The organism is Hymenobacter lapidarius, from assembly GCF_001816145.1.
GTDB lineage: Bacteria > Bacteroidota > Bacteroidia > Cytophagales > Hymenobacteraceae > Hymenobacter > Hymenobacter lapidarius.
In genome coordinates this window covers 1-56355 of sequence record NZ_MDZB01000096.1, presented here as the reverse complement: position 1 = coordinate 56355, position 56355 = coordinate 1, and the positions used below count along the sequence as shown (strand labels likewise).

Annotated in this window: 54 protein-coding genes, 1 pseudogene and 1 riboswitch (1 of these 56 only partly in view); of the genes and pseudogenes, 15 read left to right on the top strand and 40 right to left on the bottom strand. The window is 60.6% G+C overall.

What is annotated here, in order from left to right; translation table 11 throughout:
* Positions 1–553, top strand: the final stretch of a protein-coding gene (locus BEN47_RS07975; protein WP_070727003.1) for a hypothetical protein. 1004 nt of this gene lie to the left of the window's left edge; only the last 553 of its 1557 coding nucleotides appear in the window; the start codon falls outside the window, past its left edge; the stop codon is at positions 551–553.
* Between the two features lie 196 nt (positions 554–749).
* Here BEN47_RS07975 and BEN47_RS07970 read toward each other — a convergent pair whose 3' ends face one another.
* Positions 750–1094 carry a hypothetical protein gene (locus tag BEN47_RS07970; RefSeq protein WP_070727001.1) on the bottom strand — a complete coding sequence of 115 codons (345 nt, stop codon included), beginning with the start codon at positions 1092–1094 and terminating at the stop codon, positions 750–752.
* A gap of 167 nt (positions 1095–1261) precedes the next feature.
* Between BEN47_RS07970 and BEN47_RS07965 the strand changes: the two genes are divergently transcribed.
* The 3 genes from BEN47_RS07965 to BEN47_RS07955 all read left to right on the top strand — a co-directional run bounded on the left by BEN47_RS07965 (position 1262) and on the right by BEN47_RS07955 (position 3936).
* Positions 1262–1663 carry a hypothetical protein gene (locus tag BEN47_RS07965; protein ID WP_070726999.1) on the top strand — a complete coding sequence of 134 codons (402 nt, stop codon included), beginning with the start codon at positions 1262–1264 and terminating at the stop codon, positions 1661–1663.
* A 119-nt stretch (positions 1664–1782) separates the two neighbouring features.
* Complete coding sequence (locus BEN47_RS07960) at positions 1783–2799, top strand: hypothetical protein (RefSeq protein ID WP_070726997.1); 1017 nt, start codon at positions 1783–1785, stop codon at positions 2797–2799.
* A 129-nt stretch (positions 2800–2928) separates the two neighbouring features.
* Positions 2929–3936 (top strand): DUF3089 domain-containing protein, encoded by a 1008-nt coding sequence (locus BEN47_RS07955; RefSeq protein WP_158010914.1) that lies wholly within the window; start codon positions 2929–2931, stop codon positions 3934–3936.
* Here the strand turns inward: BEN47_RS07955 and BEN47_RS20895 are convergent.
* The 11 genes from BEN47_RS20895 to recA all read right to left on the bottom strand — a co-directional run bounded on the left by BEN47_RS20895 (position 3922) and on the right by recA (position 13628).
* Positions 3922–4266: a hypothetical protein gene (locus BEN47_RS20895; protein WP_125921575.1), complete on the bottom strand. Its 345-nt coding sequence runs from the start codon at positions 4264–4266 to the stop codon at positions 3922–3924. The genes BEN47_RS07955 and BEN47_RS20895 overlap by 15 nt on opposite strands.
* Before the next feature lie 18 nt (positions 4267–4284).
* Complete coding sequence (gene tsf, locus BEN47_RS07950) at positions 4285–5121, bottom strand: translation elongation factor Ts (protein ID WP_070726994.1); 837 nt, start codon at positions 5119–5121, stop codon at positions 4285–4287.
* Between the two features lie 165 nt (positions 5122–5286).
* Positions 5287–6054, bottom strand: coding sequence for a 30S ribosomal protein S2 (gene rpsB, locus BEN47_RS07945; protein ID WP_035563786.1), 768 nt, complete (start codon positions 6052–6054; stop codon positions 5287–5289).
* An 18-nt stretch (positions 6055–6072) separates the two neighbouring features.
* Positions 6073–6459 carry a 30S ribosomal protein S9 gene (gene rpsI / locus BEN47_RS07940; protein WP_035563789.1) on the bottom strand — a complete coding sequence of 129 codons (387 nt, stop codon included), beginning with the start codon at positions 6457–6459 and terminating at the stop codon, positions 6073–6075.
* Positions 6460–6558: 99 nt separating this feature from the next.
* Positions 6559–7011, bottom strand: a complete 453-nt coding sequence (gene rplM / locus BEN47_RS07935) for a 50S ribosomal protein L13 (protein ID WP_070726992.1) — start codon at positions 7009–7011, stop codon at positions 6559–6561.
* Positions 7012–7158: 147 nt separating this feature from the next.
* Positions 7159–8604, bottom strand: a complete 1446-nt coding sequence (locus BEN47_RS07930) for a hypothetical protein (protein WP_125921574.1) — start codon at positions 8602–8604, stop codon at positions 7159–7161.
* Positions 8605–8774: 170 nt separating this feature from the next.
* Entirely contained in the window at positions 8775–9488 is a 714-nt protein-coding gene (locus BEN47_RS07925; protein ID WP_070726988.1) for an RluA family pseudouridine synthase, read from the bottom strand.
* A gap of 106 nt (positions 9489–9594) precedes the next feature.
* Positions 9595–10647, bottom strand: coding sequence for a sensor histidine kinase (locus BEN47_RS07920; protein ID WP_070726985.1), 1053 nt, complete (start codon positions 10645–10647; stop codon positions 9595–9597).
* A gap of 139 nt (positions 10648–10786) precedes the next feature.
* A complete protein-coding gene (locus BEN47_RS07915; protein ID WP_193427135.1) occupies positions 10787–11482 on the bottom strand; it encodes a response regulator transcription factor in 696 nt (231 codons plus the stop codon).
* Between the two features lie 98 nt (positions 11483–11580).
* Complete coding sequence (locus tag BEN47_RS07910; RefSeq protein WP_239691538.1) at positions 11581–12372, bottom strand: DUF3108 domain-containing protein; 792 nt, start codon at positions 12370–12372, stop codon at positions 11581–11583.
* A gap of 224 nt (positions 12373–12596) precedes the next feature.
* Positions 12597–13628 carry a recombinase RecA gene (recA, locus tag BEN47_RS07905; protein WP_239691540.1) on the bottom strand — a complete coding sequence of 344 codons (1032 nt, stop codon included), beginning with the start codon at positions 13626–13628 and terminating at the stop codon, positions 12597–12599.
* Positions 13629–13906: 278 nt separating this feature from the next.
* On the opposite strand from recA, the gene BEN47_RS07900 reads away from it, so the two are divergent.
* Positions 13907–15112, top strand: a complete 1206-nt coding sequence (locus tag BEN47_RS07900; RefSeq protein ID WP_125921573.1) for a lipid A deacylase — start codon at positions 13907–13909, stop codon at positions 15110–15112.
* Positions 15113–15145: 33 nt separating this feature from the next.
* Here BEN47_RS07900 and BEN47_RS07895 read toward each other — a convergent pair whose 3' ends face one another.
* The 10 genes from BEN47_RS07895 to BEN47_RS23020 all read right to left on the bottom strand — a co-directional run bounded on the left by BEN47_RS07895 (position 15146) and on the right by BEN47_RS23020 (position 27269).
* Complete coding sequence (locus tag BEN47_RS07895; RefSeq protein ID WP_070726975.1) at positions 15146–15712, bottom strand: GNAT family N-acetyltransferase; 567 nt, start codon at positions 15710–15712, stop codon at positions 15146–15148.
* A gap of 160 nt (positions 15713–15872) precedes the next feature.
* Positions 15873–16298, bottom strand: coding sequence for a hypothetical protein (locus BEN47_RS07890; protein WP_070726974.1), 426 nt, complete (start codon positions 16296–16298; stop codon positions 15873–15875).
* A 135-nt stretch (positions 16299–16433) separates the two neighbouring features.
* On the bottom strand, positions 16434–17390 hold the full coding sequence (locus tag BEN47_RS07885) for an AAA family ATPase (protein WP_070726972.1): 957 nt from the start codon (positions 17388–17390) through the stop codon (positions 16434–16436).
* Between the two features lie 100 nt (positions 17391–17490).
* Complete coding sequence (locus tag BEN47_RS07880; RefSeq protein ID WP_239691537.1) at positions 17491–18870, bottom strand: peptidylprolyl isomerase; 1380 nt, start codon at positions 18868–18870, stop codon at positions 17491–17493.
* A gap of 238 nt (positions 18871–19108) precedes the next feature.
* Positions 19109–21487, bottom strand: a complete 2379-nt coding sequence (locus tag BEN47_RS07875) for a peptidylprolyl isomerase (protein ID WP_070726968.1) — start codon at positions 21485–21487, stop codon at positions 19109–19111.
* A 257-nt stretch (positions 21488–21744) separates the two neighbouring features.
* The gene (locus BEN47_RS07870; RefSeq protein WP_070726965.1) at positions 21745–22158 is read right to left on the bottom strand and encodes an ATP-binding protein; all 414 of its coding nucleotides are present in this window, start codon (positions 22156–22158) and stop codon (positions 21745–21747) included.
* Between the two features lie 103 nt (positions 22159–22261).
* Positions 22262–22591, bottom strand: a complete 330-nt coding sequence (locus BEN47_RS07865) for an STAS domain-containing protein (RefSeq protein ID WP_083322244.1) — start codon at positions 22589–22591, stop codon at positions 22262–22264.
* Positions 22592–22612: 21 nt separating this feature from the next.
* Positions 22613–24082 (bottom strand): PP2C family protein-serine/threonine phosphatase, encoded by a 1470-nt coding sequence (locus tag BEN47_RS07860; RefSeq protein WP_125921572.1) that lies wholly within the window; start codon positions 24080–24082, stop codon positions 22613–22615.
* Positions 24083–24291: 209 nt separating this feature from the next.
* A complete protein-coding gene (gene guaB, locus BEN47_RS07855; protein ID WP_070726959.1) occupies positions 24292–25770 on the bottom strand; it encodes an IMP dehydrogenase in 1479 nt (492 codons plus the stop codon).
* Complete coding sequence (locus BEN47_RS23020) at positions 25728–27269, bottom strand: alpha/beta hydrolase-fold protein (RefSeq protein ID WP_158010912.1); 1542 nt, start codon at positions 27267–27269, stop codon at positions 25728–25730. The genes guaB and BEN47_RS23020 overlap by 43 nt, the downstream gene beginning before the upstream one ends.
* 143 nt (positions 27270–27412) lie before the next feature.
* Here BEN47_RS23020 and BEN47_RS07845 point away from each other — a divergent pair, with 143 nt between their 5' ends.
* Both BEN47_RS07845 and BEN47_RS07840 read left to right on the top strand, forming a co-directional pair.
* Positions 27413–28264 carry an oxidoreductase gene (locus BEN47_RS07845; RefSeq protein WP_070726954.1) on the top strand — a complete coding sequence of 284 codons (852 nt, stop codon included), beginning with the start codon at positions 27413–27415 and terminating at the stop codon, positions 28262–28264.
* A gap of 92 nt (positions 28265–28356) precedes the next feature.
* The gene (locus BEN47_RS07840) at positions 28357–29196 is read left to right on the top strand and encodes an FRG domain-containing protein (RefSeq protein WP_070726952.1); all 840 of its coding nucleotides are present in this window, start codon (positions 28357–28359) and stop codon (positions 29194–29196) included.
* A 66-nt stretch (positions 29197–29262) separates the two neighbouring features.
* Here the strand turns inward: BEN47_RS07840 and BEN47_RS20235 are convergent, their stop codons facing one another.
* The 4 genes from BEN47_RS20235 to BEN47_RS07825 all read right to left on the bottom strand — a co-directional run bounded on the left by BEN47_RS20235 (position 29263) and on the right by BEN47_RS07825 (position 33201).
* Entirely contained in the window at positions 29263–30843 is a 1581-nt protein-coding gene (locus tag BEN47_RS20235) for an ATP-dependent helicase C-terminal domain-containing protein (protein WP_239691536.1), read from the bottom strand.
* Positions 30729–31988 carry a DEAD/DEAH box helicase gene (locus tag BEN47_RS20230; RefSeq protein ID WP_125921569.1) on the bottom strand — a complete coding sequence of 420 codons (1260 nt, stop codon included), beginning with the start codon at positions 31986–31988 and terminating at the stop codon, positions 30729–30731. Before BEN47_RS20230 ends, BEN47_RS20235 begins: the two co-directional genes overlap by 115 nt.
* Positions 31989–31997: 9 nt before the next feature.
* Positions 31998–32786 (bottom strand): YqjF family protein, encoded by a 789-nt coding sequence (locus BEN47_RS07830; RefSeq protein ID WP_083322242.1) that lies wholly within the window; start codon positions 32784–32786, stop codon positions 31998–32000.
* 82 nt (positions 32787–32868) lie between these two features.
* Positions 32869–33201: a rhodanese-like domain-containing protein gene (locus BEN47_RS07825; RefSeq protein ID WP_070726950.1), complete on the bottom strand. Its 333-nt coding sequence runs from the start codon at positions 33199–33201 to the stop codon at positions 32869–32871.
* Between the two features lie 87 nt (positions 33202–33288).
* Between BEN47_RS07825 and pnuC the strand changes: the two genes are divergently transcribed.
* Together pnuC and BEN47_RS20225 are read left to right on the top strand one after the other, a co-directional pair.
* Entirely contained in the window at positions 33289–33915 is a 627-nt protein-coding gene (pnuC, locus tag BEN47_RS07820) for a nicotinamide riboside transporter PnuC (RefSeq protein ID WP_158010910.1), read from the top strand.
* 163 nt (positions 33916–34078) lie between these two features.
* The gene (locus BEN47_RS20225; RefSeq protein WP_083322240.1) at positions 34079–35524 is read left to right on the top strand and encodes an aldose epimerase family protein; all 1446 of its coding nucleotides are present in this window, start codon (positions 34079–34081) and stop codon (positions 35522–35524) included.
* Between the two features lie 17 nt (positions 35525–35541).
* Here the strand turns inward: BEN47_RS20225 and BEN47_RS07810 are convergent, their stop codons facing one another.
* The 3 genes from BEN47_RS07810 to BEN47_RS07800 form a co-directional block, all read right to left on the bottom strand.
* Entirely contained in the window at positions 35542–36570 is a 1029-nt protein-coding gene (locus BEN47_RS07810; RefSeq protein ID WP_070726948.1) for a Brp/Blh family beta-carotene 15,15'-dioxygenase, read from the bottom strand.
* A 173-nt stretch (positions 36571–36743) separates the two neighbouring features.
* Positions 36744–37517, bottom strand: coding sequence for a bacteriorhodopsin (locus BEN47_RS07805; RefSeq protein ID WP_070726946.1), 774 nt, complete (start codon positions 37515–37517; stop codon positions 36744–36746).
* A 382-nt stretch (positions 37518–37899) separates the two neighbouring features.
* Complete coding sequence (locus BEN47_RS07800) at positions 37900–38127, bottom strand: hypothetical protein (protein WP_070726944.1); 228 nt, start codon at positions 38125–38127, stop codon at positions 37900–37902.
* Between the two features lie 162 nt (positions 38128–38289).
* Positions 38290–38395, top strand: a riboswitch (TPP riboswitch).
* Positions 38396–38456: 61 nt separating this feature from the next.
* Between BEN47_RS07800 and BEN47_RS07795 the strand changes: the two genes are divergently transcribed.
* Positions 38457–40940: a TonB-dependent receptor gene (locus BEN47_RS07795; RefSeq protein ID WP_070726942.1), complete on the top strand. Its 2484-nt coding sequence runs from the start codon at positions 38457–38459 to the stop codon at positions 40938–40940.
* 169 nt (positions 40941–41109) lie between these two features.
* On the opposite strand, the gene BEN47_RS07790 is transcribed toward BEN47_RS07795, so the two are convergent.
* Complete coding sequence (locus BEN47_RS07790) at positions 41110–42849, bottom strand: APC family permease (protein ID WP_070726940.1); 1740 nt, start codon at positions 42847–42849, stop codon at positions 41110–41112.
* Between the two features lie 200 nt (positions 42850–43049).
* On the opposite strand from BEN47_RS07790, the gene BEN47_RS07785 reads away from it, so the two are divergent.
* Complete coding sequence (locus tag BEN47_RS07785) at positions 43050–44285, top strand: acyl-CoA dehydrogenase family protein (RefSeq protein WP_070726938.1); 1236 nt, start codon at positions 43050–43052, stop codon at positions 44283–44285.
* A gap of 71 nt (positions 44286–44356) precedes the next feature.
* Here BEN47_RS07785 and BEN47_RS07780 read toward each other — a convergent pair whose 3' ends face one another.
* The gene (locus BEN47_RS07780; protein ID WP_070726936.1) at positions 44357–46069 is read right to left on the bottom strand and encodes an FG-GAP-like repeat-containing protein; all 1713 of its coding nucleotides are present in this window, start codon (positions 46067–46069) and stop codon (positions 44357–44359) included.
* A 405-nt stretch (positions 46070–46474) separates the two neighbouring features.
* Here BEN47_RS07780 and BEN47_RS07775 point away from each other — a divergent pair, with 405 nt between their 5' ends.
* The 4 genes and pseudogenes from BEN47_RS07775 (at position 46475) to queG (ending at position 50346) form a co-directional block, all read left to right on the top strand.
* A complete protein-coding gene (locus BEN47_RS07775; RefSeq protein WP_070726934.1) occupies positions 46475–47626 on the top strand; it encodes an acyltransferase family protein in 1152 nt (383 codons plus the stop codon).
* A gap of 9 nt (positions 47627–47635) precedes the next feature.
* Positions 47636–47983 carry an HIRAN domain-containing protein gene (locus tag BEN47_RS07770; protein WP_070726931.1) on the top strand — a complete coding sequence of 116 codons (348 nt, stop codon included), beginning with the start codon at positions 47636–47638 and terminating at the stop codon, positions 47981–47983.
* A gap of 213 nt (positions 47984–48196) precedes the next feature.
* Positions 48197–49248: pseudogene (ruvB, locus tag BEN47_RS07765) on the top strand (Holliday junction branch migration DNA helicase RuvB).
* 162 nt (positions 49249–49410) lie between these two features.
* On the top strand, positions 49411–50346 hold the full coding sequence (queG, locus tag BEN47_RS07760; protein ID WP_070726929.1) for a tRNA epoxyqueuosine(34) reductase QueG: 936 nt from the start codon (positions 49411–49413) through the stop codon (positions 50344–50346).
* 53 nt (positions 50347–50399) lie between these two features.
* Here queG and BEN47_RS07755 read toward each other — a convergent pair whose 3' ends face one another.
* The 9 genes from BEN47_RS07755 to BEN47_RS07725 form a co-directional block, all read right to left on the bottom strand.
* Positions 50400–50615, bottom strand: a complete 216-nt coding sequence (locus BEN47_RS07755; protein ID WP_070726927.1) for a hypothetical protein — start codon at positions 50613–50615, stop codon at positions 50400–50402.
* Positions 50616–50828: 213 nt separating this feature from the next.
* Entirely contained in the window at positions 50829–51380 is a 552-nt protein-coding gene (locus BEN47_RS07750; protein ID WP_239691539.1) for a ferritin-like domain-containing protein, read from the bottom strand.
* Complete coding sequence (locus BEN47_RS22020) at positions 51281–51718, bottom strand: hypothetical protein (protein WP_239691535.1); 438 nt, start codon at positions 51716–51718, stop codon at positions 51281–51283. Before BEN47_RS22020 ends, BEN47_RS07750 begins: the two co-directional genes overlap by 100 nt.
* A gap of 25 nt (positions 51719–51743) precedes the next feature.
* On the bottom strand, positions 51744–52010 hold the full coding sequence (locus BEN47_RS22455) for a ferritin-like domain-containing protein (protein ID WP_262490387.1): 267 nt from the start codon (positions 52008–52010) through the stop codon (positions 51744–51746).
* Positions 51977–52471, bottom strand: coding sequence for a ferritin-like domain-containing protein (locus tag BEN47_RS07745; protein WP_083322237.1), 495 nt, complete (start codon positions 52469–52471; stop codon positions 51977–51979). The genes BEN47_RS22455 and BEN47_RS07745 overlap by 34 nt, the downstream gene beginning before the upstream one ends.
* Before the next feature lie 159 nt (positions 52472–52630).
* Positions 52631–53584 (bottom strand): ferritin-like domain-containing protein, encoded by a 954-nt coding sequence (locus BEN47_RS07740; protein ID WP_070726923.1) that lies wholly within the window; start codon positions 53582–53584, stop codon positions 52631–52633.
* A gap of 49 nt (positions 53585–53633) precedes the next feature.
* Positions 53634–54374, bottom strand: coding sequence for a ferritin-like domain-containing protein (locus BEN47_RS07735; protein WP_070726920.1), 741 nt, complete (start codon positions 54372–54374; stop codon positions 53634–53636).
* Between the two features lie 204 nt (positions 54375–54578).
* Positions 54579–55415: a ferritin-like domain-containing protein gene (locus BEN47_RS07730; protein ID WP_070726918.1), complete on the bottom strand. Its 837-nt coding sequence runs from the start codon at positions 55413–55415 to the stop codon at positions 54579–54581.
* A gap of 34 nt (positions 55416–55449) precedes the next feature.
* Positions 55450–56211 carry a ferritin-like domain-containing protein gene (locus tag BEN47_RS07725; RefSeq protein WP_083322236.1) on the bottom strand — a complete coding sequence of 254 codons (762 nt, stop codon included), beginning with the start codon at positions 56209–56211 and terminating at the stop codon, positions 55450–55452.
* Between the last annotated feature and the right edge of the window lie 144 nt (positions 56212–56355).

Genomic DNA, 56355 nt, shown 5'->3' with positions numbered 1-56355 from the left:
GGAGCAGGAGCTGAAAGCCGCTGCGGCCATGCCCATATTGGAGGAGCTCACTGGTCGGCTGCAGCTGGTGTTTCACTACTTCGCCGAAGGCAATTTCAGCAAAGCCAACCACACTCTGCTGCGCCTCGGCCGCACCGACCACTGGCTGGAAGAACACCTCGGCCTGGAATGGCTGCTGAAAAAAAACATGGGCGAAATGCTCATTCAGTTCGAAATGGGCCACCACGACCTGGCCCTGGCGCGGCTCAAGGCCATCGAGCGCAGCCTGCTGGAACGTTTCCCCACCGACGGCCCGCCCGCCAACCTGGCCGAAGCCGTCCAACGCGGCGGCCCCTACCACTTCGTGCTGAGCTATCTGGCGTTGGTCCGTGACATCTTCACCGACCCCGCCAGTGCGCTCCACCCGGCCTTTGGCGCCCGCGTGGAGGAACTTCCGGCCTTCCTGCCTTCGGAGCGCGAAGACCTGCAGGCCATGAGCTTCTACTCGTGGCTACGGGCGCGTATGCTCGGCCAGCCCTACTACGAGGTGCTGCTGGACGTGGCGCAGCTCTAGCGCCTGTCATGCTGACGAAGGAGGCATCTTATCTTGGTAGAACCAGTCGCTCACCGATGATAAGACGCTTCGCAATTGGATGCCAGATGAGCATGACGGCCTTTTAGCTACAGTTACTCCTGCCTGAGAACTGACAACAAGCAATTGACAACAAATTACTGTTGAACTAAACCTACTGCCAAGGCGTCAGCGGGCGCTACTTGCGGTTGGCCTCTTTCACGTTCTCTTTGGTTTGGGAGGCCGAGCGTTCAATGGCATCGCCCATGGCTTCGGTTTTGGCCTCCAGCTTGTTGCCGGCGGCTTCCAGCTTCTCGCCAGCGGCTTTCATTTTCGCTTCCAGCTTGTTGCCCGCGGCCTCCAGCTTGGCCTCGGCTTTTTCGCCGGCCGAGTCCATTTTGGTTGCGGCCCGGTCCAGGGCGGCTTCGGTGCGGTCACCGGCCGCATCGGCGGTGGCTTCGGTGTTGCGCTGTTCGGTTTCGGTGCAGGCGCTGGCACTCAGGGATACGGCGATAGCCAACAGGGCTTTCAGGGAGGTTTTCATGGGTGGTGCTGAATACAATGGAATGATAATCTTAATAGAATCAGCCGGCGAAAGGTAACCCGGTTTACCCGCCGTCCGCCGCCGGGGCCAGTTCCGAAGGGAGCACGCTAACTTTTTAGTCTCGGCGCTAGTATATCCCTTACATTTCTTTCCTACTCCGCATTCCTATGGATTCCCTCGCCTCCACCCCGCAAACGCCCGCCACTCCCGAGGTGCCCATTACCGTGACCGACCAGCAGAACTCGGCTCTGCTCGACGACACCCTCACGTTCCTGTCGGCCAGCACGCCCACCAATTCCGGGCCTCAGGGGCGCGTCGAGATTGAGCGATGGGAGGCCGTGCTGGCTTCGACCGACCGCGCCGGGCTGGCCAAAATCAAGCAAGGCCTCCAGCAGCTCAACCAGTTGCTGGCCGACCCCAAAAGCCCGGCCCACGACATTGCCGAAGTGCTGGCTACCCTCGGCGCCGAAACCGCCAAAGTAGCCGAAGAAGCCAACGGCGACTACAGCGCCCCGCTCACCAACCTGAGCAAGCTGCTCATCAAAGCAGGCTCGTCGCTCTCGCGCTAGCGCCCGTTCGGCCCAGTCCCCGTTTGTAGCGCGAACTTTGCGGTTCGGGCCGCCGCGGCTGTCGGAGTAGTCCGATGGCTATTCGGCCGCCTGAGCCCCAACGTTCGCGCTACTTTTTTATGCCCCAGCTTTCTCCCACCCACCTGCTGCCCTACGACCCCTTCGACGGCATGCAGTTTGGCCCCAGTACCTGCTTTCTCAGCGGCCAGTCCGTTGGCCCCAAGGAAACAATTCCCGTTTTTGCCGAGTGGCTGCAAGCCCGCTACGGCATTTCTGAGCGGCCCATGCAGCTCCTGGACCAGCGCACGGTGCTGCTCCGCGAGCTGCAATTGCCAGCCAGTCCCGCGGCCCGTCAGCGCGTAGCAGAGCTGGAGAGCCGGGTAGAAGCCGCCTCGCGCGAGGGCGCCGAAGCCCTGCGGGCGCTCGGCGACGACACCCTGTTTCTGTGGATGGGCAAGATGTTCTACGGCGTCTTCATCACGGAGCTGCTCAACGAGTTTGAGCCCCTTATAAAGCCCAAGTACCCTTTGGCCGAAAACGCGGCTTTGGTACGCCGGTTTCAGGCGTTTTTTCAGTTGCTGCAGGGTCTGCGCGTGCCTACCGAGTACGCGGATTTTGTGCCCGGCTCAGTGTTCGTGCTCGAAGCCGACCCGGCTGAAGACGTCACGCCGTTTGAGTACGACGACGACCTGAACACGCTTGTATTTAGTATTAAGCTCGATAAAACCGTGCTGGTGGCCTGCCTGGTTGATATTGGCCTGATTGGCCAAGCCATGAGCAAAGTTTATGCAGACGCCCAGCGCCCCCTGCACCCCGTGCAGATTGCCGAATTCAAGGCGCGCGTGTACTATGCCGCCCACCTGCTACACGTGGTGCCCGATATTTACCCGCGCACGCCCCGCCCCGGCGATACCACGCTGGTGTTCGACGCCCTGATTGACGACGTGACCGGAGCCATTTTCAACCCTTGGGAAAACTCCGCTTACACCCAGGCCTTGGCCGAAATGTGGCAGCGCTGGAACATCACCCTGGCCGATGTGGTCCAAAAACCCGCCGAACCCCTAAGCCTGCTCTACAACCCCGACGGCACCCCCCGCGAGCTGAAGCACTGGCCATCGGTCAGTGGTGAAGTATAATTGCCGCCAACTCAATACATGAGAAATTTCCTTGAAAATCATCAGACTTCCCATCTCCGCGCGAAAGGGGCCACGCCCGGCAGGGGCCCGGCAGGGGTGAGGTTAATTGTTTGGGCCGCGCTGGCAGCATTGCTGCCACTCACTAGCTGCCTCAACCTGCTCAAGCCGCCGCACGATTTCGCCCACTACCGCCCCGCCCCGGCCCCCGACTACGCCGACGGCCGCAACTGGGCCGCTCTGCCCACCCGCCAGGATTCCTCCCACGCCGTACCCGCGCAAACCACCCTCCGCGACCAGCAGGCTACGGCCGAGGCCGATGTATTTTTCGTTCACCCCACCACCTTTTTCTGGCGCTCGTCCTGGAACGCCGACGTGGGCAACTGCCGCCTCAACCGCTTTACCGACCGCAGCACCATTCGCAAGCAGGCCAGCGTGTTCAATGCCGCCGCGCGCATTTACGCGCCGCGCTACCGGCAGGCCACGCTTTATTCCTTCTTCGACTCTACCGCCGAGGGCAACAGCCGTCGGGCGCTGAACCTCGCGTATACCGATGTGCGTCAGGCCTTTCAGTATTATCTCACGCACCACAACCAGGGCCGCCCCATCATCATTGCCGGCCACAGCCAAGGCACCGACCACGCCACGCGCCTCCTGCACGAGTTTTTTGATAACGACCCCAAGCTGCGCCGTCGGCTCGTGGCCGCCTACCTCATCGGTTTCAAAGTGCGGCCCCGCGAGTACAAGACCATTATGCCCTGTCGGGATTCGCTCGAAACCGGCTGCTTCGTGGCGTACAATTCCGTGACAACCGGCAACGAATTCCCGCCCTTCAGCCGCGTCGCCGTCACCAACCCCCTCACCTGGACGCAGGACACGCTCCGGGCGCCCGCCAGCCTTAACCGCGGCGGCGTCAGCCAGCGCTTCAAGCGCATCGACCCGCAGGTGACTGATGCCAAAATCCACGACGGCCTGCTCTGGATTACGCCGCCCAAGCCCGGCGGCTACCCGCGCTTCCTGCTCCCCGGCGAGTTCATCCTGCGCCATTCCTTTCACATCGTCGACTACGGCCTCTTCTACCTGAACCTGCGCGAGAACGCCCAGGCGCGGGTGCGGGCCTGGCAGTTAAGAAGCAAGTAGGTCGCGCTCAAATTGAACGCGCAAGTGCGTGATTTGAGTGTCAGGGTTGTTTTTGTTGAATACATTAATTGAATCCCAGAAGTGCGCTTCTTGGAATTCAACAAAATCATTAACTGAGGCCAGTGCTAGATTATGCAACTGGTAAGCAATTGGTCCAGCAAATTTGCCAATAACAATAGCTCGCTTATCATCTGTTAAAGGAGTGGGGATGGTGCGAATATTTAGAAGGAAATTGTATAAAATTCCTCGATAAGCTGCTTTGCGTAATCCATCCATATCGCAATTTAAATAAAAAAAGCCCCGCTGGCACAATGCCAGCGGGGCTTTCAATTTAGCTAAAAGCCGCAATTAAGCGCCGATAGCCACCCGCTTAAAGTCCGAAACCGTCATGCCTTTCGACTTGCTGTCGAGCAGCTGGGCGATGGTCATCGAGTTGTCTTTCACGAATTCCTGGTTCAGCAGGGTGTTGTCCTTGTAGAACTTGTTGAGCTTGCCCTGGGCAATTTTCTCCAGCATCGCCTCGGGCTTGCCTTCGGCGCGCGCCTGCTCCTTGCCCACTTCGATTTCACGCTCAGCAATGGAAGCGTCCACCCCTTCCTTATCAACGGCAATGGGCTTCATGGCCACAATTTGCATGGCTACGTCGCGGCCCACGGCAGCAGCGTCAGCGTCGCCCACGTTCTTCAGGCCCACGAGTACCGCCTTTTTGTTGTCGGAGTGGATGTAGGAAGCCACTTTCTCAGCGGTCAGCGTGGCGTAAATTACCTCCAGCTTCTCACCGATTTTGCCCATCAGGTCGGTCACGTGCTCCTGAATGCTGGTGCCGTCCGAAGCCGTAGCAGCCAGGATGTCCTCTTTCGTGCCGGCGTCAATACGCACGGCCGTGTCCAGGATTTGCTGGGCCAACTCGCGGAAGTTGGCCACTTTGGCTACCGATTCGGTTTCGCAGGCCAGGGCTACCAATTTGCCTTTGGTACCGTCTTCGCTCACGCTCACCAGCACGAGGCCTTCCGAGGTTTCGTTTTCGGCGCGCTTGTCCGCGATTTTCTGGCCGTGCTTGCGCAGGATGTCGCGGGCGGCTTCGAAGTCGCCATCGGCTTCCACCAGGGCTTTTTTGCAATCCATCATGCCGGCACCGGTCATGGTGCGGAGCTTATTTACGTCTGCGGCGGTAATAGCGGCCATTAGATGTTGGGTTTAAAAGGTTTAAATGTAGGAACGCGCCTTGGCGCGTTCAATCGTTAGGGTTCAAAAGCAGGGAAACACCCTTAGAAAAAGAGGGAACCCTGCGCCGAACGCGCCAAGACACGTTCCTACAAGGTTCCCTCTTTTCAAAGAGCTAAGAAGGGACTATTCTTCGTCAGCAGCCGTTTTTTCAGCAATAGCAGCCTCGTCGGCTTCCTTGCGGTCGGCGTCTTCTTTGTCAACTTTGCGCTCCGACAGACCGTCTTCGATGGCCTTACCGATTACGCTCACGATGAGCTGAATGGACTTCGAGGCGTCGTCGTTGGCAGGAATCGGGAATTGTACCAATTCGGGGTTCGAGTTCGTGTCGCAGATAGCAAACACCGGGATACCCAATTTGTGGGCTTCTTTCACGGCGATGTGCTCGCGCTTCACGTCGATAACGAACAACGCAGCCGGCAGGCGGCCAAGGTCGGCGATACCGCCGAGTACCCGGTCCAGCTTGGCGCGCTCACGCGTCATCATCAGCTTCTCCCGCTTGGCGAGCGCGGCGTAGGCCGTGTTCTCTTTCACCATCTTGTCGATGGTGGACATCTTCTTCAGGCTCTTGCGAACCGTGGCGAAGTTGGTGAGCATGCCACCCAACCACCGGTCGGTAACGAAAGGCATCTTCAAGCGTTCGGCTTCGGTGGTTACGATTTCCTGGGCCTGCTTTTTGGTGGCTACGAACATGATTTTGCGGCCGCTCTTCGCGATGTTGCGAATAGCAGTGGCAGCGTAATCCAACGAAACCAGCGTCTTGTTGAGGTCAATGATGTGGATGCCGTTCTTCTCCATGAAGATGTACGGCGCCATTTTGGGGTCCCACTTGCGGGTGAGGTGACCAAAGTGGGCACCTGCGTCGAGCAGGTCCTTATAAGTCGTCTGAGCCATGATAGTATCCTCCTGGTTTTAGCGTTTCGAGAACTGGAACGAGCGACGAGCCTTGCGCTTGCCGAATTTCTTGCGTTCCACCATGCGCGGGTCGCGGGTGAGGAAGCCTTCCTTCTTCAAAGCAGGACGGGTTTCTTCGTTGTCGCTTACGAGCGCCTTGGTGATTGCCAGGCGGATAGCCTCGGCCTGGGCCGAAATGCCGCCGCCTTTCACGTTCACCTTGATGTCGTACTGGCCGACTTGCTCAAGAATTGCCAGGGGCTGGTTGACCACGTTCTCCAGCAACTCGTTGCTGAAATACGCCTTCATGTCCCGGTCATTGATAGTGATATTCCCTTGCCCGGCCTGCATGTAAATGCGGGCCACCGAGGTTTTTCTTCTACCAGAGGTGTTGGTAATTGCCATTAGTGGAAAAATTTGTGAATTGTAGCACATGCTTTAGCTTGTGCCGGATTAGAAACGTAAATTCCTGTATGCACAAGCTAAAGCATGTGCTACAAGTTCTTACAGGTTTTTTAGTTCAATAGCAACGGGCTGCTGCGCCTCGTGCGGGTGCTCCATGCCAGCGTACACGTACAGGTTGCGGTACTGAGCCGAACCCAACTTGTTGCCCTGCAGCATGCCTTTCACGGCGTGCTCAATTACGCGACGCGAGTCGCGGTCCATCTGCTCGCGTACGGTGCGACGCTTCTGGCCGCCGGGGTAGCCCGAGTGGGTGATGTAGACCTTTTCGGTCATTTTTTTGCCCGTTACGCGCAGGTTGTCGGCGTTGAGCACGATGACGTTGTCACCGCAGTCCGAGTTGGGCGTAAACGAAGGCTTGTGCTTGCCACGCAGAATGTTGGCAATCTGCGAGCAAACGCGGCCCAGCGGGGCTACGCTGGCGTCTACGATAACCCAGCTCTTCTGGGCGTTGGCCTTATTGACGTGGGTCGTCTTGAAGCTCAGGTGGTCCATGAGTCGAAAAAAAGGTATGCTAAACTATTGAATAAGAGTTCGAAGCCCTTACGGCTTCGGGAAAAACGGACACAAAGGTACTGATTTATGGGGAAATAGACAAGTGGCCGCGAGTAGTTTTTGTCTGAACGTGAAGCAAAAAGATGTTTAGAACGGGCGTTGGTATAATTCGAGCAGGCCAGAAGCTGAGCGAAAACGAAGCACATAACCAAAATGGTTGATGTAGTTGGCAATCTGACGGGCGTTGGTAGTGCTAGCTGCAGGAGCTGCCTGTCGGCCCCAAAGCAAGAGGTAGGTGGGCGCGTGGTGGGGTTGATAGAGAAATGGCGCTAGGCGCGCCGGCAGCTGCTCAGCCTCAAGTAGCGGAGCACAGCCAGGCCGCCACGTGAGCGGGAAATACTCGGTGTTGGCTTCGTAGTTGTCGTAGTTAAATACATCTTTTTCAATACACAGGTAGCTTGCGGCGTGCGAGAAAATACTAATGTAGGTTTTTACGTCTTGGCCATTGGGCATGCGGGTTACCTGAGCGTAGGTAAGGGGCAGCAAGGTGGTGCCAGGCGTCAGATAAGGAGACACAGAGCGATATTCAGCCAGTCCGTTTTGCAAGGAGGCAAACTTCTGAAAGCGAAATCCCAGAAATATAATGGCTATAATAGTACCGGCACCGAGCAGAAATAGCCGTAGCCGCGGCATCCAAGGCAAGGCACCTAGAGCGACCAGTATAGTCAGGTAGCTCAGCAGGCCCCAACGCGGCCGGATGATGCTGCCACCAGAAATGGCATCGGGCAGAATAATGTAGGCCAGCAGCAGGAGCAGCGTGCCCGTGGCCCACGGCAACACGGCCTTAAGCTGTACCTGCCGCCGTAGCAACTGCCAGCTTGCACCTGCCAATGCCAAAAGAATAAGGCCAGCTACGAGCCACCGGTAAGTGCCCTCGGCTGAGCCGAAGTAGGCAAGGGGTTCCAGATGCAGCCAGTCCGCAAAGTTTTCACCGTAATGCTGCGCTGGGGCACTAGTAGCCGTGCCTTTCTGCCAGAAATACCACCCCAGCAGTGGCAAGGTGGGCAAGTAAGCCAGCAACAACCAGCCGGTTCTGCGCAGAAATGCAGCAAATCCCGCTTTGGTGGGGCTTTGAAAAATTGCTAGCAAGCCCAGCAATAAGCCAGAAACTAAATAAGTGAGTGGGTTGGCTGCGTATAGTAGTATAATCAGCCCAGCCAATCCCCAAATGCCGCTGTTTTTGCCGTTGCAGGTCCAGCGCTGCCAGTAGCCCAGCACTAGCAATAGCAAGACCAAGCTCAAGCAAAAGTTGTAGAACCCCCATACAAATAGTGCGCTATAGATTAGGGGAAACCCAAGCACAGCTAGCCAATCGGTCCCTGGTCTGCCTGCGCGTAAGAGATAGCGCAGGGCGAGCGGAAACCCTACGACGTAGAGGGTAAGAATAACTTTCTCAGCTAGCCAGGGCGGGAATATGGTGAGCAGCCCAACCAGCAGTATATGGCTTAGATAGTTGGGCTCCGGATTGATATTAAGCACCAATAGTTGGTGCCACCTGCTACCGGGGTCCAACCACAGGGTTTTGAGCAGCATCGCATTGTATAGGTGTGCGGGTCCATCGGCGGTTAGAAAATAGTGGCTTGCCCAGATTGGCCCCAAGTGCAGCAATAGCAGCAGCCAAAAGGCCGCCTCTTCCCAAAAGCGAGTTAAGCGAAAGAGATGCTTTGGGGAAGCTAGCAACTGAAGCAGTGGCATAGATGTCCCTATCGGTTTTGTCGCAGGGCATCGACCAGTACCCGGAAGTCTTTGGGGTAGGGCGCTTCTACGCTGATTTCCTCTCCCTGCAACCCGGTGAACTGCAGCCGCATGGCGTGCAGGGCAAAGCGCTTGATGAACGGCTGCTCCTCTTCGCCGGCTTTCATGTTGAATTTCTTCTTCAGCGAAGACAGGAAAAAGTCCTCTCCGCCATATAACGTGTCGCCCACGATGGGGGCCTGCAGGTACATCAGGTGCAGGCGAATCTGGTGCATGCGGCCCGTGATGGGCTCGCAGAGAATGAGCGAGTGCCGGGTGAAGTTTTCGAGGGTGGTGAAGTGCGTTTCGGCCGCCTTGCCTTTGTAGGCCAGGCGGGCTTTGCCGCGAGTGGTGTTTTCGATGCTGCGGTCCACCACCTGTTTGTCGAAGTGCGGGGTGCCCCACGCCACGGCGTGGTACTGCTTCTTCACCTCGCGGTTCTCAAACTGCATGGCGAGGTGGCGGTAGGCTTCAGGCGTTTTGGCGAAGGCCAGGGCGCCGCTGGTTTCGCGGTCGAGGCGGTGAGCAGCCTGAATATCGTCGTAGTGCTGGCGGGCCAGGCGCAGCATGTTGGGCGCGCCGCCCACCCGCTCGTCGAGCGTGGCCAGAAACGGGGGCTTGTTCACAACGAGGTAGTCGTCGTTCTCGAAAATAACGAGGTCGGAAAAATTGGGGAGCTTCATACGGAAGCCCAAAGGTACGGCGACGTGAAACGACTGCCCCTGATTTCCAGTCGGGAATGGTGAATGGTGGGCGCAAGGCCCCGCCGAGCGGCAGCGGCTACCCGGCCTACTTCGCCTTGGGCTTGCTGAGCTTGAACTCCAGGGTGGTGCCTTCGCCCACGGTGCTCTTGACCCGAATGCTGGATTTGTGCGCCTCCACGATGTGCTTGCTGATGGCCAGGCCCAGGCCCGAACCGCCCGAGTCGCGGGAGCGGCTTTTATCAATGCGGTAGAACCGCTCAAAAATCCGGCCCTGGTGCTCGGGCGCGATGCCGGCCCCGTCGTCGCGCACGGCAATGCGCACGGCACGGCTGCCTTCCACCAACGCCACCACTACACGGCCTTGCTCCCGGCCGTACTTGATAGCGTTATCAACCAAGTTCACCAGTACCTGACGAATGCGGTTGCGGTCGGCCACCACCAGCAAGCTGGTACCTGCCAGGCTGGGCGGAAATAGCTCAAGCACGGTGCCCCGCTGGGCCGCCTGCTGCTCCAGAAGCTCAAAGATTTCGAGCACCAGCACCACCAAATCGAAGCGCTGGCGGCGCATGCGGACCACGCCTTTCTCCAGCTGGGCAATGGTGACCAGGTCCTGCACCAAGGCGTCGAGCGTGTCGAGGCTGGCGGCGGCTTTGCCCAGAAATTTGCGGCGGGTAGCCGGGTCGATGCCGCCCTCCTCGTCGTCCAAAATGGTGTGCACAAAGCCCTGGGCGGCGAAAAGCGGCGTCTTCAGTTCGTGCGATACATCGGCCAGGAACTCGCGGCGTAACGCCTGGAGGCGCACCAGCTCGTCGATTTCCTGCTGGCGGCGCTCGGCCATGAGCAGAATCTCGTCGCGCACCCGCTTCACCGGCTCGGGTCGAAACAGGAATTTGCTGCTGAGCCGCTTGAACTCCTTGCGCTTGATGTGTTCTAGGCCGGCGTAGATACCGTTTATTTCCCTAAAAATCAGGGCCTCAAACGACAGGTACACCAACAGAAAGCAGGCCGCCACCGTGACACCCGCCGCCAAGAAAGCCTCGCGAAAGGGCAAGCCGGGGCCGATGTGCGCGTAAGCGGTGAGCACGCCCGCCACCAACAGCGCAATGAGCACGGCAATGGTGCGAGAGGAGAGATTCATTGATGCGGCGAGTAGTTAGTAAGGAAAGAACGTCATGCAGAGCGCAGCGAAGCATCTTGCGTGCAATAGTAAATGATTACCAGTTGCGGGCAAGATGCTTCGCTGCGCTCTGCATGACGTTCCTCTTGGTTGGTGGGTATCAGTCCGCGTTGAACTTGTAGCCCACGCCCTTGATGGTCTGGATGTGGTGGTCGCCCACTTTCTCGCGCACTTTGCGCACGTGCACGTCCACGGTGCGGGCCAGCACAAACACGTCGTTGCCCCAGATGTTCTGGAGCAGCTCGTCGCGGTTGAACACCTTGTGGGGCGAGGCTGCAAGGAAGGCCAATAGCTCAAATTCCTTCTTGGGCAAGGTGATTTTTTTGCCGTCCTGGTACACGGCAAAGCCGGTGCGGTCAATGCGCAGGCCGTTGATGTCGATGGCGTCCACGGCGGCGTGGGGGTCTTGGTCGCGGCGCTTCACGGCCGCCAGACGGCCCAGCAAAGCCCGCGGCTTGATGGGCTTGGCAATGAAGTCGTCGGCCCCGGCCTCAAAGGCTGCTACTTCCGAAAATTCTTCGGCACGGGCCGTGAGAAACAAGATGTACGTGTCCTTGAACTTGGGCTGCTCGCGCAGGCGGCGGCAGGCGGCGATGCCGTCGAGGTTGGGCATCATCACGTCGAGCAAGATGATGTCGGGGTTAAACTCGGCGGCTACGTCCAGGGCCTTGCGGCCGTCGCTGGCCGAGGCGGTCTGGTAGCCTTCTTTCTTCAGGTTAAACTCCAGCAGCTCCACGATGTCCGGGTCGTCGTCGACCACAAGAATCTTGTACACGGGCGATTGGGGAGCAGTCACGGCGGAGGGGCTTAAGTGAAGCGAAGGATTTCCGCTGCAAAAGTACCGCTTTGCCCGACGGGCCCATGTTACGATTGTGTGACCACGGTCCGCCCGGGCTAATTTGCCCTGCTCACTATGTTCAGCCGCGACTTCAGGCCCTGGTATTTCACCATGTCCACCTTCACCGTGCCCACAAACATCTCGGCCTGGAACAGCACCGGAATCTTGTTGCGGTCGTCGGAGAGGTACACCGAAATGGCGTTTTCGCCCCGGAACAGCTTGTTGCTTGGCATCTTAGGCACCAGCTTGAAGGCCCGCACATCGCCGGCCTTGGTTTCCACAATTTCCCGGCCCTTGTAGGTTACTTCCAGCATAAAGTTGTCGCCGTCGAGGTAGCCCGGTACTTTGATGACCTCGCCCACCCGCATGCGGTCGAAGTTGAAGGTGCGCAGGTAATAGAACCCACTCACCAGCTCCAGGGTGTTGTTGGCAATCTTCACGGTTTTGCGCCGGGGTTTGTCTTTGCTGTTGTCCTGCACATCGGCCACGTCGTTGATGTGGTCGTAGTTCACGGTTTCTCGCTTGCGGTAATTTTTCTCGGCAATGTCCCGATGGGAGCGCAGGGGCAGGATGCTGGTCGTGTCGATGTAGGCCCGCCACTGGTCGCGGATGCGCAGGAAAAAGTCGAACGAGCCGGTGGTGCGCCCGCTCACGGTGGCCTTGTAGCAGGGCCGGTCGTTTACACGCTCCAGGCTGCCGGCGGTTTCCACGGTGGCCTCGCCACCGTTGATGAGCCCGTAGTGAACGGTGTACTGAATGACTTCGCCGCGCCCAAAGCTGGACTGCGGAATGCTCCGCACGGGGTCGCCGGAGCCGATGGCGCGCTGGGTGGCAGCGGACAACAACACGACAAAAGGAGCAAACAAAAGCCAGCGGCGATTCATAACCAGTAATAAATGACAAGCTAACGCGACGCTAGACAAACAGAGTGCCAGCGTCGGCTTTGGTAAAGATACAGACGCAAAAAAGCCCGCTGCGGATTGCGGCGGGCTTATCTTTGAAAAGTTAAGAGTTATAAGTTGAGAGTGAAAAAAAATGGCTTTCACTCTCAACTTATAACTCTTAACTGAAATTACAGCGTGTCTTCGCCGTCTTCCACGATGGTCAGGTCCACGGGAATTACGTCCACGTCGCCCTTGGCCATGTCGCGGATTTTCTTCTCGATTTCGGCCGCCAGCTCGGGGTTGTCGAGCAGCAGCGTCTTCACGGCTTCGCGGCCCTGGCCGATTTTGGTTTCGCCGTAGTTGAACCACGAGCCCGACTTGCCGATGATGCCCATGTCGACGCCCAGGTCGACAATCTCACCGACTTTGGAAATGCCCTGGCCGTAGATGATGTCAAACTCGACCACTTTGAAAGGAGGCGCCACTTTGTTTTTCACCACCTTCACCTTGGTACGGTTGCCGGTCACATTGTCCTTATCTTCCTTGATTTGGCCGATACGACGGATGTCGAGGCGCACCGAAGCGTAGAATTTCAGGGCGTTACCACCGGTGGTAGTTTCGGGCGAGCCGAACATCACGCCGATTTTCTCCCGGAGCTGGTTGATGAACACGCAGCAGCAGCCCGTTTTGTTGATGGTGCCGGTGAGCTTGCGCAGGGCCTGGCTCATGAGGCGGGCGTGCAGGCCCACTTTCGAGTCGCCCATGTCACCTTCCAGTTCGCCTTTGGGAACCAGCGCCGCCACGGAGTCGATGACGATGATGTCAATCGCACCCGAGGAAATCAGCTGGTCGGCGATTTCGAGAGCTTGCTCGCCGTTGTCGGGCTGGGCGATGAGCAGGTTGGTGGTGTCGATGCCGAGCTTCTCGGCGTAGGATTTGTCGAAGGCGTGCTCGGCGTCGATGAACGCGGCCATGCCGCCTTTCTTCTGCGCTTCGGCAATCATGTGCATGGTCAGGGTGGTCTTGCCCGACGATTCCGGGCCGTAGATTTCCACCACGCGGCCACGGGGCACCCCGCCAATGCCCAGGGCAATGTCGAGCGAGAGCGAACCAGTGCTGATGCTCGGAATGTCGCCAACTTTGTTGTCGCTGAGCTTCATCACGGTGCCTTTACCATAGGCCTTGTCCAGCTTGTCCAGCGTGAGCTGCAGGGCCTTCATTTTTTCGGCGGCGGTGTTGACTTCAGCCTTTTCGACTCTTTCGGCTTTTGGGGCCGCTTTAGTAGCTAGTGCCATGGGGGGTAATTATGAAAAAGGGATTAGGTTTGGTAAAGTTAAGGGTTTTGGGCCAGCACAATCAGATAAATCTATTCTTGGATTAAGACGCTGAATAGCCTCTCTTGAGACGGCTTTTTCTAACACAGTGCCCGGCGGTTTCGTGCCGTTGAATGCGGAAATATATGAGGAATTATCTAAGAATTTTAGTTGCCCTTGTGGCTGTGCTAATTACAGTAGGAGAAGCACGGGCCCAGGTGGATAATCGGGCGTTTACGAGCCCCACGCCGGGGCGCCCGACACCCCGCACCGCATCAGATTACCCGTTGATTGAAGAAGGAGCAATTGACTCGACGGCAACCACTATTCGGGCCGAAGAACCGGCGAAAGCGGGTGATGTGCGCGTCTCGCTCCATGCCTTTGTGTTCTTCAAAGACAACGAGTACTTCAACAAGATTATCGAAGGCTACACGCTCTACGGCACGCAACTGAACCCGCAGCTCGTTTATTATCCAACCAAAGACCTGCGCCTGGAAGGTGGCGTGTTTCTGTGGAAAGATTTCGGCAACCCGGTCCTGCAGCAGGTACGGCCCACGTTCCGGGCCACCTGGACCAGGGGCAAGCAGCAGATAATTCTGGGCAACATCCGGCCGCATCTGCACCATAACTACATTGAGCCGATGTTCAATTTTGAGCGGGTGATGCTAAACCCGCTGGAGGAGGGCATTCAGGTGCGCTACAACGGCACCCGGCTGTTTGTGGACCAGTGGGTGGACTGGCAGCGCCAGCAGTACCGCTACAGCAACTACCAGGAAGAGGTGGCGGGCGGCGTGAGCAGCAGCTACCGCATCAGCCCCGACGGTAGCCCGTGGCACGTAGCAGTGCCGTTTCAGTTCACGGCCACCCACCGCGGCGGGCAGATTGATACCCTGGACCGGCCCCTGCGCACGTCGTTCAACGAAGCCTTTGGGCTGGAGGCACGGCGCCGGCTGAACGGTAAGGACGTACGGGCCATGCGCTTCAACGGCTACGTGCTGGGTTTTCAGAACTACTCTTTCACCACCGGTCAATTTCCGTTTAAGTACGGCCGGGCGCTGTACCTCAACGCCACCGTCGAAAGCCGCTTTGCCGACGTGATGGTGAGCTACTGGCAGGGCTCACGCTATATCGCGCCCCTCGGCGGCGATTTCTTCCAAAGTGCCTCGCGCACGGTGTCGAACCCGGATTTTCTGGACCGCAACCGCCAGCTGGTGATGGTGCGTCTGATGCGTGACATCCGCATATCCGACGCTGCCTCGCTCACGGCGCGGGTAGAACCCGTGTTCGACCTGAACGCCCGCATACTGGACTACTCCCTGGCGATGTACCTGAATTTCCGGCAGGAGTGGCTGCTGGGCAACATCGGCAAGCGGGTACGAGTGGGCCAGTAGGCGCGGGAACTGTTGGCTACGTGGGAGGCAATGCTACAAGCCCGGCGCTTCGTGCTCGGCGCGCGTGAGTACGAAGCGCCGGATGTTTGCCACACTGTCGGCGTTGCGAAACCAGATGCTCCGCTTCGGCGGCGCTTCGGACTGGAAGCCGGCCGAGCGGGCCACGGCCTGGCCCCGCTCGTTGTCGGTGTAGCAGCGAATGAGCAGGCGCTGGCTGCCCACGGCCCCAAACCCAAACCCCACCACGGCGGCCAGGGCCTCTCGGGCAAAGCCCTGGCCTTCGGCCGCGGCCGCCAGGTAGTACCCAATCTCGGCCTGCCCCTTGGTCTGGGGCATCAGGCAGATATCGCCGAGATAGGTGGCGGAAAGGCGGTGCCATATGCCAAAAACGTAGAAGCGGCCCGATTGCCAGTCGTCGGTAAACGCCTGCAGGGCGTGGGTGGCATCACGCAAGGCGCTCACGGCCAGCAGCCGGTCGGGAAAGGAGGTACGGAACCGCGCCCGGTCGCCGTCAATCAACTCAAAAAACGCGGGCGCGTCAGCCAGCTCGTACGGGCGCAGGCACAGGCGGGACGTGAGCAGTGGAGTACGCGGCAGCATGGGGCAGGCAAATGAACAAAAACCGGGTGCGGAGCTTACAGGGCAAGCGGCAATGCTAGCAAAACAGGGACTTGTTTGCACTGGCAAAGATGCTGTGAACAGAAAGGCCGCTTCTGTTGGACAGAGCGGCCTTGCGAAACACTGAAATGCCGAAAGTAGGCTATTTGTTAACGCCTTCGTACTGGCTGGGGCTGCCCAGCGCCTGCTGGGTACGCATGACGTTGACCTGTCGGGCGGCTTCGTTGAAAAACTCCAGCCGACGGATGAGCATTTCTTTCACCAGCACGCGGCCTTCAGGCGTGCGCATGGTGCCGCGCTTGTCGGCCAACACCCGCTCCAGGGCCGCCAAGGTCTGGCCCTCGTGCTGCATAAACTGCTGCTGGAACTCGGCCAGGCGCGCCACCCCGGTGGTGGTGAGCACGAAGTTCTGGCCGGCGCCCTGGTTCAGCACCTCACACAGCACGTAGGTTTCGATGGGCAAGCTGGTTTCGAGCGACGTGGTGCGAAGCTCCAGGCCGGCGGCGAGGGCGTCGAGGATGATGCGCACGTTGCGCTCAAATTGCTGGTAGTAGGCCTGGGATTCCATTTTTAATCGGGGCAATGAGGCTACAAAGAACGTCATGCTGAGCTTGCGAAGCATCTTTACTGCGCTAGTAATTTGATTTAGTACGGCGGTAGAGATGCTTCGGCAAGCTCAGCATGACGTTCTATTAACTCGTTTTTACAATAACTCTTTCACAATCTGTTCCACCCCAATGCCTTCAGCCTCGGCCTTGAAGTTGCGCACCAGGCGGTGGCGCAGAATGGGTACGGCTACGGCGCGCACGTCTTCAATGTCGGGCGAGTACTTGCCATTGAGCAGGGCGTTGCACTTGGCGCCCACAATGAGGTGCTGCGAGGCGCGCGGGCCGGCGCCCCACTCCAGCAGCTGGGTGGCGCGGGGGGCGGCGCGCTCGGTGCCGGGGCGGGTTTTGTGCACCAGGCTCACGGCGTATTCCACCACGTTGTCGGCCACGGGCACGCGGCGCACCAGTTCCTGAAATGCCTGAATGTCGGCGGCATGCAGCACCTTGTTCACGGTCTGCTTGCGGTCGGAGGTGGTGTTTTTCACAATGGCCAGCTCCTCGGCGTAGCTGGGGTAGCCCAGCTCAATGTTGAACATGAACCGGTCGAGTTGCGCTTCGGGCAGGGGGTAGGTACCTTCCTGCTCGATGGGGTTTTGGGTGGCCAGCACGAAGAAGGGCCGCGCCAGCGCGTAGCGCTGCCCGGCCACCGTCACAGCGTATTCCTGCATGCTTTCCAGCAGCGCGGCCTGGGTTTTAGGAGGCGTGCGGTTGATTTCGTCCGCCAGAATAATGTTAGCGAAAACGGGCCCTTTCACGAAGTGAAAATCCCGCTGCTGGTTCATGGTTTCCGAACCCACGATGTCGGAAGGCATCAAATCGGGGGTGAACTGGATGCGGTTGAACGACAAATCCAGGGAATCGGCGATGGTCTGAATCAGCAGGGTTTTGGCCAGGCCCGGCACGCCTACGAGCAGGCTGTGGCCCTGCGAAAACACAGCGGTGAGCACTAGCCGCACCACTTCGTCTTGCCCCACGATGACCTTGCCAATTTCCTGACGCAGCTTCTGGAAGGACGCGGCCAGGGCGTCGGCGGCTTCTTTGTCGTTCATCATGCTCAGTTGGTTCTCAGTTGTTGGTTGTCAGTTATTGGCACATTCAACTCGAAGTTCAGCCGTGAGCACGTCCCGACAACCAACAACGAGCAACTGACAACTAGCGCTCGGCCACGTCCAGCACCTTGCACTGGGCGTATTCGGGCGCGATTTCGAGGTACACCGAGCCGCGGTTTTTCAGGAACCACTCATCCAGGGCCTTGTTCTTTTTTTCGTTGAGGGCCGCGGCGGCAATTTTCTGGTAGTCCTGCTGCAGGTTGGCCTGGTGGGGCGCGGTGCTCGACTTCAGCCACAGGATGCGCATGCCGTCTTTGCCGTCGTCGGTGCGGTAGGGCATGGGGGGCGTGATGTTGCCCACTTTCATGGTGTCGATGGTGAAGAAGATGGCGGGGTCCAGCTTGTCGAGGGGCAGGCGGGTGCCGCCGTCCTCGCGGTTCTGGAGCAGGCCGCCGTTGCCGCCGGTGATTTTATCCGAGGAATTGTCCTTTGCTGCTTTGGCAAAGCTGATGCTGTCCGACTGAATCTGACGGCGCAGCTTGGTGAGCGTCTTGGCTGCTTCACTGGCGTCGGAAGTGCCGGTTTCCGGCTTGAGCAGGATGTGGCGGGTGGAGTAGGTGTTGCCTTTGCGCTCAATAAACTGAATGAGGTGGAAGCCGAACTGCGACTGCACCACCGGCGACAGCTGCCCCGGCTCCAGCTTCATCGACGCCGCCTCGTACTCGGGCACCAGCTCGCCGCGCTTGAACGCGCCCAGGTAGCCGCCCTCTTTGGCCGAACCAGGGTCCTGCGAAAACTCCTTGGCAAAGGTGGCAAAGTCGCCCCCGGCCTGCACCTGGCCCCGAATGTCGTTGAGCTTGGCAATGGCCGCCTGCTTGGCCTGCTCATTAATTTGGGCTGGAATAATAATCTGACCCACTTCCACTTCGGTGCTGAAGTACGGCAGGCTGTCTTGCGGGATTTTGGCAAAATACTGCGCCACCTCGCGCGGCGTCACGGCTACTTTGCCCGTAATGGTGCGCTGCATTTCCTGCTGTGTGAGCTGGTCTTTGATTTGGGGGCGCAAGTCATCCTTCAGCGTTTTAATGGGCTTGTTGTACTGCTCTTCCATGCGCTTCTCGGAACCAATCTGCTGGATGAAGTACGCCATGCGGCGGTCTACTTCGCCGTTTACCTGCTGGTCGGTGACGGTCACGGAGTCCACTTCGGCCCGGGCCAGCATCAGCTTGTTCAGCACTAGGCTTTGCAGAATTTTGCATTTCAGGTCGGGCGGCAGGGCCTTGCCTTCGGCGCGGGCCACTTCCTGCAGGTAGATGTTTTCCACGTCGGACTGCAGCACAATCTGGTTGTCCACTTTCACCACAATGCCATCGAGCAGCTGCTGGCCCTTGGACCGGGTGATGCCCAATTGGGCCTGGGAAGAGGGAGCAAAGCCCACGAGCAGCAGCAACGTAAGCAGGGCCGACGCCGCAGCGCGATTCACTTTAACAAGCATAAGGTAGTAGTGTAGCGCCCCAAGGCCAAATGCCGGGGCTTAAGCGCTGCTCGCCTAACACACGAGCAGGCGCACAAATTTCACGATAAATCCGTTGGCAGACAAAAGCAAGGAGCGCGCCCCGGTTTCAATGGTTGCAACGGGCACCCGCGGCGCGGCGCACAGCGAGGCTGCGCGTCAACCAAACGAAGCAGGGAAGCAAAGCCGTACTCCGCGCTACGATAAATTATTTGGTGATGAGCTTGTTCACTTCGGCCTCGTTTATTTTAACCGGGCGGGCGGCGCGCATCTCCTCAATCCATACTTTCTCCAAATAGGTCTGGTAGTCTGAAGTGGCTTGGCCGCGGGCTTCGGCGAGGGCCTTGGGGCCGGCCGGTAGAATTTTGTCGATGATTACGGCCATGTAACGGCCATCTTTCTGCAGGTTGTAGGTGCCAGGGCCTTTGCTCATCACCTCGTCCACGGCCTTATTGTCGCCCTTTTGAAACATCTTCTGGCTGATTTGTACCGACAGCGGGTTTTTGGTATTAAAATGCTGCTCTATTGCCACCGGGTCGTGAGTATAGGCGCGCACGCTGATGGCATCGGCGGCGGCCGGCCGGGACTTTTTGCCGCCCATAATAGTGCTCAAAGCAATGCGACTGTTCGGCACTCCTTTCTTCAGCAGGTACTCCTGAAAACGGCTGGTTCGCTGCCCACCCAAAGCCGTTTGCGTCTTGGTGGCTGCCTGCGCGTTAGCAAAAAGCATCAGCGTGGTGTCGGTCATCATCTGGTTGGCCAGTTGTTCAAGGGCTTTCGTGCCGGCAGGAGTCAGCGTGGCGGTGCGAGGCCGGAAGCTCACCATTGATGGAACTCCTTTGGTGGTGAACAACGGTATTTGGGTTGTGGTGGTCTGGACAGCTGCCATGCTGCGGGTTGTTGTAGTGTGTTTAACTAAATAAGCTCGCGCCTGGTCGCGCAGCGCCGGCGTGGCGGCGCTCACCACGGTGCCCTGCACGCGCTGGTCCCACTGGTACTTGGCCTGGTTCTCGGCGAAGTACTTTTTCAGCCCCACCGTGTCCTCAATGGCCTTGCTCCACACCTTCTCGTCCATGAGTTGGAAAAGTAGAATGCCGTCGCGGTACTCCTTCACGAGCATGCGGTAGTCCTCGTACTTGGTTTCGAGGCTGTTCTTCTCGAACTCCGTCAGCGACTCTTCCACGTACTGGTCGTAGAGCTGCTGCATGGCAAAGGCCGGCTGGGCACCCGTGCGGGGCCGCTGGTTCTGCTGCGCATACGCCAGGAAGTCCTTTACCAGATAGGGCTTGCCCTTAATGGTGAACAGCGGCGAACTGTCGGAAGGCGTCTTGCCGGCCTTGACATCTGCCGGGGCCGCGTACCTAAACCGGCCGGCTACCAGCGCGGTATCGGCTTTGCTGAAGGCGTAGGTCTTAGCAGCGGCTACTTCGGTAAACTGGTTTTCCCGGCGGATGCGCTTCAGGAAAGCGGCCTTGTTCAACTCCGAGCGCGAATCTTTGGCCACTTTGCTTTTCAGGGTGGCTTCCACGTCGGCGAATTTAGCCACCGGCTGCCGCTCAATCAGCTTGATGACGTGCCAGCCGTAGGGCGTTTGCACGGGCGCGGAGATGTCGCCGGGCTTTTGCAGCTTGAAGGCCACTTCCTCAAACGAGGGAATCATGCGGCCGGTGCCAAAGGGCGGTAGTTCGCCCCCGTTGGCGGCCGAGCCGGCATCTTCCGAAAACTGGGCCACGAGCTTGTCCCAGCTCTCGCCTTTCTTGAGGCGGCTGGCTAGCTCGTCAACTTTTTTCTTGGCCGTCAGCGAGTCGGACTTGGGCGCGTTGGCGTTCATCCGAATCATGAGGTGGGCCACCTTGATTTCGCCCTGCGCGGCTCGCTTGTCGTTTACTTTAATAATGTGGTAGCCGAAACGCGTGCGGATGGGCGCCGACACCTCCCCAACGGGCGTTTTGTAGGCCGCCGACTCAAACGGGTACACCATCTGCATGGCGGTAAAGTAGCCGAGCTTGCCAGCGTTTTCGCGGGCCGAAGGGTCTTCGCTCTGGGTGCGTGCCATCTGGTCAAAATCGGCCCCGCCGGCTACTTCCCGGCGGATGTTCTCAAGCTTCTGGTAGGCGGACAGGGTGTCCTGCGGGGTGGCGTCGGGCGCTACGCGAATGAGGATGTGCGAGGCGCTAACCTCCTGGCTCATGCGGTCGTAGGCTTCGCGCACCAGTTGGTCGGTCACGCTTTTCTCGGTGAGGTAGGGCTGGGCCAGCTGCTGGCGGTAGCCGTCGAGCTCGCGCTTGAACGCCTGCGTGGTGTCGAGGCCGCGCTGCTCGGCTTCCAGCACCTTGAGGCGGAAGTTGGTGTACAGCTCCAGGTATTCGGCCACGCTTTGCCGGGTGCCATAGTCGGGTGCCGAGCTGTTGTTCTTGCGATAGACGTAGGCAAATTCATTGGCCGGAACGGCGTAGTTGCCCAGCGTTTCAACGGCTGGCCCCGAGGCAGTGGCTGCCGCAGCGCCCGAAGTAGCCGGTTTGGAGGCCTGGCAGCCGGCCAGCAGTGCTATGGCGGCGGAACCGGTGTACAGAATGCGTTTGTGCATGGTAAAACGAAGGAAGCAAAAGCGCTGTAGAGGAAGCAGCAAACAGCGCGAACATGATTATACTGGTGCGAAATTAACTAATTTCCGGGGGGAAATAGCTTAGGCAGACACGAAGCCAGCGGGCACGAAAAAGAACGCCTCGCCGGGCCTGCCCCGGCCTCATCGCCACGGCAGTAGGAGCTACTGTGGTGGCTAAAGAACCAAGGCAAGCCCCGCACGGCGTTCTTCTTGCTGAGCCATCATTTCAGGGATTCAACCTAGAAAATGTGCTTGCTCAGGTGGCACACGGTGTGGTTGCCACGGGTAAAAAATTCGACCCGGTCCATGAGCCGATTCACCAGCGTCATGCCCATGCCGCCTTTGCGGCCCTGGCGGATGTACTCGCTCAGGTCGGGGCTTTGGTGCTGGCCGGGCAGGTACACAGTGCTGCTGTTGTCGGCAATTTCCACGTTGATGTCGTGGTCGTTCATATCCAGCTTGAGGTCCAGGAATTGGGTTTCGTCCTCGGCGTTGGCGTGGATGATGAAGTTGGCCACTACCTCGTCCACGGCCAGAACCACTTGGTTCACGGTGACTTCGGGGAGCTGGCGGCTGCTGAGGTGGTTCCGCACGAAGTCACGCACCTGCTGGAGGCTGCGGCGTGAGCAAGCAATGCGGAGAGCAGACTTCATTGGGGAGTTAGGAGTTAGGAGTTAAGAGTTGGGAATTGAAGATTTGAAATGACCAGGAGGACGGATTCAACTCTTAACTTTTAACTCCCAACTCTTAACTTTTTTACGCTGCTTCGGCTTCGGCGGCGGTGGACACGATGGTCATCAGGGCGTCGAGGCCCAGAATCTCAAACACGTTAAAGACCTTTTCCTGCATGTTGAAGAACACCAGTTTCACGTTGGCATCCTGAAAACGCTGCAGGTGCGAGATAAACACCCCCAGGCCCGCCGACGAAATGTAGCTGAGCTTGGCGCAATCGACCAGCACCTTGCGGTAGTTGAGAATATCGGGTTTTGCGAGCTCAGTATCAAGAACAATGGCGGAGCTAGCGTCCAGCTCGCCGTCCAGCAGGAGGGTGAGCGTATCGGCGGTGGGTTGAGCAGTGACTTTCATAATGAGGGCGATACGTCAGGCTCACTGCGGGGGTTGAGCAGACTTGAATTTTATGACCAACAGGGTCTGGTCGTCGTGAATGGGAAAGCCGTTGGTAAAGCCATTGAGGTCGGCGAGGATGGACGATTTAATAGCTTCAGCTTCCTGGAAATAACTTTCCTCCAGGCGGAGCTTGAGCCGGTCTTCGCCGTACTCGTCGGTGCCGTTGCCGCCCCGGGCCTCCACAATGCCGTCGGTGTATATCACCATCACATCGCCGGGGCTGTAGTCGTAAAACTGGTTTTTGATGTGCTTCTCGTAGCTCTCGTTCCGAATGATGCCCAAGCCGAGGCCCGTGGATTCGAAATAGAACACTTCCTCCCGCAGGGCATGGTAATAGAGCGTGTGGCAGTGCCCGGCGCGGGCAAACACGAAGCCGCCCTGCTCGTAGTCGATGATGTAGAGCGAAGAGGTGATGAAGGAAGACTTCTCGAGGCAGTGCGTGAGGGCAGCATTGGCCTGGGCCATAAAACGGCTGGGCACCGGGAACTTGTCGCGCTCGTTTTTGGCCAGCGGGTTTTCCTGCATCAGCGAATGGAAAATCCCCTTCATCTGGGCCATGTGGAAGGCCGCCGTCACGCCTTTGCCGCTCACGTCGCCGATGATGACGGCCAGCCGCCGGCCGGGTAGGTGCAGGAAGTCGTAGAAGTCGCCGCCCACTTCCTTAGCCGCCAGCGAGTGCGAGCTGATTTCAAACCAGTTGTCGGTGGGCAGGTTCTTGGGAATGAGGCTGTCCTGTACCTGAGAAGCAATTTTCAGCTCCTCCTGCGTGCGCTGGTTCTCGAGCGACGTGCGTACCAGCTCCAGGTTCTCAATGCTGAGCACCGCCTGGCTGGTGAAGGTTTGCAGGATGCTCAGGTCATCACTGTCGAACGTGTTGGGCTCTGCTTTGAGCAGATACAGGGTGCCGTAGTCGAACTGCAGGCCCTGCAGCGGCAGCTGCATCAGGGAACGGAAGGCCTGTGGCGCGCCTTCAAAGCCGAGGCGGCTGTTCAGGTCGTTGGTTATGTACTCGCCATCCGGCAGGGTGTGGCTGCTGAGCCGGCTCTGCAGCTCGGCTGCCTGCGCCGGCGAAATGTTGTAGTACTGAACGGCTTTGCCAGCCTCCACTTTTGTGTGGTCGGGCAGGAGAACCAGCCAGGCGGCGTCGGCCTGCACGGTCTGAACCGCCGACTCGAGCAGCATGCTGTACACTTCGCCGGAAGTCTGGCCATGCTGCACGATTTGCACCAGGCGCTGCAGGCTCTGAATTTCCAGTTGGCGCGGCGCGGCGGCTTTTGCCATTGCCGCCACGGGGGCCGCCAGCGCGGGCGGGCGGACGAAAAGCCGCCACAGCACCACCAGCACGCCCACCGTGGTCAGCAGCAGCAGCCAGCTTGAGAATGGTGTAGCCGCCACCCCAACGCTCAGAATGTCGGTTAGCACCAAGCCAGCACCGAGCAGGGTAAACAAAAAACCAATATACAACAGCGGATGATGCACAGGCGAAGCTACGAATAACACAAAAATACCAGCCCGTTGCGCCTTGGCAGACGCCCAATCGGCATGCAAGATACCATCGGCTACCCAAATTCAACCGCACAATTTTGGCCCGTGGTGCGGGGGCAGCGCCCGCACAAGCCGCCACTGCCCCCTGAATCACAAGCCCTGCCCAAGCCGGTTTAGCGGCTCGAATAGTTGGGTGCTTCGCGCGTGATTTGCACGTCGTGCGGGTGCGACTCGCGCAGGCCGGCCCCGGTGATGCGCACAAACTGCGCTGCTTGCAGGGCTTCCATGTTGGCCGCGCCCACGTAGCCCATGCCGGCCCGCAGGCCACCCGCCAGCTGGTAAATCACCTCCGATACGTTGCCCTTGAACGGCACCCGGCCCACAATGCCCTCGGGCACCAGCTTCTTCACGTCGTCTTCGGCGTCCTGAAAGTACCGGTCTTTGCTGCCGTCTTCCATGGCCTCCACCGAGCCCATGCCGCGGTAGGACTTGTACTTGCGGCCTTCGTAGATAATCAGCTCGCCGGGGGCTTCCTCGGTGCCGGCCAGCAGCGAGCCCACCATCACGGCCGCAGCGCCGCCCGCCAGGGCCTTCACCACATCGCCTGAGAACTTGATGCCGCCGTCGGCCACCAGCGTCACGCCGGTGCCAGCCAGGCCGCGCGCCGCTTCCAGCACGGCCGAAAGCTGCGGCACGCCGATACCGGCAATGATGCGAGTGGTACAGATTGACCCCGGGCCTACGCCGACCTTCACGCAGTCGGCGCCGGCATCGGCCAGGGCGCGGGCCCCGGCGGCGGTGGCCACGTTGCCGGCCATTACGTCCAGGGTCGGGTAGGCGGCTTTAATGGCGCGCACGGCGTCCATCACGCCTTTGGAGTGGCCGTGGGCGGTGTCGAGGCTCACAATGTCCACCCCGGCTTCAACCAGAGCCGCCACGCGCTGGAGCAGGTCGGGGGTGACGCCCACGGCCGCGCCCACGCGCAGCCGGCCCTTACTGTCCTTGCTGGCGTGCGGCGCCCGGCGGCGCTTGCGAATGTCTTTGTAGGTCATCAGGCCCGCCAGGCGGCCTTCGCTGTCCAGCAGGGGCAGCTTGTCCACTTTGCTGTCGGTGAGGAGCTGCTCGGCCTCGGCCTGGTCGATGCCGGCCGGCGCGGTGACGAGGCGGCTGAGCGGAATCATCACCGTGGTCACGGACTGGCTCAGGTCTTTCTCAAAACGCAGGTCGCGGTTTGTCAGAATGCCTTCCAGGCGGCGGTCGTCGCCGATGATAGGAATGCCGCCGATACCGTTCTTGCGCATCATCTGGCGGGCGTCGGCGAGAGTGGCGGTGGGCGGCAGGGTGAACGGGTCCTGAATCAGGGCCGATTCGCTGCGCTTTACGCGGCGCACCTGGTCGGCCTGCGTCTTAATGGACATATTCTTGTGAATGATGCCCAGGCCGCCTTCCTGCGCCAGCGCAATGGCCATGTCAGACTCCGTGACGGTGTCCATGGCCGCCGAGATGAGCGGGGTTTGCAGCCGGATGTTGGGGGTGAGGCGGGTGCCGGTGTCGCAGTCTCGGGGCAGCACTTCGGAGTACGCTGGCAGCAGCAGTACGTCGTCGTAAGTCAGGGCCTCGAAGGCAATTTTGGGGGTTGCGGAATCCGCCATAGCAAAAGGGGTTGGGCGTTGGGGCCTTTTGCCAGGCAAAGGTACGGCGGGAAGTTGGGTTGAAGCCCGGCTATATCCCGGTCTGAGGTTATTCTTTTGCGAATTTCACTGCCCTGACTTCGCCGCCGGCCGTTATCCGCGACAGATAGAGCCCCGCTGCCAGGCCGCGCAGGTTCACGGCGTCGCCGTTGCGCACGGCGGTTCGCAGCACCGTCCGGCCGCGCGCATCGGTAATTTCGAGCCAGCCGTCGGCAAGGGAAGCAGGCAGGGCTATCCGCAGCTCCTGCGCGGCTGGATTGGGGTACACGCTGGCCCGCAGTCGCTGGCTTTGGCGGACCGGCGTAACGGCGGCGGGCGCAAAAAGCCAGGTGTAAGCCGCCGGGAATTCGCGCTGCCAGAACCATTCGGCGTGCTGGCCGTCGGCGCGCGGGTTGAAGCTCAGGTTGGCGGCCGGGACGCCGCCGCGCAGCAGCGAATCGCGCATGGCGGTCATGTAGGGGCACCATCGTCGTGCTTTCGCCGGTGCCGCTCACGAAGTAAAAACGGGTGTTAGGGTTGGCCGGATGCTGGTGCACGTACGCAAACAGGGGCTGGGCCGCAAACCAGTAAGCCGGCGAAAACACGCCCACTTTGCCAAAAACAGCGGGGTGGCGCAGGGCCGCGTAAGTAGCGATGAGGGCGCCCATGCTGGAACCGGCAATGCCGGTGTTCTCGCGGTTGGCCAGGGTGCGGTAGTTGGTGTCGATGTAGGGTTTGAGGGTCTGGACGAGGAAGTCCAGGTACAAGTCGCCCTGGCCGCCGCCGTTCTGCGGGTTGTTCCAGGGCGAGTACTCGTTGAGGCGGCTGGCGCCCCCGTTATCAACGGCCACCACGATGCAGCCCGTGGGGTCCTGCCCGTTGGTGTTGAGCAGGTTCAAGGCTTCATCAACGCCCCATTCTCCCGCAAAAGCGGTTAGCTTGTCGAACACGTTCTGGCCGTTCTGCATGTACAGCACGGGGTAGCGGCGTCCGCTGGTGGCGTAGCCCGGCGGCAGGTACAGCCACACGCGCCGGGTGCGCCCCAGCTGCGGCATCTCAAACGTGGTGGAAATAACGCTGACATTGGCCGCGGCCGTGGACTGGCCGCTGGGCGTGCCGCCGGCCACGTCTTCCCAGTTTAGTATTTGGTGGAGCACCGGCCCGGCGCTGCTGCCAAAGGTGAACGTGCGGTTCGGCACCTGGCCATTGGAAACCGTGGTTTCGACCGAGGCCCACGCGCCGCGGGTGAACTTGTACTCGATGGTGCCCGTGCCCGTGGGCAGTGTGATTTCATAGCTGCCGTCGGCGTTGCGGGTGAGCGTGTGCGCGGCACTGGCCGGGTTCCAGCCATTGAAAGTGCCCGCCATGTAAATAGTGGCGTTGGCGGGCGTGGTGGCCGGCACGGCGGTGATTTTGAAGGTGACCTGCGCGTGGGCCGCGAAGCCCAACAAGGCAAGTAAAAGCGAGAAAAGGTGCTTCATAGGATATGGAGAAGGGAGGCGGGGGCAGGTGAGGTGTCCAATGCGAAGGTACAGCAACGGCCTGCTGCACGCCGACCAAAAGCGTATATCAAACATTTTGGCTTCCAATCCGTCTTAGCGGCTACCATTTCAACCCCCGTTTTATGTCTGACTCCGCTTCCAAAACCTGGTTCATCACCGGGGCTTCTTCCGGTTTCGGCGAAGCCCTGGCCACTTACATACTCGAAAAAGGCGGCCGAGTAGCCGCCACGTTCCGCAAGCCTGAGCAGGCCGAAGAATTCACCGCTAAAGAAGCTGGCCGCACCTTCGGCGTGGTGTGCGATGTGACCAACGAGCCGCAGGTGAAAACGGCCGTGGCCGACGCCATTACGCATTTTGGCCACCTCGACGTGGTGGTGAACAACGCCGGCTACGGCTCCATGGGCAGCATCGAAGAGGTGCCGGCCGAGGAGGTGCAGCGCCAGTTCGACGTGAACGTGTTTGGGGTGCTGCACGTGCTGCGGGCCGTGCTCCCGCACCTGCGCGAGCGCCGCGCGGGCCACGTGCTCAACATCACCAGCATTGGCGGCCTGAAAACCTTCCCCGGCGTGGGCATTTACAACGCCAGCAAGTTTGCCCTTGAGGCCATTGGCGAAAGCCTGAGCCAGCAGGTGGGGCCGCTGGGCATTAAGGTGACCAACATCGAGCCGAGCGGTTTCCGGACCAAGTGGGCCGGCGAGTCGGCTACCTTCGTCGATACCAAAATCGACGATTACCAAGCCACCGTGGGCGAAAACCTGCGCAGCATTCAGGGCAACAGCGGCCGCCAGCCCGGCGACCCCGAGCGCGCCGCCAAGGCCATGTACGAAGTGGTGCACATGGAAAACCCGCCTCTGCATCTGCCTCTGGGCAAAGCCGCCGTGAAAGGCGCCCGCGAGAAGTTCGAGAGCACAAGCAAAGAGCTGGCGCAGTACGAGGCCATGGGCAACGCTGCCGATTTTCCGGCCGGCGAGTAAGCCGTAGCTTCCGTATAAAAAGCCTCCGCCAGCTCGCGCACGCCGCTGCGGAGCTTTTTAGTGCCAAAAAGCGCCCGCCGTACCTTCGCCCCATGCCGCTCTCCGCCAACGACCACATTGCTGCCTCCTGGGAAGACCTGCAGCGGCTGCTTTTTCAGAACACCTGGGACGGGCGCATCGGGCGGTTTCGCTCGCCCTTCGTGTACCGCGGCAGCCGCTCGCACCTCTACGAGTTGGACACCAGCCTGCAGCGCCTCGGCGGCCACTACCACGAGCTGGAGCACCACCTGCTGCGCAACTTCCGCAAGTACGCCCGCGACACCACCGTGCCCGCCCAGGCCGCCAGCACCTGGGACTGGCTGGCCCTGGCCCAGCACCACGGCCTGCCCACCCGTCTGCTCGACTGGACGTACTCGCCTTACGTGGCCCTGCACTTTGCCACCGACGACCTCGACGCCTACCACGAAGACGGCATTGTGTGGGCCCTGAACTACGTGAAGGCCGCCGAGCACCTGCCCGCCCGCCTGCGCCAGGCCCTACAGCAGGAAGGCTCCAACGTGTTTACCTCCGAGCTGCTGCAGCCCGTGAGCAGCAGCCTGCGCGAGCTGGAAGTGCTGCAGGCCGAGCCCTACGTGCTGTTTTTGGAGCCGCCCAGTCTGGATGCCCGCATTGTGCACCAGTACGCCCTGTTTTCGCTGATGAGCACGGCCCAGAGCGTGCTGCACGACTGGCTTGCCGACCGCCCGGAGCTATACTTTCGCATCGTGATTCCCGCCAAGCTCAAGTGGGAGGTGCGCGATAAACTAGACCAGGCCAACATCACGGAGCGGGTGCTGCTGCCCGGCCTGGGCGGCCTCAGCCGCTGGCTGCACCGGCACTATTCGCCCCGCAACAACGGCAGCCCATTCCTCGACGAAAATGAAATGCGCTGATTTTGGACCTGCTCAGGCTCGCTGGAGTAGTTTCTAGGCAATGCGAGCTTTGTAGTCCGCGCCAAGCTACTGGCCCAGGCGCTTTTTGGTGAGCCTGGTGGGGATGTGTTCCATGGGTTTATCAGGCCACGGATGCCTGGGGTAGCGGCCCTTCAGGTCCTTGCGCACTTCAAAATAGCCGCGCTCCCAAAAGCTGCGCAGGTCGCGGGTGACCTGCGCGGGCCGCCCGCCCGGCGAGAGCAGGTGCAGCAGCAGCGGCACGCGCCCGCCGGCCACGGTGGGCGTTTCGGTCAAGCCGAACAGCTCCTGCAGCTTCACGGCCAGTACGGGCGCGGCCCCGTCGCTGTAGTCCAGGGTGATGTGCGAGCCGCTGGGAACCTCCAACGCGGCCGGGGCCAAGCGGTCCAGGGCCTGGCGCTGGTTCCAGCCGCCGGGCAGGCGCGCCAGCAGCGGCTCCGTGAGGTCGAGGCGCTGCATGTCGCTCAGGGTTTTGATGCCGGTGAGGTGCGGGCCCAGCCACTGCTCCACCTTTTGGGCCAGCGTTTCCTCATCAAAGGCCGGCCAGTGTTCTTCTTCCAAAGTTGATTCGGAGGCCGGGAAGTGCTGCCGCATAAATTCCAGTCGCTGCTGCAGCTGCCGGGCCGCCGGCGTCCAGTTCAGCTTACTGATGCCGACTTCCTGCAAATAGCTGAGCAGGGCGCGCACCACCAAAGCCGGCTCGGGTTGGCCAATCACCGTTTCGGCCAACAGCAATGCTCCCAATCGGCGCACGCGGCGGCCGGTCACGCGCTGGGCGGCGGGGTCGTAACGCACTTCGTCGGTGGTGGCAATCTGGTCGGCGAAAGCTACTTCCAGCTCGTCCTGCTCCAACGGCGCCGCCAGCGTGGCCCGCGGGGCCGACGAGGTGCCGGCCAGGTGCGCTACCGCAAAAAACGTGGCCTGTGGGTCTACCTCCTTGGTATTCAGGCTCACGCGCTGGCCCGTCACGAGCCGGAGCCGGTCGTGGGTTTCGCGCTGAGCCAGCCGGTCGGGGTAGGCCAAAGCGGTGAGCAGGCTAACTGGCGACTGCATAATGGCCTGGTTACTGGACGGCTCTCGCAGACCCAGCCGGTTCATGAGGTTGCGGGCTACGTCGCGCACGCGCTGCAGAGTGGCGTGGTGCAAGGCCAGGCCCGGCAGAGGCGCCCGGCCGTTGGCGTAGGCTTCGAGCCGCAGCCGGAGGTCTGGGGGCGCGGGGCGGGTGTCGGTGGGGGAGGCCCAGCGCAGCAAGTCGCGCTCGGCCAGCAGGGCAGCCAGGGCGGCGGCGCCGGAGCCGTGGCCCAGCTCCTGCCCGCGCACCACCAAGTGGCCCAGCCGAGGCGGTAAGCCCAGCGCGGCCAGTTTCCGACCGTGGGCCGTGGGTTTCACGGATGAATTAAAAATTAAAAATGAAGAATTAAAAGTGGGTTGTTCTACACTGGAATTATGAGCTTTCATACCCAAAAAACCATCATTGACCACCCCACTCTTGATTTTTAGTTCTTCATTTTTAATTATTTCCAAAGCGCCCAGGCGCACCAGCAAGTCGCGGGCCTGGGAAAAAGCGGCGGTGGGCGGCACGTCCAGCCACCGCAGGCTGGTGGGGTCGGCCGCGCCCCACAGGGCCAACTCCAGTACCAGGCTGCTGAGGTCGGCGGTGTGGATTTCGGGCGGGCGGTGCGCCGGCAGGTTGTGGTGCTCGGCTTCGGTCCAGAGGCGGTAGCAGGTGCCGGGGCCCAGGCGGCCGGCGCGGCGCGGCGCTGGTCGGCGGCGGCGCGGGCCACGGGCACGGTTTCCAGGGTGGTAAAGCCCGTGCGCGGTACAAAGCGCGGCACCCTGGCAAACCCGCCGTCAATTACCACGCGCACGCCCTCAATGGTCAGGCTGGTTTCAGCAATGCTGGTGGCGAGGATGACTTTGCGGCGGCCGGCGCGGGCGGGGCGCAGGGCGGCGTCCTGGGTTTCGAGCGGCAGCTCACCGTGCAGCAGGTGCAGGTCTACGTGGTCGGCCAGGGAGTCGGTCAGCTTGCGGGCGCTGCGCTGCAAATCCCCCACGCCGGGCAGGAAAACCAGTATGTCGCCTTCGGGATGCGTACTAAGCGCCGCCCGCACCTGCGCGGGCACCAGCTCGGCCAGCCGCTCATTGGGCTTGTTGGAGAGCGCCGAAGCGCGCCGCGGGTCGAGGTAGTGCGTGTCAATCGGGAACAGAAAACCGGCCGACGACACCACCGGCGCCGGCAGCCACTGCCCCAGCCGCTGGGCTTCCAGCGTGGCGCTCATTATCAGAATGCGCAGCTCGGGCCGCAGCACCGCCTGTGCATCCAGAGTCAGCGCCAGGCCCAAATCCGCGTTCAAGCTGCGCTCGTGGAACTCGTCGAAGACCACGGCTGCCACGCCTTCCAGCGCCGGGTCGTCCTGAATCATGCGCGTCAGAATACCCTCCGTGATTACCTCTACCCGGGTTTCTTTCGACACTTTGCTGTCCAGCCGCACGCGGTAGCCGATGGTGCGGCCCACGGGCTCGCCGAGTAGCTGGGCCAGGCGGGCCGCGGCGCCCCGCACGGCCAGCTGGCGGGGTTCCAATACCAGAATCTTATCGGCGGGGTTGCGCCAGCCGGCCGCCAGCAGCTCCAGTGGCACTACGGTGGTTTTGCCCGCGCCGGGGGGAGCTTCCAGCACCACCCGGCTGTGCGCGGCCAGGGCCGCCCGCAAAGCAGGCAGCGCCGCAAGAATGGGCAAATCGGGCAGCGGCGGCAGGGCAAAAGCAGTGTTCACCCGCCAAAATTACACCCGCTGCATCGGCCACAGCTCCACGCTCACGGGGCCGCCGGCGTGCAGCAGCGGGGCCCCGGCGGGCGTGGGCAGGCCCTGGCTTTCTATCAGGGAAGACTCGTAGTGGAGCACGTTGGCCGTGAACAGGGGCCACGGCGCGTGCGCAACGCGGCCCCGGTAAAGCTTGGTCTGCGCTTTGTTGCTGGTGTAGAGGCAGTAGCGTTCCGTGAGGAAAAACGCGAGCGAGCCCGGCTCGGCGGGCGGCATGGGCGCCATGATGTTCCAGGTGGCTCGAAACGCGGCCGGTGCCACCCCGGAGTGCGTGCGTTCGGCCCGGAACTGCCGCAGCTGGGCGGTGGGGCTCTCCATGTGCATGGTGGCGCGCAAGTAGGGCAGGTTGAATACCGTGCGGGCTACCCACACGGCCAGGGGGGTGGTGGCGTCGAGCGAGAAAAACCACACGCCGGGCACGCCGTCCAGGTGCACGTAGGTGCGCACGTTCAGCTCCAGAAACTCGCTGGCACCGGGCACTGGCGGGCTCACCCGGGTGCGGACTTTTGACATCCGAAAAGGCACAATGGCCAGCCACGCCATGCCGTCGTGGGTGTCGATTTGCAGGCGCGGCGGCAGGTGGGGCTGCAGCAGCTTGGCCGGCACCGCCCAGTGCATAAACAGCAGGTCGCTCCACTCCTGGCGGAGCAGCGGCGTGCCGGTGGGCCGCTCGCGCATGGCCAGGCGGTTGGCCAGGGTGGGGGCGGTGGGGGCGGCCAGTGCAACGGGTGGGACTGAGAAATCGGACATGGGGGCGGAAAGAAGCGGCTTCAGTAACAACACCTAACCCCAAACAGGAGCCGCGGGTTTGCCGTCCGCTATCCGCTGGGGCTCAGTACTGCGGAAAACTCGGGTCGACCTGCTCCGCCCAGGCGGCTACTCCGCCGCGCAGGTTAAGCACGTTGGTGCGGCCCAGGCGCTGGCGCAGGTAGCCCAGCGCCTGGGCCGAGCGCACGCCGTGATGGCAAATAACCACTACTGGCCCTTCGGTGCGGATTTCGGCGGCGCGGCGCGGCAATTCATCCAGGGGCAGCAGGAGGCTGCCGGGCAGGTGGCAGTAATCGAACTCCATTTCTTCGCGCACGTCCACCAGCTGCCAGTCTTCGCCGGATTGCAGACGGGCGTGCAGGTCTTCGGGGCTGATTTCGAGTGAATTGTTGGGCATAGTGCGGGTGCTGAAGCTGCAAAAATAGTCCTGCTGCTCCTATCTTGCGGCCTCCTGCCGGGCTGCGCCCGCGTGCTCGCTCTGCCGTTGCTAGATATTCCAACCTCGTTTGCTCATTACTGGCACGCCACTACCCCGCTGGAGCTGGTGGCCGTGGTCACGGGCTTTGCCTGCGTATGGCTGGCCGCCCGCGAGTCTCTCTGGAACTTTCCGATTGCCATCGTCAGCTGCCTGCTCTTTGTGGTCGTGTATTTCAAGGCGAAGCTTTACGCGGATTGCGGCCTGCAGGGGTTGTTCATTCTGCTCAGCTGCTACGGCTGGTACGAGTGGCTCTACGGCGGGCGCAACGCCACCGAGCTGCGCGTAACCCATGCACAGGGCCGCGAATGGCTATTGGGCGCGGCGTTTGCGGCCCTCTTCACGCTGGGTTTCGGCTACTACCTGCGTTATCACACCGACGCGGCCTTTCCCTACATCGACAGCTTTACCACTGCCGGCAGCATCGTGGCCCAGTACCTGCTCACCCGTAAGCGGCTCCAAAACTGGTTGTTGTGGCTGCTGGTTGATGTGATTTACGTGCCCGTGCTGTGGTACAAGGACCTCTATTTCGTGAGCCTGCTCTATTTTTTGTACCTGATTCTGGCCGCTTACGGCTATTGGCAGTGGCGCCGCGAGCTGGCCACGCCCCTGCCCTCGTCGGCAGCGGCTGTTTAGAGTTGATTACCGCTAAACCAATGCGTGAGAAAGCAACGCTGGCTGCTAACCCCCGTTAGTTGGTGGCGTAATAGCCAAAAGACGGTTCTCCTTGTTTCACCCAGTAATGAGTGCCGGAATCAGTACCTAGCTTCTTCCTTTCACCTCTCTTCCTCCCTCACCTTTGCTGCGCGTTTCCCTGACTGGCCCGGAATCTACGGGTAAATCGACGCTGGCCAAACGGCTGGCGGCCCACTACGGCACCACTTTCGCGCCCGAATTTGCCCGCGAGTACCTCGCCGCCTCCGGGCCGCACTACACCGCCGAGGACCTCGAAGAAATAGCGCGGGGGCAGCTGGCCGCCGAGGAGCAGGCCGCGGCCCAGGCCACGCGCGTGGTGTTTTGCGACAGTGACTTGCTGGTGATAAAAATCTGGGCCGAGCACGCCTTCGGCAGCTGTCCGGAGTGGATACTGCGCTGCATCGACCAGCAGCACTACGACCTGGTGCTGCTCATGGGCGTGGACCTGCCCTGGCAGCCCGACCCGCTGCGCGAGCACCCGCACCTGCGCCAGCAGTTCTACGACCTCTACCAGCGCGAGCTGCGCGACCAGATGTCCAACTTCGCCGAGATTTCCGGTGACGAGGACCGGCGCTTTGCCCAGGCCTGCTTTTTGGTTGATGAGCTCCTGCAAACCAGAATGCTGCCGCCCACTTCGCCCGCGCCGCCCGCCCAGCCCGTATCGGCTCACCCCACGCACTACACCCTTTTCACCCCCAGCTGCCGGGCTACGTTTGCCTCGCACGGGGCCGAGCTCACGAGCTTGGTGACGTCGGCCAACGGCCTGGAGTACCTCTGGCCCGCCGACCCCGCCGTGTGGGGCCGCCACGCCCCGGTGCTGTTTCCGCTGGTGGGCCGCCTGCCCGGCGATGTGTACCACCACGAGGGCCGCGACTACAAGCTGCCGCAGCACGGCTTTGCCCGCGACCAGCAGTTTGCCGTGCTGCGCCACCAGCCCACCGAGCTGGTTTTCCAGCTGCAGCACGACGAGTCCACCCAGAGCATTTTCCCCTTTGCTTTCGAGCTGACCATTACCTACACCCTGCGCGACACGCTGCTCACCGTGCGCTGGGACGTGCGCAACCCCGCCCCTGACCAAACCCTGCTCTTCAGCATTGGGGCGCATCCGGCGGTGCGGTGCCCCTTGCTGCCCAACGAGGTGTTTGAAGATTATTTCTTTGAGTTTGACCACCCCGTGCGCCTAGAGCGGCACCTGCTGCAGGGCGGCCTGCTCACGGGCCAGACCGCTCCGGTCCTCACCGAGGGCAACGTGCTGCCGCTGCGCTACAACTTGTTTGCCGACGATGCCCTGGTGTTCAAGCACTACGATTTTACGCGTCTCACGCTGCGCTCGCGTATGTCGGCGCACTTCGTGCGCTTCCAGTTCGACGGTTTTCCCTACCTCGGCCTCTGGACCAAAGGGCCCGGCGCCGGCTTTGTGTGCGTGGAGCCCTGGCACGGAGTGGCCAGTCCCACCGGCGCACCCGGCGAGCTGCGCGACAAGGAAGGCATTCTGACGCTGGCGCCGGGCCAAGTGTTTTCTGCCACTTACAGCATTGAGGTGGGTTAAGTAGCCCGCAACCTGGGCTAGCCGGGAGATGATGGGTGCTTGCCCAGTCCCAGGTTTTTCCACCGGTGGGCGTCCATCACCGTCGTAACCAGCAGGGCGTGGGGCAGGGTGACGATGGCGGCAACGACCAGCGCCAGGCTAAACCACGCCGTGGCATCGGGCAGGCGCGGAGCCAGCACGCGGCCCAGTACCAGCAGCGCTACGCAGCTGATGAGCAGCAGCGGCGCCGCCCGGCGCAGAAAGAAACCCAACTGCCCCAGTAATTCTGCCCGGCTGGCCTGGCCATTGTTGCCTGAGGCGTAGCCCAGCCAGCCATTGAGACGCAAAATGTGCTGCAGGCTGTGCCAGAACACAAAGTACACCGCCACCGAAAGCCGCGGCGGCAGCGCCACAAACAGCAGCGTGAGCACGGCCACTTCCACCAGCTCGGTTTTGAGCAAGTCAGTTCGGGCCCGCACGGCGTAGCCGGCCCATAGCGCCGCGTGCCCGCCCATCACCAGCACGCCCAGCACCACCGCAATGGCCTCGAATGTGGCCACCGAAACATGGGCCGCGTCCACGAAAGTGAGCAGCTCGTTCACCAGGCTCCGGGTTTCATGGGCCCGGCCCCAGGCGGGTACCGCAAAAATCAGCAAGCCGCGCAACAGGCTGTGCGCGAGCCACCAGCTGGTAGAAACCTGGGTGTTGGCGGGCGCATCGGCGGAGCCCCAGTGCCACACCGTGAGCAGGAAAAACCCCGCCACTGTAGCCACCGGCCACCACCACCAGAGCAGGCCCACCAGTGCGGCCAGCCCGAGGTAGCCCAGCAGGAACCGGCCCCAGTAGCGCCACCCCATAGCGGCCCGGCCGGCGGGCTGGCTGGCGGGCAGCACGAACTGGTCGCAGGCACCGTGGGCCACGCCCAGCAGCACCATGCCCACGGCCAGCGGCACCCCCAGCAACCAGCCCGCCACCGCCGGAAAAGCCGTCCCAAGCCCCACCAGCGCCAGCACCGCGGCGTAGGAGTAGGAGCGATGAGACCAGTCGGGGGCGAGGGAAAGAGGCATGGGGTCGCGGCAAAACAGTGAGAAACAATACAGGCCGCTGCACAGCTAGCGCAGTACAACGGCCTGTTATCAAATCGCTCTCAACCAGGTTGAGGAGCTTATACTATGATGCTTCACCTGAGCGTGCCAGCCGGCTATTTCAGCCCGCCGGCAACGCTCAGGTAGGGCGCAGTCTATACCACCGAAGTGGCACTGGATGGGGCCACTTTCACCGCCGATTCGCTACGGGCAATGCCGTACACGACCAAGCCAAACCCAATTTTGTTGATGGCGTCGCCAATGTTGTAAATCAGGTCGAGGTCGGAGGGGCGGAGCAGGCCCGCGCCGTCGGGGCCCAGTAGGCCGCCGGGCATGGCCATGTAGCCGATGGGGTAAATGGCCCAGCCCACCAGAATAAACCAGGCCAGCGCCCGGACGCCCTTCTGTACGGCCTCCGATTCGGACTTGGCGGCCAGCTGCGCCACTTCACCCATCCAGGCCGAGTACAGAATGTAGAGGTAACCCACCGTGGAGAGGGTGCCCCACAAGGCCGAGTAGCCCATGGACCCATCGGTAAAGGCTTCGCCGATGTAGCCGCACACCAGCATCACGAGGGCTGCCAGCACCAGTTTCCACAGCAGGGCCACTTTGGCTCCGGCGGCGCGCACCAGTAGGTAGAACTCCACCACCATAAGCGGCACCGTCAGCGTCCAGTCGATGTAGCGCAGCGCGATGGGTGTGGTTTTGGACATGATGTAGAAGTCCCGCATGTAGTAGTAGTGTACCGCCGCGATGCCCGTAATCAATCCCGAAATCAATAGGGAAGTTTTCCACTTGTCAGCAACCGTGCTGCGCTCGAACAGGAAGAATACGGCCGCTGCTGCCATGGCCATGTAGCCGATGAAGAAGGTGAATGCCACCGGGTCGTCTACCGGAATTGTTAGAACACCTAAGAAAGAGTTTTGCATGTGACAAAAAAATTAAGGGTTGAACGATGGACCAAATGTATCATGAAAATGATATTTTGGTGCTTATTGTTTAAGATATTTATTTAAAAGATTAGACAAACAATTTCGCCTGTCGCCATGTACGCTGCATAAGTAGCCTGAACCGTACGGCAGCTTTCAGGCCTTTAGAATAGAATGTGGAGCAGTCCCATTGCCAGTCCGGCGTGCTAGTACCCGGCATTTATTAGGTATCACCCGCTTCATGAGGACTCGACCATCCGAGGCACTGCGGCAACTGGCAGCGCCACAGCTAAAAAAAAGAGCATTTCCACGGCCGCTTGGGGGCCGTGGAAACGCTCTTGGTATTTGACGGTGGTGTGGGCAGGGAATCCGGCTCGGTGCTTTATACGCCTACCCGGGGCTTGTTGTAGTCGGGCTCCCAATCGTTGATGGGCCGGGAAATGCCGGGGGGCAGGTCGAGGTCGGGCAGGCCGGGGTCGTGGGGTTCGCCGCCGTCGTCGTCGCCGTCGTGCGGTGGGGGCGGGGGCAGCGCGCGCCGCCGCCGCCGGGGCAGCACCAGCATAAAGACGAAGAAGGCGCAAAAGACAACGGCGTAGACAAGGCTGAACATGGCAATAGCGGCTGAAGCGGGGCTGAGCTAAAACGTAGGGCGGCGGCTTGGCGTTGCGCCGGCCGGCGTCCCTAAATTAACTGTCTTTCAACAAACGACCAAGCCAATTTGTGCGGCGCCCGCCCGGAAGTTGTGGTCCGGCCGGCTGGAGTGCTACCTTTGCGGCATGTTTAGGGGTGCTGATGTTGTGCACAACATCGGCTGAGATGATACCCATCGAACCTGAACCGGGTAATGCCGGCGAAGGGAACAAACAATCCGCGGACGTTTCCGCTGCCGCTCCGACCCCTGGGGCGACGGCGCGTTCCATTTTTTACGCCATAATCTTTTTGAAAACTGTACTCCTTGCGGGGGCGGCGCTGTGCGCGCTGGCCACCGCACCGGCATGGGCGCAAGGCCCCGTGTCTGGCACCGTCACCGATGCCCGCACCGGCGAAGCCCTACCCGGCGCCACTATTCTGCTCGACGGCACGGCCAGCGGCACCACCGACGCCACCGGCGCCTTCGCATTGCCGGCCGTGCCGGCCGGCACGCACGAGCTGCGCATTTCTTTCTTGGGCTACGATGCGCTGGTGCAACGCGTGGAAGGCCAAGCCGGGGAACAACGGCTGCGCAATGCGCTGCAGCCCGGCGCCGTGCTCACCGGCGAAGCCCTCGTGACGGCTTCCCAGGCCAACGACCGCACTGGTACGGCCTACACCAACCTCAGCAAGGAGGACCTGGCCAAGCGCAACTTCGGCCAGGACCTGCCTTATCTGCTCGACCAGACGCCTTCGGTGGTGGTGAATTCCGATGCCGGCGCGGGCGTGGGCTACACCGACATCCGCATTCGGGGCACGAGCAACACGGGCATCAACATGACCATCAACGGGGTGCCGCTGAACGACCCGGAGTCGCGAGGCTCGTTTTTGGTGAACTTGCCGGACCTAGCCTCGTCCATTAATAGCCTGCAGGTGCAGCGTGGCGTGGGCACCAGCCAGAACGGCGGCGCGGCCTTCGGGGCCAGCATCAACATCTCGACCCTGGGCGTGCGCCGCGAGGCCTACGCCGAAAGCCAGAACACCTACGGCTCCTTTAATACCTGGAAAAACAACGTGCAGTTCGGGACCGGGCTGGTGGGCGGGCATTTCACCGTGGACGGGCGCCTCTCGCGCATCGCCACCGACGGCTACATGAACCGGGCGGCGTCGGACCTGAAGTCGTACTACTTCGCCGCCGGCTACCAGGCCAAGAGCACGCTGCTGAAATTCATCACCTTTTCGGGCCGCGAAAAAACCTACCAGGCCTGGAATGGCGTGCCCGAGCCGGCCATTACCGGCAACCGCGCCCTGCTGCAAACCTACGTGGACAATGGGGAGCTCTCGGAAGCCAACGCCGCGCGGGTGCTGCGCGAAGGCCGCCGCTACAGCTACTACACCTACGACAACCAGACCGACAACTACCAGCAGAACCACTACCAGCTGCACCTCTCGCAGGGCCTGGGCCCGAACTGGAACGTGGGCGCGGCGGCCCACCTCACCCGTGGCTTTGGCTACTACGAGAGCTACCGCGAGCGCCGCAAGTTCTCGGACTACGGCTTGCCCAACGTGGTGGTGGGCAACCAGACCATTACCCGCACCAACCTCATCGACCAGAAGTGGCTGGATAACTACTTCTATGGCGGCACTTTCGCCCTCAACTACCAGCCCCGCGAGGGTAAGCTGCAGGCCACCCTGGGCGGTGCCTGGAACCGCTTCAACAACGACCACTACGGCGAGATAATCTGGGCGCAGTACGCCCAGAACATCGCCCACCGGCAGCGCTACTACTTCAACAACGCCACCAAAACCGACTACAACGCCTACGCCCGCGCCACCTGGCAAGCCACGTCCTGGCTGGGCGTGTACGGCGACTTGCAGCTACGCCGCATCGGGTACCGTATCGACGGGATTGAGGACGACCAGAACGACGTGACCACCCGTGCCCGCTACACGTTTTTCAATCCCAAGGCCGGCACCACCGTCTCCCTGGGCCACGGGCAGCAGCTCTACGCCAGCTTTGCCGTGGGCCAGCGCGAACCCGTGCGCGCCGACTTCACCGACCGCCCCGCCGGCGACCAGACCGCCCGGCCCGAGCGCCTCGAAGACTACGAAGGCGGCTATCGCATCAATCGCGCCGGCCTCAGCTGGCTGGGGCTGATTACGGACGTGCGCTTCGAGGCCAACTACTATTTCATGAACTACCGCGACCAGCTAGTGGCCACCGGCCAGCTCAACGACGTGGGCACGGCCCTGCGCACCAACGTGGCCCGCAGCTACCGCCGCGGCCTGGAACTAACCGGTGCAGTGGCCGCTGCCGATAAAATCAGCCTCAGCAGTACCCTCACCCTGAGCCAGAACCGCATCCAGAACTACCGCGACGTGGTGTACGACGAGAATTTTGAGGCCGTGGTGGGGGCGCCGCGCACGTCCACCATTTCCTACTCGCCGGCCGTGGTATCGGCCCATACCCTGGAAGGCCAGCCGCTAAAAGGACTGCGCACGGCGCTGCTGCTCAAAACCGTGAGCCGGCAGTACCTCGACAATTCGGCCAACAAAAACCGCAGCCTCCAGCCCTACCAAACGCTCGATTTCCGCGTGCGCTACGCCTTCCGCCCAGTCTTCATGAAGGAGATTGAGCTGGCAATTTTAGTAAATAACCTGCTGAACCGCGAATACGCGGCCAACGGCTACACCTACAGCTACGTGGGCGCCAGCGGCCGCCAGGAAACCTTCAACTGGTATTACCCACAGGCCACGCGCAATTTCCTGGCCTCGGTGAACGTGAAGTTTTAAGCTTCATATAAAAACGGAAACGAAAAAGAAGAACGTCATGCTCATCTGGCGTCCGCGAGCAAGCGTCTCTACTGCAATACTAAAATTGATTAGTTGCGCGGTAGAGATGCTTCGGCTGCGCGGACGCCAGATGAGCATGACGGCCTTTCTTATTTTACTCTGGGCCTGCTCAAATAATCAGTCGCACGCCGCCCAGCTCCGAAATCTGATACGGGAACCGGTCGCCGGGTGAGCCGATGAACATGAAGTTCTTGGGGATTTTCCACTTGGCCGAAAGCTCCTCAATCAGTTCTGGGCCGAAGTGGCCTTCCATGGTCACGAAGTCTACTTCGATGGTTTCGTAGGCACGGTCCAGCACCCGGATGTCGCTCAGCAGCTCGTCGGGGAATTGTTCGCCGTCCTTCAGAAGCGTCACAATTTTCAGGCGGTTGGTAAACTCGTTTTCCACCACGTAGGCCATCACCTTGTTCAGGTTGACCACGTTGTCGCCCTTCGTGAAAAACACAAACTCCTGCTGGGAAAGCTCGCGCAGCTGCCGCCGCACCATCAGGCGGCCCAGCCGGGAGGCCCGGGGCAGGTGGCGCTCAAAAGAATCCACGGTCGAGAGAATAAAATTCAGAATGGCAATGCGGTTGAGCATGATGGATATCACGGCCATGGACGGCAGGAAATACTGCAGGAACACCACCAGGTACTCGGGGTGCATTTTAACATTGCCAAACAAGGCCACAAACACGCCGATGATGGCCAGCGTCACGGTGATAACGCCGGCGTACACGGGGCGCGGCAGGTTAGGCCGCTTGCGCTTGAGCAGGAAATTGCCCAAGGCAAAAAAGGCCATTACCGATAGAAACGAAATGGTGTACACGCCCGCCAGCGGCCCCAGCTTCCCGTTGGTGATGAGCAGCACCGACACGCAGAGCAGGAAAAAGGTGAAGAGGATGACGTAGTTGCTGCCGCGCTTGTTCTCCTTGAGGAAGAATTGCGGCAGGATGCGGTCCAGGGTCATGCGCTTCATCAGGCCGCTCACGCCTACAAAGGAGGTGAGCACGGCCCCGCTAAGCACGGCCACGGCATTGATGGAAATGAGCGTGCCCAGCCACGGCCCCCCCGTGACGGTGCCCATGTGCGAGAGCAGGGTTTCGGTGTGCTGCCCCACCTCGGCCAGCGGCAACACCGCAATGGCCAGAAAGGCAATGAGCGGGTTGAACACCGTGACCACCACCCACATGTTGCGCAGCGTTTTCTGAAACACCCCACGGGCCTGCTCCTCCACGAAGTTGGCCGAGCTTTCGAACCCCGAGATGCCCAGCATGGCGGCGCTAAAGCCAAAAAACAGCGCATTGACCACACTCCCGCCTTTGAGCGGCATCTGGAAATTGAGCGACAGATTGCTGAAGCCGTGCTGGGCCAGGTACCACACTGCCACGCCCACCAGCAGCGTAAGCGAGAGCAGGTGCGTAATGAAAATAACCACCGCCACAATGGCCGATTCCGACATGCCCAGAATGGTGAGCAGCAGAAACAGCGCCAGCAGGCCGATGGTGGCCCCAATGATGGGCAGCCCGTGCCACAGCGTGTGCAGGTAGTGCATGGCCTCGTTGGCCGAGAGCACCGCCGTGGCCATGTACGACAGGATAGTAAGGCAGGCCGCCAGCGCGGCGTTGCGCTTGCTGGTGGTGTTCAGCAGCACGTTGTAGGCGCCGCCGTTGAGGGGCAGGGCCCCCACTACTTCGCCGTATATTTTTCGGAATAGAAACAGTACCACGCCCACTACCACCAGGGCCAGCCACGCGTACTGCCCGGCATAGGAAATGGCCAGGGCCGATACATAAAGGCAGGAGGACGAAATGTCGTTGCCACATATGGAGGTGGCTTCTAGCTCGTTGAGTTTCTTATCGTGGCTCATAGTGGGCCTAGGGAAAGGCAAGAGGTAATGAAAAAACAAGTTCTACGGCGAAGGTCGCGTTTGGGGGGGTAAGTAGCGAAATTATTGCGACGCTTGCCGCAAATCTATCGGCCACGGCTGGCTGTGGGCAAAAGCTCCGCAGAACCACGCCCTCGGTCAGCTTGTTATCTTTGCGCTAACATCCCACCTCACCACCCCTTATGTCTTCCCAAGCCGACGTCCTGTCCCCGGAGTCCAAAGCCCACACTGCCCAGAAGGGCAGCACCAACGCCAACGGCTTTACCGATTATTTCGACCTCGATGGCCTGCTGACCGAAGAGCACCTGCTCATTCGGCAAAGCATCCGCGACTTCGTTAAGAAGGAAATTTCGCCCAACATCGAGAAGTGGGCCCAAGACGCGCATTTCCCTTCCGAAATCGTGCGGAAGTTTGGCGACGTGGGCGCCTTTGGCCCCACCGTGCCGCAGGAATATGGCGGAGGCGGACTCGACTACATCAGCTACGGCCTGATTATGCAGGAAATTGAGCGCGGCGACTCCGGCATGCGTTCCACGGCCTCGGTACAGGGCTCGCTGGTGATGTTCCCCATCTACGCCTACGGCTCAGAAGAGCAGCGCATGAAGTTCCTGCCCAAGCTGGCCAGCGGCGAGTGGCTGGGCTGCTTCGGCCTCACCGAGCCCGACCACGGCTCGAACCCCGGCGGCATGACCACCAACATCAAGGACATGGGCGACCATTACCTGCTGAACGGCGCCAAGCTCTGGATTTCGAACTCGCCCGAGTGCCAGGTGGCCGTGGTCTGGGCCAAAAACGAGCAGGGCCGCATCAAGGGCGTCATCGTGGAGCGCGGCATGGAGGGCTTCAGCACGCCCGAAATCCACAACAAGTGGAGCCTGCGCGCCAGCACCACCGGCGAGCTGGTGTTTGAGGACGTGAAAATCCCCAAGGAGAACATCCTGCCCAATATCGACGGCCTCAAAGGCCCGCTTTCCTGCCTCGATTCGGCCCGCTTCGGCATTGCCTGGGGCGCCATCGGCGCGGCCATCGATTGCTACGAGTCGGCCCTGAAGTACTCGCTACAGCGCGAGCAGTTCGGCCAGCCCATCGGCGGCTTCCAGCTCCAGCAGAAAAAGCTGGCCGAGATGATTACCGAAATCACCAAGGCCCAGCTCATGGCCTGGCGCCTGGGTGTGCTCAAAAACGAAGGCAAAGCCACCAGCGCCCAAATCAGCATGGCCAAGCGCAACAGCGTGGAAATGGCCCTGCACGTAGCCCGCGAAGCCCGCCAGATTCACGGCGGCATGGGCATCACGGGCGAGTACCCCATCATGCGCCACATGATGAACCTGGAATCGGTGATTACCTACGAGGGCACGCACGACATCCATCTGCTCATCACCGGCGCGGATATCACGGGCATTCAGGCGTTTAAGTAGGGCGACGCTTTCAAATCAAACCAAAAAGCCCGGCTGCTTACGTAGCCGGGCTTCTTAAATGTTTTTATCTGCTACTCCACCGCTAGCCGCCGCACCGCCTCGCCGCAGCGCACCACGTACACGCCCGCCGGCAGCCCCTCGGGCAGTGCCAAGCGGGCAGTGCCGGCCGCATCTGCCGTGGCGGTGAGTAGCACCCGGCCCAGCGCATCAAGCACGGCGAGCGGGGCCTTCGGTGCGGCCCCAGTGAGGGTGGCGGCGCCGTGGGCGGGGTTGGGGGAGAGGGTCAGTGCGGCCGGGGAGTGGCCGGCAGTAGTGGCCAGCGGGCCGATGCCGCCGTTTAAATAAACACCGATTGTAGAATTGCTGAAGGAGTCGATTATTATAAAATCGAGGTCACCATCGCCGTCCAAGTCTCCTTGTACTAAGTTGCCGTTGCCAATGCCTCGGCCTATGTTGACGGATTGACTGCCACCAAAAGTGCCACTGCCATCGTTGAGCCGGATGCTCAGTGGGCTGCCTTCACCCGCCAGAAGGTCCAAGTCGCCGTCCCCATCAACATCGCCTACCACCAAACCTGTTGCGCCGTTTGTGGACACGTCCTGGTTACCAGTAAATGTGCCCGAACCATCATTTAGGCGAATACTTACAGTTCTCGAAAAAGAATTAGCGACCAGCAGGTCCAGGTCGCCGTCGCCGTCTACGTCGCCCAGCGCCACTTTTTGGGGGTCTTGGCCCACTGGCAAATCAACGGCTCCACTAAAGGTGCCGAAACCGTTGTTCAGGCGGATGCTCACTGTTCCCGCAATTCCCCCACCAAAACCATTTGCGGTGAGCAAGTCTAAATCGCCGTCACCATCCAGGTCTCCTGTCGCGATATCGACTGCAAAACGGGCTGTGGGTATGTTTACAGGACTCGCAAAAAAGCCAGCACCGTTATTAAGTTGAATCCCTGACCCCGAATTACCACTTGTAAGTAAGTCCAGGTCACCGTCTCCGTCCATATCTCCCAGCGCTACACTCTTTACATCGCCGCCGCTTGTTAAGAAAGGCTGGCCGCTGATGAATGCGCCAAGGCCATTATTTACAAGCACGCTTGCTTCGGAAAAAAAGAAATTTCCGACCACCATATCCAGGTCGCCATCACCGTCAACGTCGCCCATGGCAATGCTGGCTGCGTTGCCAATGTTTGGGCGAATATTCTGCATATTGCCAAGCAAGCCCATTCCCGTGTTAAGGCGTATGCCCAACGTGCCGCTTGAGAAATTAGCAGTAACCAGGTCCAAGTCGCCGTCGCCATCTATATCTCCTACCACAGAATCATAAATGGCGTTACCTGAAGCATTTGTGACCTGAAAGCTGGAGGCGAAAGTGCCCGCCCCAGTGCCCCCCACCGCCGCCGTGAACTGTCCCACCCGGCCCTGCGCCAGCGCCCCGCCGCTGCTCGCCGCTGCCGTAGTCACGGTGTACTGCACCGTCTCGCCGGGCCGGAAATCATAGGCCGTGGGCGCGAAGCTCAAGGCATTCCCGCTCACCACGGCCGGCGTGGCGCCGCGCGTGCGCAGCCCGCCGCGCTGGCTGCTAAATACCTTTAGGGCACCGACCGAAGCAGCGGCCAGCGGCTGACTAAAACTCACAGTGAGGGGTGTGTTACGGGCTGCGGCTCGCGCATTGGCCATTGGAATGATGGAGGTGATGACGGGGGCCTGAGCCAACGCCACGCTAGGTGGAGCCAGCAGCAAGGCGGTGCAAAAGACTTGATAGAGGCAGCGGTAGGAGTGACGCATAAGCAGTTTCCGTAGCAATGTAAAAGAAGGCGGTGTCCCCGGCCGGAGGTACCACTTCAAATGTAAGCGGCTGGCGCGTATATGCGGCGACGCCGTTTAATCCGGGCTGGCGCGCGCCTGCGATGCGTTGCCGACTGGCGCCGAGCCTGCGGCTCGCCGGCGAATGAGTCCAGGCAGGCCCGTAAAAAACGCCCGCCCGAGCCGCAGGCTCGAAACCAGTCGGCAACGCGTCGCAGACGCGCGCCAGCCCAACAACTGCGTAACGTCGGGTAATAACACCCGCAACCTAAGCAACAGCGGCAACTTCTGCCCGCGGGCAGCTTTAAGTCCGGCGCTACGCATTCCCGTAGCTTTGCCCAACCACTTGCCGGATAACCGAAAATCAGTTGGGCTTGCCCCTCGCCGATGATTAAACCGCTCACCTCGCTACGTTTCCTGTTTGCCCTCATGGTGTTTGGCGACCACCTGCAATTCTTTGATTTCGCGCAGTACCCGCAATTCAAAGAGTGGCACTACAGCGTAATTGGCGAGGGCTTTATCGGGGTGAGCTTCTTCTTTATTCTGAGCGGCTTCATTTTGTCGTTGAACTACGACGACCGGCTGCTGAGCCGCAAGGTCTCGTTCCGGGAGTTTTGGGTGGCCCGCATTGCCCGCGTGTATCCGCTGCACCTGCTCACGCTGCTGCTGGCGCTGGTCCTGGAAATAGCAAACACCGAACAGGCCAGCGACTTCTTTGCCGACCCCGCCGCTTCCGTGGTCGCGTTTCTGGCCAATGCGGCCCTCATCCACAGCTTCGTGCCCGACCCAAACTACTTCTTCGCCTACAACGCGCCCTCCTGGAGTATTTCGGATGAGATGTTCTTCTACTTCGCTTTTCCCTTCATCATCCTCCTCTTTATCAGAAACAAAGCGCTGCTGCGGTACAGCTTCCTGCTTTTTCTGGCCATCCCGGCCTTTATGTATTTTTCGCCCGGCCAGGGACATCATAAATACCTCTACATCAATCCTTTCTTTCGCATTGTTGACTTTGTGCTCGGCATCTTCCTGCACCAGGTGTACAAGGCCGGTTACCTGGGGCGGCTGTACCGGTCCCGGGCGGGGGCCACGGCCATGGAGCTGCTCTCGGTCGGGGCGTTTGTGGCGGTGTTTCACTACCACAACTATGTGCCGGTGGTGTACCGCTATTCCTGCTACTACTGGGTGCCCATGGCCCTGGTAATCTTCTCCTTCGCGCACAGCCGGGGCTATATATCGGCCTTGCTCTCCGGCAAAGCGCTGGTCTTGCTGGGCGAAATCAGCTTTAGCTTTTACCTGATTCACCAACTGGTAATCAGGTACGTGGTGAGCCGGAACGACGTATACGACTTTGTTGAAGACAGCTATGTGCTGACGGGCGTCATCTTTGTGATAAGCCTGGGTCTTAGCTACCTGCTGCACAAATACGTAGAAATCCCCTGCAACCGGTACCTCAAGGAAAAGTACCGCCACAGTCGCTTCGCGGCCGCACCGACTGTGGAAGCCCCTACGGCGGCAGCAGAACCCGTCCCCACCGCGTAATTTGGCCCCATGATGAAAATCGTCACCGATTCCGAACCCCTCGTGCTGCTCGAATGCCTCGTGGCCGGCACCTCGCACCGCCCCAACCTGGAGAAATACGAGCCGAAGCTGAGCGTTGGGCAGGCCTTGCACCTCACCCGCGAGCCCGATAGCCACTACGACGACTGGGCCGTGCAGGTGCACACCGCCCCCGCCACCGACCCCGCCAACGTGTGGCTGGGCTACCTGCCCGAGGGCCGCAACGAAACCGTGGCCCGCCTGCTCGACGCCGGCAAAAACGTGTCGGCCCGCCTCAACCACAAATCCTGGGAGACTGATTGGCTGCACCTGGACATCGAAGTGCTGCTGCACGAGTAAGGCTGGTTTGGGAAAGCATGAAAATAAAGTCATGCCGAGTGTAGCCGAGGCATCTCGCATGCTGTACTAATCCAATCGTTGAACGAAGCGAGCGAGATGCCTCGGCTACGCTCGGCATGACTTTATTTTTGTGACTAAAAGGAGCTTTTTTGGCCGCAACATAGTTACTCATAAGCTTAGCAACAAGCAACCAATCATTTTAGCAATATCATCATGCGCGAAGCTTATCTGACTGGCGGCAACGAGAATTTTGACGCCACCGACAAGGACATCGATAAAGCCCTGCGGCCGTTGTCTTTTGACGACTTCACGGGCCAGGAAAAGATTCTGGAAAACCTGAAGGTGTTCGTGGCCGCCGCCAAGCAGCGCGGCGATGCCCTCGACCACGTATTGCTGCACGGCCCTCCCGGCCTGGGCAAAACCACGCTCTCGCACATCATCGCCAACGAGCTGGGCTCGGGCATCAAGATGACCAGCGGTCCGGTGCTGGACAAGCCCAGCGACCTAGCCGGCCTGCTCACCAACCTGGAGCCGCACGATGTGCTGTTCATCGACGAAATCCACCGCCTCAACCCCGTGGTGGAAGAGTACCTGTACTCGGCAATGGAGGACTACCGCATCGACATCATGCTCGATTCGGGTCCGAATGCGCGCTCGGTGCAGATTTCGCTGTCGCCCTTCACCCTCGTGGGCGCTACCACGCGCTCGGGCATGCTCACGGCGCCGTTGCGGGCCGTTTCGGCATCTCGGCCCGCCTGGAGTACTACGATTCCAAGCTGTTGACAACGATTGTGAACCGCTCGGCCGAAATCCTGGGCACGCCCATTCACGAAGACGCGGCCTTCGAAATTGCCCGCCGTTCGCGCGGCACCCCGCGCATAGCAAACAACCTGCTGCGCCGCACCCGTGACTTTGCCCAAATCAAAGGCGATGGCACCATCACCGTTGATATCGCCCAGTTTGCGCTCAACGCCCTAGACGTGGACGCCCGCGGCCTCGACGACATGGACAAGCGCATCCTCACCACCATCATCGACAAGTTCAAAGGTGGTCCGGTGGGCATCAGCACCATCGCCACGGCCTGCGGCGAGGAAGGCGAAACCATCGAGGAAGTGTACGAGCCGTTCCTGATTCAGGAAGGCTACATCAAGCGCACCTCGCGCGGCCGGGAGGCTACGGAGGCCGCGTATCAGCACCTCGGCCGCCTATTGCCACAAAATATGCGCGGCAACTCAGGCAGCCTGTTCGACGAGATAACAAGTTAATAGACTGACGTAGAGACGCGACCCTTCGCGTCTCCGGGGACGTGCAACATTACATCGTTCAACGCCCAGACGCGAAGGGTCGCGTCTTTACATCGGTTTAAAGACGGAACGCGCCGCCCCCAGCGGCGCGTCTCTTATTTTCGCACATTCCAACCGTTGCCCATGCTCCTACAGTCCCAATGGGCCCCTTTCATTAAGCGCCGCGCGGCGGAGCTTGGCTTCATGGCGTGCGGCATTTCCAAGGCCGAGTTTCTGGAAGAAGAAGCGCCCCGCCTCGAAACCTGGCTCACGCGTCGCATGAACGGCAAGATGGGCTATATGGAAAACCACTTCGATAAGCGCCTTGACCCGCGCCTGCTGGTAGATGGCGCCCAATCGGTGATTTCCCTGCTGCTCAACTACTATCCTGCGCCGGAAGACCAGCAGGCCGACGATACCCTCAAAATCAGTAAGTACGCCTACGGCCGCGACTACCACTTCGTCATCAAAGACAAATTGAAGCTACTGCTGGCCGACATGGAAGCCGAAATTGGCCAGATTGGTGGTCGCTGCTTCGTGGACTCCGCCCCGGTGCTGGACAAGGCCTGGGCCAAAAAAAGCGGCTTGGGCTGGGTGGGCAAAAACTCCAATCTGATAACGCCCGGCGCCGGTTCCTTCTACTTCATTGCTGAACTGATTGTGGACGTGGTGCTGCCCGCCGATGGCCCCATCCGGGACTACTGCGGCACCTGCACCAAGTGCGTGGACGCCTGCCCTACCCAAGCCATAACCGAGCCCTACGTGGTAGACGGCAGCAAGTGCATCAGTTACTTCACCATTGAGCTCAAGGACCAGATTCCGACCGAAGTAGCCGGGCAGTTTGGCAACTGGGTTTTCGGCTGCGATATCTGCCAGGACGTATGCCCGTGGAACCGCTTCTCTAAGCCGCACAACGAACCACAGTTTCAGGCGCACCCCATTCTGAAAGACCTGACGCCCGGCGACTGGCGCGAAATCACCCACGAGTTATTCACGGAGCTGTTCCGCCAGTCGGCCGTGAAGCGCACGGGCTACGAGGGGCTGAAACGTAACATCAAGTTTGTGCTAGAGGGCGAGTAAGCAGCCGTGTAGTGACGGCTAACTACCCATTCTGCCAAGCACATCGGTGCCGTCTACCCAAGGCTAGTGAGCAGGGCGGCGGCGTCGAGGCTGCCGAACACCCGCTTCAAAACTCTGCGATACACGCGGGCAAATTGCTGATAGCACCAGCTGCGGAAGTCCGGTACTTCGGCGGGCAGCAGCATTTTCAGGGCTTTACGCAGTTCTTTTTCGAAAAGCGCCTTGTTGAAGCTAACCTTCAACAAAATCATTTTCACGTAGTCCAGCATAGCAATAGAGTACGAATGGAAGGGGTAGATGAAGGATGCCAGCCGGCCTTTTCCTTACGGAAGAGCTTGACGTACACCCTGTACTAAAGATACGAAAAAGAGGGAGAGGAACGCAAGTAGCTTAGGCCACTGGTCGCGCTTCGCAATGCCCCAATACGCCAAATGAGCGGCCAGGGCCGCTCATTTGGGAAGGAATGCCAAAATCTTATAGACCTATCCGAATATGCTGAGTAGAGCGTTGGCCTGGGCCGTGGGCAGGGGCTCATCGAATGCCTCGGACAGCGCCACAAACTGCACCGCCGTGGCACCCGTGAGCACCGCCAGAAAAGGCACGGCCATGGTTGCGCTCACCAATTGAACCTCATTGGCTTCGAAGCTGTAGATGGACACCGGCGGGGTGATGCCGCCCGCTGGGCTGGGCACCACCACAGTGGGGCTGGGCACCACATCGGCGTTGCTGGGCCAGCTCTTCACCGCCACGCTGGCGGTGGCAGTGCGGCGCAGGGTGCGCACGTGCGAGGCGTGGCGGGCTTCCACGATTTGGGTGCGTAGCACTACATCGCGTAGCTGCCGGTCGGTGGCGAAAGCGGCCACCTGGTTGAGGTAAATGCTGGCGCTGGCGTCTTCCAGCTGCTGGGCCAGCTGCAGGAAAGCATTGTAGTCGTTCAGCACGTTCGGGAACAGCTCCGGATTGCCGGCATTGTTGCGGCGGCCGCTAAAGTCGAAGCGGGGCGCGGTGGGCGGCGTGAGGCCGGCCGTGAGCAGGGTGGTGCGGTAAAACTGCGCGTGGCCCTGCTGGTGGCGCAGCATGCGCTCAAAGTCGGCCGCACGGCGGCCTGCGCGGCCCCGGCCAAGGCGGGCGAGGCCAGCGCCTGGGTGTAGAGAGCCACCAGCATGTTTTCCAGCTTGAGTAGCAGCAGGACGGCATCGAGGGTGGTATCGGTGGGAGCGGCCTGGGCGGGCAGGGCTGCTGCCAGGGGCAGCGCCGCTATGGCCGCGCGGGCACCGGCCTGGCCAAGGCGGTGCAACAGGTCGCGGCGCGGGGCGGCGGCGGCGGGTGCATCGGCGGTGCTGAGGTGGTCGAGGAGGGAAAGCAGTTTCATGCGGTGGCGGTCGAAAAGGGGGCGCTTACGTGGTGGGCAGTGAGCTGGTGGATACCACGATGGGCAGGAAAAAGGCTTTGGCCTCTTCAATTACCTGAGCCGGGGTTTTGGTCAGACTCACGCTTTGCAGCGGGGCTGCGTTCACCACCACGTCATCGCCGGCAAACGAGCCGGGTGTGCGCAGGTCGCGCACAAACGCGGCGTGGCGGGCTTCCACCGAGGCTATTTTGGCTAAGAAGGACAGCATGGCGGGCGTGCTCACCAGGCGCATCGCTCCGGTGTAGGCCGCCACGCCCAGGTCTTCGAACTGCTGCGCCGCGGCCAGCACCCCCGCGCGGTGGTGAGGGTGAGCGTCGAGAAGTTGAACGCCAGCGGAGTGGTCCGGTTGGCATCGTAGGCGTTGGCGGCCAGCGCGAAGCGAATGCTTTCGCGGTGCACCACCTCGTGGTCGCGCAAGTCGGCGAAAAATGCTTTGTCGGCTGGGAGCAGGTCGGCAGGGGGCGCGTCCACTACTTTCTGGTAGAAGGCGGCTTCGAGCTGCTCCAGCAGGTAGAGGTAGTTGAGCAGGCCGGTTTCGCCGGCGCCCAGGGTCAGCAGGTTCGGGTTAACGGGCACCACGGGAAGGGGGTCGGTGGAGTCGCAGCCGGCCAGTACCAGCCCCACCGAGGCCGCCGAAGCGCCCGCTACGCGCAAGAAGGCGCGGCGCGGCAAGCCGGCGGGAGCTGAAGTAGGTTGAGAAGTCAAATCAGTCATCAAAAGAAAATCGGCTAGGCCGCCTAAACGCGGCTGCCGACAAAGATACTCCCCTCTGGCTCACAGACCGGCACCACACCACCGGCCACAAAAAAAGGGCCGCCCGCCGGGGCCGCCCTTTTTTGCCAGCAGGTACTGGCTTCACCAGCAATCCGGTGCTTACACAAACAGGCCCTTGCCCACGCCAATTGCCGAGCGGAAGTTGCGGACAATGGCCTTCACGGTCAAATCGTCCAGCGGCTCGTCGAACGCCTCGGCGACCGCAGCAGCCTTCAGGGCATCGGTGAGGGTGACGCCGGGCACGGTGGGGTAGGTGGTGGTGTTTTGCACGTTCACCGTGGCCTGCGTCACGTTGTCCTCGCCGGGGAAGTCGGTGGTGGTGCCGGGGCCGTATATGGGCGCCGTCACGGCGGGCACGGGGCCGCCGTTTTCGCGCAGCGAAACCCAGCTTTTCGGGTTCTGGTTATTGGCGCCGCCGGCAATGTCGCCGCCGTTGGTGGAGCCGGCCAGCGTGCGCCGCACCATGCGGATGTGCGCGGAGTGGCGCGCCTCCACGGAGTGGATGTTGAGCGCCGCCGTCAGAATGTCCTTGTTGGCCATGAGCTTGGGCGCGCCGCCTTTGTAGGCCCGCACGCCGGTATCCTCAAGGCTTTGGGCCGTGGCGTAGTACCCGGCCGCCGCGGCGAACGGGGCCAGCCTGTTGCTGGCCGTGTAGTCAAATGCCGCTACCGTGGGGTCGGGGAAAGCATCGGCGCCCAACACGCTTTTGAGGGCGTTGATGTGCCCCAGCTCATCGTCGCGCATGATGGTGACGGCGGGCACGTCGGCCGTCGGAATCAGGCCGGGCGTTTTCAGGCCTGCATCGTAGTAGTAATACTCCAGGTATTCGAGCTGCAGGGCCAGGTTCAGCGTATTTTTGATGTCGGCGCTCAGGCCGGTGGTTTGGCCGTAGGCTTTGTTGAACATGGCACCCAGCATCACGGGCATGGTGGCCGCCGTGATGGTTTTGCCCAGGCCGGCCATGTGCCTGAACACGCGGCGGCGGGTATCGAAACGCTCGTATACTTCGCCGTCGATTTTTTCGATTTCGGAGAAAATTTTAAGTAAGTCCATAAGAATGGCAGGATAAGTCGAAGTTTGGGAGAGGGGAAGGCAGCCGGGGCTACACCAGGCTTTTGGCGCTCACTTTCGAGCCTTCGGCCAAAAAGGTGTTGGCCGTGGTCAGCACTTCTGCTGGCAGCTTCGACCGCTCCTGCCGGGCCGTGGCGGAGGTGGTGCTGAAATCGACCACGTCGTTTGCCACAAAGGAATTGGGGGTGATGAGGTCGCGGATAATGGCCGCGTGGCGGGCTTCTACCGACACAATCTTGCCCGCGACCACCAGAAATTTTGGGTCGGTGATGAAGCGGCCCGCGCCGTTGTAGGCCGCCACGCCCAGGTCCTCAAACGCCCGGGCGCTGGTCAGCACGCTGGTGCGGTCGCCAAAGTTGATGGCGGAGAAATTTGGCGTCAGTGCCTTGATGGCGTTGCCGGCCAACGCCGTTTTGAAGAAGTCGGCGTGAATTTGTTCGTGCAGGGCGATGTCGGCAAAAATCTGCCGCTCTGCCGCCGCCGGGGCCAGGCCCGTGAAGTAGCCGCCCTTGAGAACCTCCGCGTAGAAGGCCGCTTCAAGCTGCTCCAGGGCATAGGCGTAGTTCAATACGCCCACATCGCCAGCGCCCACGTCCACCGTTGTATTGGCGTCAACGTTGCTGTCGTCGTCGTTGCAACCGGCTAGGAGCAAGGCGGTAGCACCCGCCGTAGCCCCGGCATACACAAAGAAGGAACGCCGCTTGATGGGCACGTAGAGCGGCTGCGCGCCTTGGTTGTCATCGGAGCTGGTAGGCCGAAGCGAATCTGACATAAGTGAGGAAAATTGGGGTAAGCAGAAAAGTGAACGGCCACAAAGCTAACCCCGGCACGTAGCCAGTGGCGTACTAAATTATCTCCGCTGAGATGGAACACAAGCCGGTCAGACAGGCACGAATACGAAAAAACCGGCTCCGCATACGCGGAACCGGCTTTTTCAACCTAGGTGCTTCAATAAAGAAGCGGGACAGTCTGTTGCTTAAGCGCCAACCAGGCCACCAGCACGCGAAGGAGCAAGTACCTCGGCTACGGTCAGGATTTCGTCGAACGAAGCCTGAGCATCTTTAGCCGTGTAGGTAGTGCCCAAGCCAGTGGTCAGGTTTACACCCGACTGTGTGATGGTGCTTTCGGGGATAGCGCCTTTGTAGTGCTCCTGGTTGTCCAGGTCACCGTCGCCGTTAATCCAAGACGTTTGACCGCGCATGGTGCGAATGCGAGCCGCGTGACGGGCCTCCACCGAGTGAATCTGCAGGGCAGCCTGAAGCGGGTTGATGGTACCAACACCGGTGATGGTAACATCGGCAATGCCTTGCAGGTCGCCAGCGCGGCCTTTGTAGGCCCGTACGCCGGTGTCTTCCAGCAGCTGGGCTACTTCCAATTGCTTGGCAAAAGTAGTGAGGGTAGCAAACGTGGCGGCTTTGAAAGTAACCGGAGCAACCGGCGTTCCGCCGATGCCGGAGATAACGGTTTTCAGCAGGTTCACGTGAGCCGTCTCGTGCTTCGAAATCTGACGGATGGAAGCCTGGTCAACAGCCGATGCCGTGGCGAACTGCGCCGAGGCAATCATCTTGTTGTAGAAGTCAGCTTCCAGGTACTCCAGGGTCAGAGCATAGTTGAAAACCTCCTTTGGGTCGCCAGCTGAGGTGCCAGCGTACGCTTTCGAGAAGAAAGCAGCCAGGAAAGCAGGAGCCGAAGCCAGGGCAGCGCGCTTGCTCACCGTGTTCAGCGAGCTGAACACGGAACGCCGGGTATCCAAGCGGCCCAGTACATCGGGGTCTACCTCGGAGAGCTTGTTAATGATATTGAAGAAATTCATGGCGAAGATTGATTACGATTGAAGGGAAGGGGAATTAATTAACGCCAACGGAGCTACCATCCAGCTTCTCGGTAATGAAGTCCTGCGCGGCGGCAAGCACTTCAGCAGGTGTCCGGGCTACGTCGAGGCCCACAGCATTCACGACATCGTCGGCTGCGAAAGAGCCGGGCGTTACCAAGTCGCGGATGTAAGCGGCGTGGCGGGCTTCCACCGACACAATCTGGCCAGCAAGCACCAGGTAAGCGGGCGTTTTGATAAGTTTACCAGCACCGTTGTAGGCCGATACGCCGAGGTCTTCGAACGTCTTGGCAGTGGCAAGGATGTTGGCGCGGTCGGTGAAGGTAGCAGCGGGGTATTTCGGGGTCAGGCCACGCAGGGTCTGGCCAGCGGCGTCCCGGGTGATTGCTGCTTTGAAGAAGTCGCGGTGAATGGCTTCGTGCTTGGCTATTTGCTGGAAGAAAGTAAATGCGGTAGCACCAAGGATAGTAGCGCCGTTAGGCAGGGCGGCTACTTTAGCGTAGAAGTCGGCTTCAAGCTGCTCCAGAGCGTAGGCGAAGTTCAGTACTCCCACATCACCCGAACCCAGGCTGATAGCGCCGTTGGCCGTAGTGCTGTTGCCTTTTGGCAGATTAGGCTTGTTATCGTCCGAATCGTCCGAGCAACCAGCTAATACCAGAGCCGAAGCACCAGCAGTGGCACCGGCATACATGAAGAAAGAGCGCCGCTTGATGGGCGTGTACAGCGGCTGGGCGAGCGTCGAGTCGTCGGAGCCACGAGGCTGAAGGTTATCAGACATGGGATAGGGGTGGTTGGGTGAAAAATTGAAAAATTACGGAATGACCACTCTACCCTACTAAACTTTAGGGCATAAAAACGGGGCAGTCCGACCTTTGGGGTTCCTACACACCATTGCCCGTTCTGCCCCGTGAAGCTAAGCCTC

Bases quoted from the DNA above. Each gene is read 5' to 3' on its own strand.
- BEN47_RS07970 (WP_070727001.1), bottom strand. From the start codon at position 1,094: ATGAAAACCTCCCTGAAAGCCCTGTTGGCTATCGCCGTATCCCTGAGT.
- BEN47_RS07965 (WP_070726999.1), top strand. From the start codon at position 1,262: ATGGATTCCCTCGCCTCCACCCCGCAAACGCCCGCCACTCCCGAGGTG.
- BEN47_RS07960 (WP_070726997.1), top strand. From the start codon at position 1,783: ATGCCCCAGCTTTCTCCCACCCACCTGCTGCCCTACGACCCCTTCGAC.
- tsf (WP_070726994.1), bottom strand. From the start codon at position 5,121: ATGGCCGCTATTACCGCCGCAGACGTAAATAAGCTCCGCACCATGACC.
- rpsB (WP_035563786.1), bottom strand. From the start codon at position 6,054: ATGGCTCAGACGACTTATAAGGACCTGCTCGACGCAGGTGCCCACTTT.
- rpsI (WP_035563789.1), bottom strand. From the start codon at position 6,459: ATGGCAATTACCAACACCTCTGGTAGAAGAAAAACCTCGGTGGCCCGC.
- rplM (WP_070726992.1), bottom strand. From the start codon at position 7,011: ATGGACCACCTGAGCTTCAAGACGACCCACGTCAATAAGGCCAACGCC.
- BEN47_RS07930 (WP_125921574.1), bottom strand. From the start codon at position 8,604: ATGCTGCTCAAAACCCTGTGGTTGGACCCCGGTAGCAGGTGGCACCAA.
- BEN47_RS07925 (WP_070726988.1), bottom strand. From the start codon at position 9,488: ATGAAGCTCCCCAATTTTTCCGACCTCGTTATTTTCGAGAACGACGAC.
- BEN47_RS07920 (WP_070726985.1), bottom strand. From the start codon at position 10,647: ATGAATCTCTCCTCTCGCACCATTGCCGTGCTCATTGCGCTGTTGGTG.
- recA (WP_239691540.1), bottom strand. From the start codon at position 13,628: ATGAAGGCCCTGCAGCTCACGCTGGACAAGCTGGACAAGGCCTATGGT.
- BEN47_RS07895 (WP_070726975.1), bottom strand. From the start codon at position 15,712: ATGCTGCCGCGTACTCCACTGCTCACGTCCCGCCTGTGCCTGCGCCCG.
- BEN47_RS07890 (WP_070726974.1), bottom strand. From the start codon at position 16,298: ATGGAATCCCAGGCCTACTACCAGCAATTTGAGCGCAACGTGCGCATC.
- BEN47_RS07885 (WP_070726972.1), bottom strand. From the start codon at position 17,390: ATGATGAACGACAAAGAAGCCGCCGACGCCCTGGCCGCGTCCTTCCAG.
- BEN47_RS07875 (WP_070726968.1), bottom strand. From the start codon at position 21,487: ATGCACAAACGCATTCTGTACACCGGTTCCGCCGCCATAGCACTGCTG.
- BEN47_RS07870 (WP_070726965.1), bottom strand. From the start codon at position 22,158: ATGAAGTCTGCTCTCCGCATTGCTTGCTCACGCCGCAGCCTCCAGCAG.
- BEN47_RS07865 (WP_083322244.1), bottom strand. From the start codon at position 22,591: ATGAAAGTCACTGCTCAACCCACCGCCGATACGCTCACCCTCCTGCTG.
- guaB (WP_070726959.1), bottom strand. From the start codon at position 25,770: ATGGCGGATTCCGCAACCCCCAAAATTGCCTTCGAGGCCCTGACTTAC.
- BEN47_RS23020 (WP_158010912.1), bottom strand. From the start codon at position 27,269: ATGAAGCACCTTTTCTCGCTTTTACTTGCCTTGTTGGGCTTCGCGGCC.
- BEN47_RS07845 (WP_070726954.1), top strand. From the start codon at position 27,413: ATGTCTGACTCCGCTTCCAAAACCTGGTTCATCACCGGGGCTTCTTCC.
- BEN47_RS07840 (WP_070726952.1), top strand. From the start codon at position 28,357: ATGCCGCTCTCCGCCAACGACCACATTGCTGCCTCCTGGGAAGACCTG.
- BEN47_RS07830 (WP_083322242.1), bottom strand. From the start codon at position 32,786: ATGTCCGATTTCTCAGTCCCACCCGTTGCACTGGCCGCCCCCACCGCC.
- BEN47_RS07825 (WP_070726950.1), bottom strand. From the start codon at position 33,201: ATGCCCAACAATTCACTCGAAATCAGCCCCGAAGACCTGCACGCCCGT.
- BEN47_RS07810 (WP_070726948.1), bottom strand. From the start codon at position 36,570: ATGCCTCTTTCCCTCGCCCCCGACTGGTCTCATCGCTCCTACTCCTAC.
- BEN47_RS07805 (WP_070726946.1), bottom strand. From the start codon at position 37,517: ATGCAAAACTCTTTCTTAGGTGTTCTAACAATTCCGGTAGACGACCCG.
- BEN47_RS07800 (WP_070726944.1), bottom strand. From the start codon at position 38,127: ATGTTCAGCCTTGTCTACGCCGTTGTCTTTTGCGCCTTCTTCGTCTTT.
- BEN47_RS07790 (WP_070726940.1), bottom strand. From the start codon at position 42,849: ATGAGCCACGATAAGAAACTCAACGAGCTAGAAGCCACCTCCATATGT.
- BEN47_RS07785 (WP_070726938.1), top strand. From the start codon at position 43,050: ATGTCTTCCCAAGCCGACGTCCTGTCCCCGGAGTCCAAAGCCCACACT.
- BEN47_RS07780 (WP_070726936.1), bottom strand. From the start codon at position 46,069: ATGCGTCACTCCTACCGCTGCCTCTATCAAGTCTTTTGCACCGCCTTG.
- BEN47_RS07775 (WP_070726934.1), top strand. From the start codon at position 46,475: ATGATTAAACCGCTCACCTCGCTACGTTTCCTGTTTGCCCTCATGGTG.
- BEN47_RS07770 (WP_070726931.1), top strand. From the start codon at position 47,636: ATGATGAAAATCGTCACCGATTCCGAACCCCTCGTGCTGCTCGAATGC.
- queG (WP_070726929.1), top strand. From the start codon at position 49,411: ATGCTCCTACAGTCCCAATGGGCCCCTTTCATTAAGCGCCGCGCGGCG.
- BEN47_RS07755 (WP_070726927.1), bottom strand. From the start codon at position 50,615: ATGCTGGACTACGTGAAAATGATTTTGTTGAAGGTTAGCTTCAACAAG.
- BEN47_RS22020 (WP_239691535.1), bottom strand. From the start codon at position 51,718: ATGAAACTGCTTTCCCTCCTCGACCACCTCAGCACCGCCGATGCACCC.
- BEN47_RS07745 (WP_083322237.1), bottom strand. From the start codon at position 52,471: ATGACTGATTTGACTTCTCAACCTACTTCAGCTCCCGCCGGCTTGCCG.
- BEN47_RS07740 (WP_070726923.1), bottom strand. From the start codon at position 53,584: ATGGACTTACTTAAAATTTTCTCCGAAATCGAAAAAATCGACGGCGAA.
- BEN47_RS07735 (WP_070726920.1), bottom strand. From the start codon at position 54,374: ATGTCAGATTCGCTTCGGCCTACCAGCTCCGATGACAACCAAGGCGCG.
- BEN47_RS07730 (WP_070726918.1), bottom strand. From the start codon at position 55,415: ATGAATTTCTTCAATATCATTAACAAGCTCTCCGAGGTAGACCCCGAT.
- BEN47_RS07725 (WP_083322236.1), bottom strand. From the start codon at position 56,211: ATGTCTGATAACCTTCAGCCTCGTGGCTCCGACGACTCGACGCTCGCC.